This is a genomic window from Pseudomonas sp. NFACC16-2 (genome assembly GCF_900119205.1).
GTDB lineage: Bacteria > Pseudomonadota > Gammaproteobacteria > Pseudomonadales > Pseudomonadaceae > Aquipseudomonas > Aquipseudomonas fluorescens_Q.
The window spans coordinates 32,114-89,784 of sequence record NZ_FPIX01000018.1; the positions used below are offsets into that span (position 1 = coordinate 32,114).

47 protein-coding genes are annotated in these 57,671 nt (G+C 60.7%); 19 read left to right on the forward strand and 28 right to left on the reverse strand.

The annotated features are described in order from the left end of the window. The first annotated feature begins 233 nt into the window (after nt 1–233). Entirely contained in the window at nt 234–854 is a 621-nt protein-coding gene (locus BT116_RS16210) for a flavin reductase family protein (protein ID WP_072345528.1), read from the forward strand. A 182-nt stretch (nt 855–1,036) separates the two neighbouring features. Here BT116_RS16210 and BT116_RS16215 read toward each other — a convergent pair whose 3' ends face one another. Both BT116_RS16215 and BT116_RS16220 read right to left on the reverse strand, forming a co-directional pair. After that, nucleotides 1,037–1,270, reverse strand: a complete 234-nt coding sequence (locus BT116_RS16215; protein WP_063325233.1) for a hypothetical protein — start codon at nt 1,268–1,270, stop codon at nt 1,037–1,039. 43 nt (nt 1,271–1,313) lie between these two features. Then, a complete protein-coding gene (locus tag BT116_RS16220) occupies nt 1,314–1,667 on the reverse strand; it encodes a putative quinol monooxygenase (RefSeq protein ID WP_072345530.1) in 354 nt (117 codons plus the stop codon). 327 nt (nt 1,668–1,994) lie between these two features. On the opposite strand from BT116_RS16220, the gene BT116_RS16225 reads away from it, so the two are divergent. Further along, nucleotides 1,995–2,924 carry an AraC family transcriptional regulator gene (locus BT116_RS16225; protein ID WP_072345533.1) on the forward strand — a complete coding sequence of 310 codons (930 nt, stop codon included), beginning with the start codon at nt 1,995–1,997 and terminating at the stop codon, nt 2,922–2,924. Nucleotides 2,925–2,950: 26 nt separating this feature from the next. On the opposite strand, the gene BT116_RS16230 is transcribed toward BT116_RS16225, so the two are convergent. The 6 genes from BT116_RS16230 to BT116_RS16255 all read right to left on the reverse strand — a co-directional run bounded on the left by BT116_RS16230 (nt 2,951) and on the right by BT116_RS16255 (nt 10,402). Next, nucleotides 2,951–4,006 (reverse strand): ABC transporter ATP-binding protein, encoded by a 1,056-nt coding sequence (locus BT116_RS16230; protein ID WP_072345535.1) that lies wholly within the window; start codon nt 4,004–4,006, stop codon nt 2,951–2,953. Between the two features lie 15 nt (nt 4,007–4,021). Next, nucleotides 4,022–4,870, reverse strand: coding sequence for an ABC transporter permease (locus BT116_RS16235; RefSeq protein WP_003205149.1), 849 nt, complete (start codon nt 4,868–4,870; stop codon nt 4,022–4,024). Next, nucleotides 4,867–5,775: an ABC transporter permease gene (locus BT116_RS16240; protein ID WP_072345537.1), complete on the reverse strand. Its 909-nt coding sequence runs from the start codon at nt 5,773–5,775 to the stop codon at nt 4,867–4,869. The genes BT116_RS16235 and BT116_RS16240 overlap by 4 nt, the downstream gene beginning before the upstream one ends. 225 nt (nt 5,776–6,000) lie before the next feature. Further along, on the reverse strand, nt 6,001–7,104 hold the full coding sequence (locus BT116_RS16245; RefSeq protein WP_072345539.1) for an extracellular solute-binding protein: 1,104 nt from the start codon (nt 7,102–7,104) through the stop codon (nt 6,001–6,003). A 215-nt stretch (nt 7,105–7,319) separates the two neighbouring features. Further along, nucleotides 7,320–8,768, reverse strand: coding sequence for an aldehyde dehydrogenase family protein (locus BT116_RS16250; protein ID WP_072345541.1), 1,449 nt, complete (start codon nt 8,766–8,768; stop codon nt 7,320–7,322). Next, entirely contained in the window at nt 8,765–10,402 is a 1,638-nt protein-coding gene (locus BT116_RS16255; RefSeq protein WP_072345624.1) for a 5-guanidino-2-oxopentanoate decarboxylase, read from the reverse strand. Before BT116_RS16255 ends, BT116_RS16250 begins: the two co-directional genes overlap by 4 nt. Before the next feature lie 161 nt (nt 10,403–10,563). Here BT116_RS16255 and BT116_RS16260 point away from each other — a divergent pair, with 161 nt between their 5' ends. Continuing rightward, nucleotides 10,564–11,445 (forward strand): LysR substrate-binding domain-containing protein, encoded by an 882-nt coding sequence (locus BT116_RS16260; RefSeq protein ID WP_072345543.1) that lies wholly within the window; start codon nt 10,564–10,566, stop codon nt 11,443–11,445. 201 nt (nt 11,446–11,646) lie between these two features. Here BT116_RS16260 and BT116_RS16265 read toward each other — a convergent pair whose 3' ends face one another. Beyond that, a complete protein-coding gene (locus tag BT116_RS16265) occupies nt 11,647–12,666 on the reverse strand; it encodes an alpha/beta fold hydrolase (protein WP_072345545.1) in 1,020 nt (339 codons plus the stop codon). A 346-nt stretch (nt 12,667–13,012) separates the two neighbouring features. Beyond that, nucleotides 13,013–15,325 carry a 5-methyltetrahydropteroyltriglutamate--homocysteine S-methyltransferase gene (gene metE, locus BT116_RS16270; RefSeq protein ID WP_072345547.1) on the reverse strand — a complete coding sequence of 771 codons (2,313 nt, stop codon included), beginning with the start codon at nt 15,323–15,325 and terminating at the stop codon, nt 13,013–13,015. Between the two features lie 109 nt (nt 15,326–15,434). On the opposite strand from metE, the gene metR reads away from it, so the two are divergent. Next, a complete protein-coding gene (gene metR, locus BT116_RS16275) occupies nt 15,435–16,352 on the forward strand; it encodes a transcriptional regulator MetR (protein ID WP_072345549.1) in 918 nt (305 codons plus the stop codon). 175 nt (nt 16,353–16,527) lie between these two features. Here metR and BT116_RS16280 read toward each other — a convergent pair whose 3' ends face one another. From BT116_RS16280 to BT116_RS16295, 4 genes are all read right to left on the reverse strand, one after another. Continuing rightward, a complete protein-coding gene (locus BT116_RS16280) occupies nt 16,528–17,025 on the reverse strand; it encodes a GNAT family N-acetyltransferase (protein WP_072345551.1) in 498 nt (165 codons plus the stop codon). Further along, complete coding sequence (locus tag BT116_RS16285) at nt 17,022–17,660, reverse strand: LysE family translocator (protein ID WP_072345553.1); 639 nt, start codon at nt 17,658–17,660, stop codon at nt 17,022–17,024. The genes BT116_RS16280 and BT116_RS16285 overlap by 4 nt, the downstream gene beginning before the upstream one ends. Before the next feature lie 24 nt (nt 17,661–17,684). Continuing rightward, complete coding sequence (locus BT116_RS16290) at nt 17,685–18,101, reverse strand: NUDIX hydrolase (protein WP_072345555.1); 417 nt, start codon at nt 18,099–18,101, stop codon at nt 17,685–17,687. 343 nt (nt 18,102–18,444) lie between these two features. After that, nucleotides 18,445–19,812 carry a response regulator c-di-GMP phosphodiesterase, NosR family gene (locus BT116_RS16295; RefSeq protein WP_072345557.1) on the reverse strand — a complete coding sequence of 456 codons (1,368 nt, stop codon included), beginning with the start codon at nt 19,810–19,812 and terminating at the stop codon, nt 18,445–18,447. A 228-nt stretch (nt 19,813–20,040) separates the two neighbouring features. Between BT116_RS16295 and BT116_RS16300 the strand changes: the two genes are divergently transcribed. The 6 genes from BT116_RS16300 to BT116_RS16325 all read left to right on the forward strand — a co-directional run bounded on the left by BT116_RS16300 (nt 20,041) and on the right by BT116_RS16325 (nt 30,349). After that, a complete protein-coding gene (locus BT116_RS16300) occupies nt 20,041–22,332 on the forward strand; it encodes a GGDEF/EAL domain-containing response regulator (protein ID WP_072345559.1) in 2,292 nt (763 codons plus the stop codon). After that, on the forward strand, nt 22,329–24,203 hold the full coding sequence (locus BT116_RS16305; protein WP_072345561.1) for a putative bifunctional diguanylate cyclase/phosphodiesterase: 1,875 nt from the start codon (nt 22,329–22,331) through the stop codon (nt 24,201–24,203). The genes BT116_RS16300 and BT116_RS16305 overlap by 4 nt, the downstream gene beginning before the upstream one ends. A 42-nt stretch (nt 24,204–24,245) precedes the next feature. Beyond that, complete coding sequence (locus tag BT116_RS16310; protein ID WP_072345563.1) at nt 24,246–25,205, forward strand: cytochrome-c peroxidase; 960 nt, start codon at nt 24,246–24,248, stop codon at nt 25,203–25,205. Then, a complete protein-coding gene (locus tag BT116_RS16315) occupies nt 25,202–27,004 on the forward strand; it encodes a DAHL domain-containing protein (protein ID WP_072345565.1) in 1,803 nt (600 codons plus the stop codon). Before BT116_RS16310 ends, BT116_RS16315 begins: the two co-directional genes overlap by 4 nt. Next, nucleotides 27,001–28,407, forward strand: a complete 1,407-nt coding sequence (locus BT116_RS16320; protein ID WP_072345567.1) for an ATP-binding protein — start codon at nt 27,001–27,003, stop codon at nt 28,405–28,407. The genes BT116_RS16315 and BT116_RS16320 overlap by 4 nt, the downstream gene beginning before the upstream one ends. A gap of 322 nt (nt 28,408–28,729) precedes the next feature. Further along, on the forward strand, nt 28,730–30,349 hold the full coding sequence (locus BT116_RS16325; RefSeq protein ID WP_072345569.1) for an FMN-binding glutamate synthase family protein: 1,620 nt from the start codon (nt 28,730–28,732) through the stop codon (nt 30,347–30,349). Here the strand turns inward: BT116_RS16325 and BT116_RS16330 are convergent, their stop codons facing one another. The 3 genes from BT116_RS16330 to BT116_RS16340 all read right to left on the reverse strand — a co-directional run bounded on the left by BT116_RS16330 (nt 30,350) and on the right by BT116_RS16340 (nt 34,645). Then, a complete protein-coding gene (locus tag BT116_RS16330; RefSeq protein ID WP_072345571.1) occupies nt 30,350–31,861 on the reverse strand; it encodes a glucosyltransferase domain-containing protein in 1,512 nt (503 codons plus the stop codon). A 213-nt stretch (nt 31,862–32,074) separates the two neighbouring features. After that, the gene (locus BT116_RS16335) at nt 32,075–33,496 is read right to left on the reverse strand and encodes an amino acid permease (protein WP_063324556.1); all 1,422 of its coding nucleotides are present in this window, start codon (nt 33,494–33,496) and stop codon (nt 32,075–32,077) included. A 690-nt stretch (nt 33,497–34,186) separates the two neighbouring features. Continuing rightward, a complete protein-coding gene (locus BT116_RS16340) occupies nt 34,187–34,645 on the reverse strand; it encodes an REP-associated tyrosine transposase (RefSeq protein ID WP_072345574.1) in 459 nt (152 codons plus the stop codon). A 567-nt stretch (nt 34,646–35,212) separates the two neighbouring features. Between BT116_RS16340 and BT116_RS16345 the strand changes: the two genes are divergently transcribed. After that, nucleotides 35,213–38,320 carry a transglycosylase domain-containing protein gene (locus BT116_RS16345; protein WP_072345576.1) on the forward strand — a complete coding sequence of 1,036 codons (3,108 nt, stop codon included), beginning with the start codon at nt 35,213–35,215 and terminating at the stop codon, nt 38,318–38,320. Between the two features lie 202 nt (nt 38,321–38,522). On the opposite strand, the gene BT116_RS16350 is transcribed toward BT116_RS16345, so the two are convergent. The 7 genes from BT116_RS16350 to BT116_RS16380 all read right to left on the reverse strand — a co-directional run bounded on the left by BT116_RS16350 (nt 38,523) and on the right by BT116_RS16380 (nt 47,059). Then, nucleotides 38,523–39,788, reverse strand: a complete 1,266-nt coding sequence (locus BT116_RS16350) for a hypothetical protein (RefSeq protein ID WP_256574481.1) — start codon at nt 39,786–39,788, stop codon at nt 38,523–38,525. Between the two features lie 92 nt (nt 39,789–39,880). After that, complete coding sequence (locus tag BT116_RS16355) at nt 39,881–41,164, reverse strand: hypothetical protein (protein ID WP_371914355.1); 1,284 nt, start codon at nt 41,162–41,164, stop codon at nt 39,881–39,883. A 105-nt stretch (nt 41,165–41,269) separates the two neighbouring features. Beyond that, a complete protein-coding gene (locus BT116_RS16360; protein WP_371914356.1) occupies nt 41,270–42,550 on the reverse strand; it encodes a hypothetical protein in 1,281 nt (426 codons plus the stop codon). Nucleotides 42,551–42,569: 19 nt separating this feature from the next. After that, nucleotides 42,570–43,052 carry a CS1 type fimbrial major subunit gene (locus tag BT116_RS16365; RefSeq protein ID WP_063324553.1) on the reverse strand — a complete coding sequence of 161 codons (483 nt, stop codon included), beginning with the start codon at nt 43,050–43,052 and terminating at the stop codon, nt 42,570–42,572. 45 nt (nt 43,053–43,097) lie between these two features. Beyond that, complete coding sequence (locus tag BT116_RS16370) at nt 43,098–43,841, reverse strand: fimbrial biogenesis chaperone (RefSeq protein WP_072345581.1); 744 nt, start codon at nt 43,839–43,841, stop codon at nt 43,098–43,100. Between the two features lie 73 nt (nt 43,842–43,914). Further along, nucleotides 43,915–46,437: a TcfC E-set like domain-containing protein gene (locus BT116_RS16375; protein WP_072345583.1), complete on the reverse strand. Its 2,523-nt coding sequence runs from the start codon at nt 46,435–46,437 to the stop codon at nt 43,915–43,917. A gap of 127 nt (nt 46,438–46,564) precedes the next feature. Continuing rightward, nucleotides 46,565–47,059, reverse strand: a complete 495-nt coding sequence (locus BT116_RS16380; protein ID WP_063324550.1) for a CS1 type fimbrial major subunit — start codon at nt 47,057–47,059, stop codon at nt 46,565–46,567. 428 nt (nt 47,060–47,487) lie between these two features. Between BT116_RS16380 and BT116_RS16385 the strand changes: the two genes are divergently transcribed. From BT116_RS16385 to purT, 4 genes are all read left to right on the forward strand, one after another. Continuing rightward, nucleotides 47,488–48,051 (forward strand): PadR family transcriptional regulator, encoded by a 564-nt coding sequence (locus BT116_RS16385; RefSeq protein ID WP_072345585.1) that lies wholly within the window; start codon nt 47,488–47,490, stop codon nt 48,049–48,051. Further along, the gene (locus BT116_RS16390; RefSeq protein WP_072345587.1) at nt 48,048–48,833 is read left to right on the forward strand and encodes a siderophore-interacting protein; all 786 of its coding nucleotides are present in this window, start codon (nt 48,048–48,050) and stop codon (nt 48,831–48,833) included. Before BT116_RS16385 ends, BT116_RS16390 begins: the two co-directional genes overlap by 4 nt. A 231-nt stretch (nt 48,834–49,064) precedes the next feature. After that, nucleotides 49,065–49,532, forward strand: coding sequence for a preQ0 transporter (locus BT116_RS16395; protein ID WP_072345589.1), 468 nt, complete (start codon nt 49,065–49,067; stop codon nt 49,530–49,532). A 102-nt stretch (nt 49,533–49,634) separates the two neighbouring features. Then, nucleotides 49,635–50,816 carry a formate-dependent phosphoribosylglycinamide formyltransferase gene (gene purT, locus BT116_RS16400; RefSeq protein ID WP_063324546.1) on the forward strand — a complete coding sequence of 394 codons (1,182 nt, stop codon included), beginning with the start codon at nt 49,635–49,637 and terminating at the stop codon, nt 50,814–50,816. Nucleotides 50,817–51,129: 313 nt separating this feature from the next. On the opposite strand, the gene BT116_RS16405 is transcribed toward purT, so the two are convergent. Then, on the reverse strand, nt 51,130–53,544 hold the full coding sequence (locus BT116_RS16405) for a glucose/quinate/shikimate family membrane-bound PQQ-dependent dehydrogenase (protein WP_072345591.1): 2,415 nt from the start codon (nt 53,542–53,544) through the stop codon (nt 51,130–51,132). A gap of 406 nt (nt 53,545–53,950) precedes the next feature. Here BT116_RS16405 and BT116_RS16410 point away from each other — a divergent pair, with 406 nt between their 5' ends. Both BT116_RS16410 and BT116_RS16415 read left to right on the forward strand, forming a co-directional pair. Next, nucleotides 53,951–54,181: a VF530 family protein gene (locus BT116_RS16410; protein WP_072345593.1), complete on the forward strand. Its 231-nt coding sequence runs from the start codon at nt 53,951–53,953 to the stop codon at nt 54,179–54,181. 3 nt (nt 54,182–54,184) lie between these two features. After that, nucleotides 54,185–54,844, forward strand: coding sequence for a Pr6Pr family membrane protein (locus BT116_RS16415; RefSeq protein ID WP_072345595.1), 660 nt, complete (start codon nt 54,185–54,187; stop codon nt 54,842–54,844). Nucleotides 54,845–55,020: 176 nt separating this feature from the next. Here the strand turns inward: BT116_RS16415 and BT116_RS16420 are convergent, their stop codons facing one another. Genes BT116_RS16420 through BT116_RS16430 form a run of 3 tightly spaced genes read right to left on the reverse strand, consistent with a single transcriptional unit; the run spans nt 55,021 to nt 56,367 of the window. Beyond that, nucleotides 55,021–55,230, reverse strand: a complete 210-nt coding sequence (locus BT116_RS16420) for a DUF1289 domain-containing protein (RefSeq protein WP_072345597.1) — start codon at nt 55,228–55,230, stop codon at nt 55,021–55,023. Then, nucleotides 55,227–55,751, reverse strand: coding sequence for a gamma carbonic anhydrase family protein (locus BT116_RS16425; protein WP_063324543.1), 525 nt, complete (start codon nt 55,749–55,751; stop codon nt 55,227–55,229). Before BT116_RS16425 ends, BT116_RS16420 begins: the two co-directional genes overlap by 4 nt. Nucleotides 55,752–55,767: 16 nt before the next feature. Further along, nucleotides 55,768–56,367 carry a CoA pyrophosphatase gene (locus BT116_RS16430; protein ID WP_072345599.1) on the reverse strand — a complete coding sequence of 200 codons (600 nt, stop codon included), beginning with the start codon at nt 56,365–56,367 and terminating at the stop codon, nt 55,768–55,770. 145 nt (nt 56,368–56,512) lie between these two features. Between BT116_RS16430 and BT116_RS16435 the strand changes: the two genes are divergently transcribed. Next, nucleotides 56,513–57,064, forward strand: a complete 552-nt coding sequence (locus BT116_RS16435) for an NUDIX hydrolase (RefSeq protein ID WP_072345601.1) — start codon at nt 56,513–56,515, stop codon at nt 57,062–57,064. 41 nt (nt 57,065–57,105) lie between these two features. Further along, entirely contained in the window at nt 57,106–57,612 is a 507-nt protein-coding gene (locus BT116_RS16440; protein WP_072345603.1) for a L,D-transpeptidase family protein, read from the forward strand. Nucleotides 57,613–57,671: the final 59 nt, after the last annotated feature.

Here is a 57,671-nt window from a genome sequence, read left to right on the forward strand (position 1 = left end):
GGCACTGCCGACGCCATCGCCGCTGACGGTTTCGACAAGACCGGCACTGCTGAAGCGATCAGTTAATGATCGAACGTCAAAAGATCGCAGCCTTCGGCAGCGCCTACAGATTGAACACGGACCTGTAGGCGCTACCGAGGGCTGCGATTTTTTTTGCAGCATACAATCTGGAAATAAAAAGCCCCGCCTTGCACTATTGGCCGCCTACCAATGCCCGTCCAGGAACACCCGCCATGCCCGATGACATCCATTTCTACGAACCCGCCAACGGCCACGGCCTGCCCCATGACCCGTTCAATGCCATCGTCGGCCCGCGCCCCATTGGCTGGATTTCGTCCCAGGATGCCGAAGGCCGCCTGAACCTGGCGCCCTACAGTTTCTTCAACGCCTTCAACTACATTCCACCGATCATCGGGTTCTCCAGCGTTGGGCGCAAAGACAGCCTGAACAACATCGAACAGACCGGCGAATTCGCCTGGAACCTGGCCACGCGCCCGCTGGCCGAGCAGATGAACCAGAGCTGCGCGATGGTCGCGCCACAGGTCAATGAGTTCGAACTGGCGGGTTTGACGCCGGCGTCGTCACGGGTAATCCAGGTTCCACGCGTCGCCGAAAGCCCGGTGTCCTTCGAATGCAAGGTCACGCAGATCATTCAACTGCAGCGAGCGGACAAAGGGCTGGTGCCAAGCTGGCTGATTCTCGGCGAAGTGGTCGCCGTGCATATCGCCAAGTGGTTGTTGAAGGACGGGGTGTACGACACCGCCGCCGCCGAGCCGATCTTGCGCGGTGGCGGGCCGGCGGATTATTTCCAGTTGGGGCCTGAGGCGTTGTTCAAGATGCATCGCCCGAAATAGAAGGCTGCCCCTCTCCCACCTGTGGCGAGGGGATTTATCCCCGCTGGGCTGCGGAGCAGCCCCAATATCTTCCAGACATTGAGTTGACTGGACTGTTTTAGGGCCGCTTCGCGCCCCAGCGGGGATAAATCCCCTCGCCACAGGTGTAGGCCATCTTCCCGAACCCAACAGGTAACACGGGTTTACCAGACCAACCCGCCCTCGTCGTCGACACCTTTGAGGTGGGTCAGCTGCAGGGCTGCCGCTTCATCGGCTTTGACCGCGGTCTCGAAGGTTTGCTCTTCAAGGATCTTGTTGAAACGCGGCGCACCGGAACCACCGATGGCCTTGGTGGCAATGGCGGCATGGTAGCCGCCGCCTTCTTTGGGGATCACAGCGGAAACAGCTTCAAAGGTTTCAAAGGCTTTACGTGCCATGTCTTGTGCATCCTGGCGGTGGAAAATGACGCTCATTAAACCTTCAACCGGCCAGTTTGTGTACCTGCGCCCGGCACCCTTCGGTCGCCTGGGCGGCGGACACGTCGCGGAACGTATGGAAATCCAGGCTGCTCACCACCAGGTCTTGCACCAGCTCGGCAAATATCGCCATGGCCGGGGAATTGAAGTAGGCATCCATGGCCGCCTGATTGACCCAAAGCCCGGACACCAGCCACAAATCGGCATCGCACTGCGAATGCTGCAAGGCAAAGTACAGGCAACCGGGGGCCTGGCGCGAAGGCGCGATCAGCGTACTCAGGCGTGCGCCCAGTTGCTTGGAGCAACCGACGCGGGCCCGGACAAAAGCCATGTGACTGACGGGGATCTGTGTAGACATGTTCAACCCTCCCAGGTCATCCGTTGTGCAGCCGGGGACAGGCCGCGACAGGATCAAAGGTTAAGCGCCGCCCTGCCAGTTTCGTTAGTCGATTCCTGCCGACCCATTGCACGATCCTGCGCGTAGGTATCACAAAATTTTCTATCGATCCGGTCGAAACCCGGGAAGTTGAAACAAAAGGTTTCAAGCAAGTTTCCACCGCATTGCAGCGTCATGGCCCTTTGCGCCGTGCAGGATCAGGCAAGCTTTCAACAGGATGTTGCTACCGCTGCGCCTTGCACAAACATAAGCTTTGTTCATCGCTCCCTATTGCCTGAGGATCCCGGCATGTCGCCGCTCGACCACGCCCACGTCCCGCTGGACACGTATCTGGAACAACAGCGCGCCGAACTGGCGTCGATCATCGATCGCAACACCAGCGAAGACGGCAGCTATGCCACCGCCATCGGCTCGCTGAACCTGTCGCGGCATAGCAAGCCGCAGAGTTTCGCCCCGGTGTTGGCGCAACCGGCCCTGTGTATCATGGCCCAAGGCAGCAAACAGGTGCGCCTGGCCGACGAATTGTTCGACTACGATCCGCTGCATTACCTCGTGGTCTCGGTGTCGATGCCGTTGAGCGGCTGCATGGCCCACGCGACGCCCGAACAACCAATCCTGGCCCTGCGCCTGGACATCGACCCAGCGGAAATCACCGCGTTGATCGCCGACGCCGGCCCCCTGGGCGTACCGACCCGCCCCGCCGGGCGCGGGCTGTATGTCGAACGCCTGGACACGCCGATGCTCGACGCCGTACTGCGCCTGGCGCGGTTGCTCGATACACCGAAAGACATCGCCATGCTCGCGCCGCTGGTTCGCCGGGAAATCCTCTATCGTCTGCTGCGCAGTCCCCAGGGTTATCGGCTGTACGAAATCGCTATCGCCAACAGTCAGAGCCATCGCATCAGCCAGGCGATCAAATGGCTCAACAGCCATTTCGAACAGCCGCTGCGCATCGATGACCTGGCCCGGGAAGTGAACCTCAGCGTCTCGACCCTGCATCACCGCTTCAAGGCCATGACCGCCATGAGCCCGCTGCAATACCAGAAGCAACTGCGCTTGCAGGAAGCCCGGCGCCTGATGCTGGCCGAAGGGCTGGAAGCTTCGGCGGCGGGCTATCGGGTGGGCTACGAAAGCCCTTCACAGTTCAGCCGCGAGTACAGCCGGTTGTTCGGCGCGCCGCCGTTGCGGGACTTGGCGCGGTTGCGGATGACGGTTTGATCTGGGATTTGCATTGCCTTTTGAAATCAGGCACCGAGCAACCGACACGCTTGCGCCGGTATGGTCACCGACACCGCATGCCCAATCCCCAGGTCCATGCCCTGGCACGGCGTACTCAGTGCCGTGAATGAAATTCCGGAACATTCCACCGTGGTCTCGACGGTCGCACCGATGTCCCGCACGAATGTCACTTTGCCCAGCAACCGGTTACCCGCCGAGGCCTGGGGCGAGGACAGTTGCAGGTCTTCGGGGCGCACCAGCAACTTGATCTTCTCGCCAGCGATGACGCTCTGGCTGGCCGGCACGTCCAGCGTGTCCCCGCCCGGCAGCCCGACCCGTCCGTTACCCAGGGTGGTCGCCGGAAAAATGTTGCCTGAGCCGATGAAGTCGGCGACGAACTCATTGGCCGGGTGCCGATAGATCTCGATCGGCGTACCGACCTGTTGCACCCGATGTTCCCCCAGCACCACGACGATGTCGGCCATGGTCATGGCTTCGCGTTGATCGTGGGTCACCAAAATAGTGGTGATGTTCAACCGCTGTTGCAGTTGGCGGATTTCCACTTGCATCGACTCGCGCAGCTTGGCGTCCAGGGCCGACAGCGGTTCGTCCAGCAAGAGGATCTTCGGCCGGGCGGCAATGGCCCGGGCAATCGCCACGCGCTGGCGTTGGCCGCCGGACAGTTTCGCCACGGGCCGGTCGATCATCGCCTGGAGCTGGATCAGTTCCAGCAACTCCACCACCCGCGCTTGTTGCTCGGCCTTGCCCACGCCCCGCAGCTTCAGCGGATAGGCGATGTTCTCGCCGACGGTCATGTGGGGAAACAGCGCCAGCGATTGAAACACCATGCCGAAGTTGCGCAGGTGCGCCGGGGTATGGCCGATGTCTTGCCCATCCAGGCGGATTTCACCACCGCTGAGGCTTTCCAGGCCGGCGATCATGCGCAGCAAGGTGGTCTTGCCACAGCCTGAAGGCCCGAGGAAACACACCAGTTTGCCCTCGGGCAAATGCAGGTTCACGTCCGTGACCGCGCAGGCCGAGCCGTAATGTTTCTCGACGTTTTCCAGTATCAGTCCAGTCATGTCTTCACCTTGAAATCAAAAGGAAACGCCGCCCTCGCCCACCAGCTTCTCCAACGCCCAGATCAGCACGAAGTCGATCAGCACGATGAGCACGGCAAACGAGAAAACGGTGGGGTCCAGCGACGATACGGTACGGCTGTACATCCAGATCGGCACGGTCATGACATCGATGGTGTAGAGGAAATAGGTCACGGTGAATTCGTTGAACGAGACAATGAACGCCAGCAGCATCCCGGCGAGAATCCCCGACTTCATCAATGGCACCACCACGTCGACGATGGCCCGCCGCGGTGTCGCCCCGAGCATTCGCGCGGCTTCTTCGACTTCGCTGCCGATACCAAGCATGGCGGCGGTGCAGTTCTTCACCACGAACGGCAAGGCGAGGATCACGTGGGCAATGACCAGCCGCGAGGTGGTCATCTGGAACGGCAGGCTGTCGAACACCAACAGCAGCGCCAACCCCAGCACCACCATGGGAAACACCAGCGGCAGCGACATCAATTGCAACGCCACGGCCTTGCCCCGGAATTCGCAACGGGTCAGCGCGTAGGCCGCCGGCACGGCGATCAGCGTGGCGAAAATCATCGTCAGGCAGGCCACCAACAAACTGGTGCCCATGGCCTGGCCCAGGCTCAGCACATCGCTGGCATCCGGCGATACGAAGGTGTGCCAGGCCGCCCGGTACCATTGCAGGCTGTAGCTGCTCGGCGGAAAGTCCAGGTTCGCGGCGCCGCTGAAGGACATGACGATCATGGTCAGGATCGGCAGCACCGCCAGCAACAGGATGAAACCCGACAGCAGCCCCACTGCGCGCCCGGTTTCACCGGGCAACAGCGACTGGCGTTTTTTGCTCAACGCGGTCATTGAGAAGCCTCCAGCATCCGCCGACGACGGCCGGTGAAATATTCGGACAGGGTCATGATCATCAACGTGGTGACAATCAGCACCACCCCGGCGGCGGACGCAGCGGGCCAGTTCATCAACGGGGCAATCTGATCGTGGACCATCACCGCCAGCATCGGCACCCGCCGGCCGCCCAACAGCAGCGGCACGACAAAGCTGCTGGCGTTGTAGGCAAACACCAGCGTCGCGCCGGTGATGATGCCCGGCAGGCTCATGGGCAGCACCACTTGGCGAAACACCTGGAAGCGGCTGGCGCCGAGGGTGGCGGCGGCCTCTTCATAGCTGCGGGCCACACCACGCATGGCGCTGGCGATGGGCAGCACGGCCAGTGGAAATGCCGTCTGGACCAGGCCCATCAACACACCATTCTGGTTGTACAGCAGCATGATCGGCCGCTTGATCAAACCCAGGCCCATGAGTGCCTGATTGAGCATGCCGGCAGGGCCGAGGATCACCAGCCAGCCATAGCTTTGCAGCAGCAGGTTGACCAACAGTGGCAACAGCACCGCCGCCAGAAACACCCGCCGCAACAACGGCGAGGCCAGGCGCGACATGGTGTAGGCCACGGGGATCGCCAGCAGCACAGCAATCACTGCGCTGATCAATGCAAGGCGCAAGGTCAGCAGCAGGGACTTGAGGTAATAAGGCTCCAGCAACTGCTCGTAGCTGGCGAGGCTGAACCCACTCCACTCCGCGCCCTTGGTGCCGACGCTCATGCGCAGCACCAACAGACTGGCAGCGATCAGCACACCGAGAAACAACATCGACGGCGACAGGAACAGCCAGGCTCGGCCGGTGGGTGAAATCTCCCGGGGTGGCCGCATGGGTGCGACGCGCTGGGGATGGGTTAACGGTTGGGGTTCCATGGCAAGATCTCGTCAGAGGAACACGACAGGACAAACACAATTTCAAAACAACCCACTTCCCTGTGGAGCGAGCTTGCTCGCGAAGGCGGCAGCATCGTCAACATCTCCTTCAACTGACCTACCGCTATCGCGAGCAAGCTGGCTCCCACACTGGATCTCGGGTGGTCACAGAGGCCGCGTCCCCCTCAATTCCCTAGGCTGGGCAGGCGGTGTGCAGCGCTTGTTTCAGGAAGAGAAGATTTCCGTGTACCGGCGAATCCATTGGTCATGCACCGTCGCCAGGAAGGCGTTGTCATGCATGATCGCTTTGTCGGCGATTTGCTCCGGCGTGAGGATGTAGGGGCTCTTGCGCGCTTCGCTGGAGATGATGGCCTTGGCGTTGACCGGGCCGTTGAAGATGTCTTCGGCCATCTTGCCCTGCACCAGCGGGTCGAGGGAGTGGTCGATGAAGGCGTAGGCCAGGTCGGTGTCACCCGGGCGGTTTTTTGGCATGACCGAGAGCATCAGGTCGGTGTAGAAGCCTTCCTTCATGCCGAATGTCGCCCCCAGGCTGTAGGCCGGATCGCGGATCTGCTTGGGAAAGAACGCCGGCGCGTACAAGCCGCCCATGTCCAGGGAACCGGTGCGGAACAGCTCGGCGATCTGGTTCGGGTTTTCCCCCAGGGTCACCACCCGGTCCTTGAGCTCGGCGAGTTTCTTGAAGCCGGGTTCGATGTTGTGTTCGTCACCACCGGCCAGCTTGGCGGCGATGATGATCAGGTCCATGGCCTCGGTCCAGTTCGGCGGCGGCAGGAAAATGTTCGGCGCCAGTTCCGCGTCCCACAGCGCAGCGTAACTGTCCGGCGCCTGATTCAAGGTCCGGGTGCTGTAGACCAGGCTGTTGCACCACAGCAGGTAACCGATGCCATGGCCGCCAGCGCCGGTGCGGTATTGTGCCGGCACGTCCGCCAGGTTGGGGATGCGGTTGAGGTCGGGCTTTTCCAGCAGCCCGGCGACGGCCAAGCCCTCGGCGCCGACACCGGCCAGGGTGATGATGTCGTACTGCGGCCGGTCGCCACCGGCCTTGAGCTTGGCCACCATCTCCGAGGTACTGCCGGTGCGGTCGGCAATGACCTTGGCCCCGGTCTTGGCCTCGAAAGTGGCGGCGATGTTGCGCAGCGCCGCCAGCCCGGTGTCATCGGACCAGGTCAGCAGGCGCAGGGTCTTGCCGACGAACCGCGTGTCACTGGCCCGCGCACTGATGAACGGCATGCTCATGGCCGCCGCTGCAACCGAAACCACACTTGCAGTCTTGATGAATTGACGTCTGTTCAGATCATGCTCGCCCATGAGGACTCCCTTTATTCTTTTAAGTATGAGGTGGGTAAAAACCGTTGTGCCCGCACCGTTCGGCGTCGACGAAAGCCCCGTATTGCCTGGGCTTTGCCGCCACCTGCGGCCATCCTGAGGTTGTGCAAAATCCCTGACTATCGAAAAAAACTCATTGGAGCCATGTCCTTGGCGCATGCCTTTTTTCGAGGCATGCATGACCTGAAAACGTGCCGTCAGATCGCCCGGACCACATGCTTGATTTCCTGGAACGCGGCCAATCCCCAAGGTCCCAACTCGCGGCCCAGGCTGCTCTGCTTGTACCCTCCCCACGCCGCCTGGGGAAAAATCACCTGGGGCGCGTTGATCCACACCAGCCCGGCCTGCAACGCGTCGGCCACCTGCCCGGCGGCTTCGGCATCGCGGCTGACCACGCTGGCCACCAGACCGAAACGGCTGTCGTTGGCCAGGGCGATGGCCTGCGCCTGACTGCTGAAACGGCGTACGCACACCACTGGCCCGAAGATCTCTTCGCACCAAAGCGCACTGTCGAGGGGCACGTCAGTGAAGATTGTCGGCTGTAGAAAAAAGCCGCGCGGCAGGTGCGCCGGTCGCTGGCCGCCGCACACCAGGGTCGCTCCGGTGCTCAGGCCTCGGTCGATGTGCCCCAGCACCCGCTGGTATTGCGCCTGGTTGACCAGTGTCCCCATCTCCACGTCCGGATCGAACGGATCGGCCACGCGGATCGCTTCGGCACGGGCCTTGAGCCGGCGCAGGAATTCATCGGCCAGCTCATCGGCCACCAGCACGCGGCTGGTGGCCGAACACATCTGTCCGGCATTGAAGAAAGCGCCGCCACAGGCCAGCTCCACCGCCAGGTCCAGGTCGGCATCCGCCAGTACCAGCAGGGACGATTTACCGCCCAGCTCCAGGCTCACGCCCTTCACCGTTTCCGCCGCCCGTTGCATCACTTGCACGCCCACCGCGTTGCTGCCGGTGAAGGAGATCTTCGCCACGCGCGGGTCCGCCGCCAGCGGCGCGCCCACTGCCAAGCCGGTGCCGCAGACCAGGTTGAACACCCCGTGGGGCAAGCCGGATTCGGCGATGATCGACGCCAGCGCAAGCTCGGGCAACGGTGTGACCTCCGAGGGCTTGAGCACCACGCAGCAGCCGGCAGCCAATGCCGGGGCGAGTTTCCAGGCCGTGGTGACCATCGGGAAATTCCACGGCACGATCAAGCCGACCACGCCGCACGGTTCGCGGCGCAGGCGTGCGCTGAAATCAGCACTGGGCAATGCCAGCGGACTGTCTTGCCGAGCGTCCAGGCCTTCGGCCAACTCGGCGTAATACTCGAAAGTGGCGACCACATCGTCGACATCGATGGCCGCTTCGAACAACGGTTTGCCGTTGTTGCTCGATTGCAATTGCATCAACCGCTCGCGGCCTGCCTGCACGCCGGCGGCAATCCGGCGCAGGATCGCGCCACGCTCGGCGCCGGTGGTGGTCGACCAGTGCGTGAAAGCCTGGGTCGCGGCGTTCAACGCCTGATCGACGGCGCGCTCACCACCGCCATGAACGGTGGTCAGCAGCGCTTCGGTCGCCGGGTTGATCACCCGCAGCGGTTGATCGCCGACCAACCACTCACCGTTGATGTACAGCCCGTCTTGCGTCGTAGGGAAATTCATTTCGACACCTGCGCCATCCAGGTTGCCTGGTCGATTTCTATCAGCGTCGGGCCCTGCCGGTCGCAAGCGGCGAGCAACGCGGCGTGCAGTTGCGCCACGCCGTCGATGGCTTGCGCAGCGCAGCCCAAAGCCCTAGCGACACCGATGAAATCCGGGGTGTAGATGTCCACGCCCACCGGTTCGATGGCGCGGTTGACCATGTATTTCTTGATCTCTTCGTAGCCCTGGTTATTCCACAGCAGCACGATCACTGGCGTGCGCGCCTCCACCGCGCTGGCCAGTTCCGGCAGGGTGAACTGCAACCCGCCATCGCCAATCAAACACACCACCGCCGGGCGGCCATGGCCCCGGTCCTTGCCACCAAGCCAGGCGCCAATGGCCGCCGGCAAGGCGTAGCCGAGGGTGCCGTAGCCGGTGGATGAATTGAACCAGCGGCGTGGCTGCTCCGGGTTGAAGGTCAGGTTGCCGGTGTACACCGGTTGGGTCGAATCGCCGACGAACACCGCCTCCGGCAGCGCTTGCAAGACGGTGTCGAGAAACAACGTCTGGGCGCGGGTCGCGGCGTCCCAACTGCCTTGAAGATCCGCGCGCAACCGGGCGGCACGCGTCGTGCCCCAATCGTCACGGCGCTCGGCCAAGGGCTGCTGGCTCAACGCATCGAGCACGGCCCGGGTGGCGACGCGAGCGTCGGCCACCAGCGCCAGGTGCGGCGGGTAGTTGCGCACGGTCTGGTCCGGGTCGATGTCGATGCGCAGCAACGCACCGGGAATCTCGAAGCCGCCGGCGAAGGTGATGTCGTAGTCGGTCTCGGCCAGCTCGGTGCCGATGGCCAGCACCACATCCGCTTCGGCCACCAACGCGCGGGTGGCGACCAGGCTCTGCGTGGAGCCGATCAGCAACGGATGCCGGGACGGCAACAGGCCCTTGGCATTGATGGTCAACGCCACGGGTGCGCCGAGACGTTCGGCCAGTTCAGTCAATTCGGCCGCCGCGTCGATGGCACCGCCGCCGGCCAGGATCAACGGCCGTTGAGCCGATGCCAGCTTTGCAGCCATTTGCGCCACGGCACTCGGCGCAGCACCGGCGCGGTTGATATTCACCGGCACACTGGCGAGCAAGGCATCGGCGTCTTCGACCAGCACGTCCAACGGAATTTCAATGTGCACCGGCCGCGGGCGCCCAGCCTGGAACACGGCGAACGCCCGGGCCAGCACACCGGGCAATTCAGCGGCGGACATCAGCGTGTGGGAAAACGCCGCGACACCGCCCACCAATCCAGCCTGGTTCGGCAGTTCATGCAACTTGCCGCGCCCGCCGCCCAACTGGTTGCGCGACTGCACGCTGGAGATCACCAGCATCGGGATCGAATCGGCGTAGGCCTGGCCCATGGCGGTGGTGATGTTGGTCATGCCGGGGCCGGTGATGATGAAACACACGCCGGGCTTGCCGCTGACCCGGGCGTAACCGTCGGCCATGAAACCTGCGCCCTGTTCATGACGCGGGGTCACATGGCGGATGTTGGAACGGGCCAGCCCGCGGTACAACTCGACGGTGTGCACGCCAGGAATGCCGAACACCTGCTCCACGCCATACGCGTGGAGTAACTTGACCAATACTTCGCCGCACGTCGCCATTGCCATTGCCTTTTTCTTGTCGTGTAAAGGGCCTCGCACGGCATGCGGCGGGACCCTTTTTCTGTCTTGGGAATGGCGTTATTGGAACGGTCCGACCATAGCGGCAACAATGGATAAAAAGTCATACTAGCCATGTCCTCACGTCATGGCTTGGATCCGAAATGAAACGACTTCCCCCGCTGCCGGCGCTGCACACATTTCTGATCACGGCCCAATGCTGCAATTTCACCCGGGCCGCCGAACAACTGCACATCACCCAAGGCGCGGTGAGCCGGCAGATCGCCGGGCTGGAAGATCATCTGGGTTATGCACTGTTCCAGCGCCAGGCACGCGGCCTGACCCTGACTGCCGAAGGCCAGGCGTGGCTACCCCGGGTGCAGCAGGTGTTCAGCCTGATCGGCGAAGCGGTTGAGCAGGTCGGCGAAAAACGCCAGACCCTGCAACTCAAGGCCCCGACCTGCGTGATGCGCTGGCTGCTGCCGCGCCTGTTGCAATGGCAGAAGGAACGGCCGGACGTGCCGGTGGAGTTGACCACCACGGTCAGGCACGGTGTGGATTTCCAGCGCGAAGCCTTCGACGCCGCGGTGGTCTATGGCCCACCACCCGACGCCTCGCTGGCGTGCGTGCATCTGTTCGATGAACAACTGACGCCCGTCTGCTCCCGCCCGGTCCTGGAAGGGCCGGTGCCGCTGCATGAACCCGCCGACCTGCAACAACACGTGCTGCTGCACCCCACCCGTGACGAGCGCGACTGGAACGCCTGGCTGAAGGCAGCCGATGTGCACTTGAGCAATGTCAGCAAGGGCCAGCATTTCGAAACCCTGGACCTGGCGATGTCCATGGCTTCCCAAGGCACGGGCGTGGCCATTGGCGACTGGTCGCTGATCGGTGATGACTTGAGCGCCGGCCGACTGGTGATGCCGTTCGAACTGAAGGTCAAGACCGGGCTGGGTTATCACTTGGTGCATCCGCACAAACCCGAGGTGTCAGGGCCGTTGCAGGCCTTGATGGGGTGGTTGGTGGAGCAGGCCAAGGCGCGGTAATTGCGTTGCCACCACCTCCTGTGGCGAGGGGATTTATCCCCGCTGGGTCGCGCAGCGACCCCAAAACCCGGCACCTCGGAGTACCAGACCGATCATGTTCGTCAGTTTTGGGGCTGCTTCGCCGCCCAGCGGGGATAAATCCCCTCGCCACAGAGACCCAGCAGATAAATACCCTCACCACAGAAAAGCGCCAGGCTTGAGCTAGAGCAGATTAGGCGCCTGCACCGGCTCGATCTGCGCCCAATGCGACGTGTCCTCGCGGTGCTGCTGCAGATACGGCAACACGGCACCCAGCAACGGTGCCTTGAATGCCTCCTGGAAACGATGGGCCAGGCCCGGGATCAGCTTCAACTGGCTGCCCTGGATATGCGCCGCCAAGTGCACGCCATGCATCACCGGCAGCAACGGGTCGGCGGTGCCGTGGACGACCAGGGTCGGCACGCGCAGTTGATCGAGCAGCGCCACCCGGCTTGGCTCGGCCATGATCGCCATGATCTGACGCTTTACGCCCTCGGGGTTGAAGGCCCGGTCATAGGCCTGCGCGGCCTGATGCAGCAGCGCCTCGCGGTCGTCGACCACCATCGGGCTGCCGAGGGCGGCCAGCAGATCGGCCTGCTGTTCCAGGGCCATTTCGCGATTCGGCGCACCGCGCCGCGACAGCAACTGCACCAGCGTGGCGCTGGGGGCGGGCAAGCCTTCGGCACCGGAACTGGTCATGATCAGGGTCAGGCTTTCGACCCGCCGCGGCGCCATGGCGGCCATGTGCTGGGCGATCATACCGCCCATGCTCACGCCCAATACATGGAAGCTTTGCACCTGCAAGGCATCCATCAACCCCAGCCCATCATCGGCCATGTCGGTCAAGGTATAAGGCGCGGCCACGGGCAAGCCGAGTTTGTAGCGCAGGGCTTCAAAGGCCAGGTTGGCGCTGCCGGGCGCCTGGCGCCAGGTGGACAGGCCGACGTCGCGGTTGTCGTAGCGAATCACCCGGAAACCTTGCTCGCACAGGGCGACCACCACTTCGTCCGGCCAATGGATCAACTGCCCACCCAGGCCCATCACCAGCAACAGCGCCGGATCCGAGGCCCGGCCAACGCTCTGGTAGGCCAGGCTCACCTGAGCCAGATCGACCCGTTGGGTCGCAACATTGATGTCACACCGAGAAGCCGCCATCGACGGCAGGCCGAAAAACAACGCGGCCAGGAAAATGAATACACGCATGAAGAAACACCGAAACGCAGAACCCCAGTAGAGCGCGAGTCTGATGAAGTTTGTTCAAGCGCGCTGCCACAGTTGCGTGACAGTTTGATGAAGATTGCCCAGTGGTGATGGTTGCCCGGTCAAGGGGAGCAATAAAACCGAATGCTACCCCTTGTGGCGAGGGGATTTATCCCCGCTGGGCTGCGAAGCAGCCCCAGAAAAAGCTGGACGCAATCCACCTGATACAACAGGGCGCCTGGCTTCAGGGCTGCTTCGCAGCCCAACGGGGATAAATCCCCTCGCCACAGGTTAACCATGTCCCCGGACCAAACAGTGCATGTCACAGGGGTGCAAATCTCGTAGGGCCTCAGGCCAACTGACTGCGCAACTGCCGCGCCGCCGCCACCATGTTCACCAGCGCCGCTTCCGTTTCCGGCCAGCCCCGGGTTTTCAACCCACAGTCGGGGTTGATCCACAACCGCTCGGCGGCGATCCGTTTTACCGCCTTGCTCATCAGCGCAACCATCTCGGCCGTGTCCGGCACCCGAGGCGAGTGGATGTCGTAGACACCCGGGCCGATGTCGTTCGGGTAGTCGAACGCCTCGAAAGCCTCCAGCAATTCCATGTCCGAACGCGAGGTCTCGATGGTGATGACATCGGCGTCCATGTCGGCGATGGCCTTGATCACATCGTTGAATTGGCTGTAGCACATGTGGGTATGGATCTGGGTTTCATCAGCCACCCCCGACGCGCACAAACGGAACGCGTCAACCGCCCAGTCCAGGTACTCCTGCCATTGCCCGCGACGCAGCGGCAACCCTTCGCGGAACGCCGCCTCGTCGATCTGCACAATCTTGATCCCGGCCTTTTCCAGGTCCAGCACTTCGTCCCGCAGGACCAGGGCCAGTTGTCGGGCCTGGACCTGGCGCGACACATCTTCGCGGGGGAACGACCACATCAGCATGGTCACGGGGCCGGTGAGCATGCCTTTCATGACCTTGTCGGTCAGGCTTTGCGCGTAGCGGATCCAGTCGACGGTCATGGCGCTCGGTCGACTGATGTCGCCATAGATGATCGCCGGTTTCACGCAGCGCGAACCGTAGCTCTGCACCCAACCGAAACGGGTGAAGACGTAGCCGTCCAGCTGCTCGGCGAAGTATTCCACCATGTCGTTGCGCTCGGCTTCACCGTGCACCAGCACGTCCAGGCCCAGGCGTTCCTGGATCTGCACGGCATGGCGGATCTCGGTGTGCATGGCGTCCTGATAGTCATTGGCCGACAGCTTGCCTTGCTTGTAGGCCTGGCGCGCCAGGCGAATCGCCGGAGTCTGCGGGAAGGAGCCGATGGTGGTGGTGGGAAAGGCCGGCAGTTTCAGACGGGCGCGCTGGCGTTCGATGCGCTTGGCAAACGGCGAACGCCGCTGACTGTCCTGTGGCCCGATTGCCGCCAGGCGCGCCTGGACCGCGGGTTTGTGAATGCGCGCCGAACGGACGCGACTGGCCTGCACCTCGCGGCTGTCGGCCAAGGCCTGTTGCACAGCGGGCGCGTGTGGATCATTCAGGGCATCGCGCAGCACCGCGACTTCACCACACTTCTGCACGGCAAAGGCCAGCCAGCTCTTGAGTTCCGGATCGAGGCGGTCTTCACGCTCCAGGTCCACCGGGCTGTGCAGCAGCGAGCATGAGGTGCTGACCCAGAGGTTGTCGCCAAAGCGCTCCTGGGCCGGTTGCAGCTGCGCCAGCGCCTGTTCCAGTTCACAGCGCCAGACATTGCGACCATTGACCAGGCCCACCGACAGAATCTTGTAGGTCGGCAGGCGGTCCAGCACCTGGCCCAGTTGTTCCGGGGCGCGCACCGCGTCGATGTGCAAGCCATCCACCGGCAGGCTCACCGCCAGGCCGAGGTTGTCTTGCAGGCCACTGAAATAGGTGGCCACGAGTTTTTTCAGCGGCGAGTACTGGAGGATGTGATAAGCCCGCTCGAAAGCGCTCTTCCAGGCTTGAGGCAGGTCGAGGGTGAGGATCGGTTCGTCGATCTGCACCCACTCCACGCCCTGGGCCTTGAGACGGTTGAGAATTTCCCCATAGATGGGCAGCAGGCGCTCCAGCAGGCCGAGCTTGTCGAACGCCTCGCCCTTGGCCTTGCCCAGCCACAAGTAGGTCAACGGGCCAATGATTACCGGTTTGACCTGATGACCCAAGGCATGGGCCTCGTCCACTTCATCGAACAACTGTTCCCAGCTCAGGGCGAAGGTCTGGTCGGCGGAAAACTCCGGGACCAGGTAGTGGTAGTTGGTGTCGAACCACTTGGTCAGCTCCTGGGCGTATTGCGCCTGGCCGTGGTCGGCCCCGCAGCAACTGGCCGTGGCGCCACGGGCCATGGCGAACAGGGTGTCGAGGGTCGGCCGGCCCTGGGCATTCAACGTGCTGTGGAAACGCTGTGGCACGACGCCCAGGGTCAGGGAGTGGCTGAGCACTTGGTCGTACCAGGCAAAGTCCCCGACGGGCAGCAGGTCGATGCCGGCGTCTTTCTGCAATTGCCAGTGCCGGGCCCGCAGTTCGCGACCCACCGCCTGCAACGCGGCCGGGGCCAGGTCACCTTTCCAGTAGGCTTCGAGGGCTTTTTTCAGTTCGCGGTCGGCGCCGATGCGGGGAAAACCGAGGGTGTGGGCCAGGGCCATGGTGTGCGTCCTCCTGTAAAAGATGGCGCCATTGTCGACAGCCGACCCTACATGAGACAAACTCAACCTTTTCGTGTTGATCACAAGTTTTACTCATGGAGCAACTCCGGTGCTTGAACTCCGTCACCTCAAGACCCTGCACGCCCTGCGCGAAGCCGACAGCCTGGTCGAAGCCGCCGAACGCCTGCACCTGACCCAGTCCGCCCTCTCCCACCAGTTCAAGGAACTGGAAGAGCGCCTGGGCATGCCGTTGTTCGTGCGCAAGACCAAGCCGGTACGGTTCACCAGCGCCGGCCTGCGCCTGTTGCAACTGGCCGATGCCGCCCTGCCCTTGCTGCGTGGCGCCGAACGGGACATCGCCCGCCTGGCTGGCGGCACCGCCGGACGGCTGCACATGGCCATCGAGTGCCATAGCTGCTTCCAGTGGTTGATGCCGACCATCGACCAATTCCGCGATGCCTGGCCGGAAGTCGAGCTGGACCTGGCCTCGGGCTTCGCTTTCGCGCCGTTGCCAGCCCTGGCCCGGGGCGACCTCGACCTGGTGGTGACCTCCGACCCGCTGGAGCTGGCCGGCATCACCTACGTGCCATTGTTCACCTACGAAGCGATGCTCGCCGTGGCCAACCAGCATCGACTGGCGGGCAAGCCCTACATCGTGCCCGAGGACCTGGTCAGCGAAACCCTGATCACCTACCCGGTGGAGCGCGACCGGCTGGACATTTTCACCCGCTTCCTGGAACCGGCCGACATCGAGCCGGCCCAGGTGCGCACCTCTGAACTGACGGTGATGATGATGCAACTGGTGGCCAGCGGTCGCGGCGTCTGCGGCATGCCGCACTGGGCCCTGCATGAATACAGCTCACGGGGTTACGTGAAGGCCAAGCGGCTGGGGGAGAAAGGCTTGTTTGCCACGCTCTATGCGGCGGTGCGCACCGACATGCTCGACGCGCCGTACATGCGCGACTTTTTGCTGACGGCCAAGGACACGTCGTTTTCCACGTTGGACGGGGTCAGTGCCGTTCGGTGAAGCGCATTCTTTTTGTGGCGAGGGGATTTATCCCCGTTGGGCTGCGAAGCGGCCCTAAAGCAGCGAACTCAATCTTCCTGACACCCCGAGTTGCCTGGTTTGGGGGCTGCTTCGCAGCCCAGCGGGGATAAATCCCCTCGCCACGAATAAAGCTCAGCAGTCATGGCCGGTTGTTTTACAGCTCGAGCCACATATGGATTTTGTCGAGGTACTCATCGTCCACGCAGATCGCCATCGGCTCAAGGCCATACAGGACGAAGCCACAACGCTGATAGAGCTTGACCGCCGGGCCGTTGCCGGCGGTGACGGTCAGTTGCACCAGGCGCAGGAAGGGATGACGCCGGGCTTCGGCGAGGGCGGCTTGGACCAGTTGGTAGCCGAGCCCACGATGGCGATGTTCATCGGCGACGTACATGCCGAACAGCAGCGCCTTGTGCCGGGCTTTTTCCCGGGGCTCCAGGGCCAGGCCGACAATGCCGACCAGCTCTTGCTCGACAAACGCCCCCAGCAGTACATCGAGCCGGCTGCCCAGGCGTGACTCCCACCAGTTGATAGGCAGCTTGGCCCGCTCGGTGACGCTGGAGGTGAAGGCCTGGGGATGCAGTGCGTATGCCTGGAGCATCAATTGGCGATACGCCTGGGCATCGCCGGCCCTCAACCGTCGGATGCTCACGCCGAACGCCGTTGCTCAAACATCAGGCGCAACGCCAGCGCACCGAGGACAAACCCCATGAAGTAGCGCTGCGCCGCCAGCCAGGTCGGGTTGTGGACGAACCATGAGGCAATGCCGGCAGCGAACAGGGCAATCAGCAGGTTGACGCTGAAACTGACGCTGATCTGGGTCAGGCCCAGGATAATGCTCTGGGTGAACAGCGAACCGTGTTCCGGGCTTATGAACTGCGGGAACACCGACAGGTAGAACACCGCGATCTTGGGGTTCAGGGCGCTGGTGAAAAAACCCATGGTGATCAACTTGCGCGTCGAGTCCGCTGGCAACTGCTGGGCCTCGAAGGGCGAACGCGCGCCCGGCTTGACCGCCTGCCAGGCCAGCCACAACAGGTACAGCGCACCGGCCCATTTCAATACTTCATAGGCCACGGGCACCGCCAGGAACACCGCCGTCAATCCGGCGGCCGCGGCAAACATGTGCACGAAGAACCCCGCCACCACCCCCAGCAGGGAGGTGACGCCGGCCTTGCGGCCCTGGCAGATCGAACGGGAGATCAGGTAGATCATGTTCGGGCCGGGCGTCAGTACCATCAGCAACGCGGCGGCGGCGAAAATCAACAGGTCCGGCAGTGGAATCATGAGCATCAGTCCTTGAGGCGTGAATCAGCAGGTGGCTAGAAGTGTCGCTCGATAAAACGGCAGGATCACCTCGCCTGTCAACGGCGCCAGCAAAAGATTGCTGGCGCCGGCCGGGTCGATCCAGCACACCTCTTCAATTTCGGCGGCCGGCGAAACCGGGGCGTCGATGCTCAGCAAAAATACCTCGGCCTGCACGACAAACCCCGGCTCGTTGGCCGCCGGAGCGCTAAACACGCCCAGGTAACGGGCCTGTGCCGGGGCGATCTGCAACCCAAGCTCCTCTTCCAGCTCCCGGGCCAGCGCCTGCACCGGTTGTTCATGGGCCTCGATCTTGCCACCCGGCTGCATGAATGCCCGGGTGCCGCGCTTGCGCACCAACAGGGTTCGCCCGTCCGGCCCGAGCAACAGGGCGGCGGCGATGCGGATGAGGGAAGTGGTCATGATGAGTCAAAGCCTTGGGCAGAAAAATGCCTGGGAGATTACAGACCACAGTGGCAGGGAGCAAAGCCTGGCCCCAGTTTCAGTCCCCACGCATCCCCTTGTGGGAGCGCAATGCTGTTCACTTAAGGCAGTAGATGAATCTGTGGCGAGGGGATTTATCCCCGCTGGTCTGCGAAGCAGCCCCAAAAAAGCTTCTGACATGACTTTTGCCTGACACACCAAGTGTTCAGGTTTGGGGGCTGCTTCGCAGCCCAGCGGGGATAAATCCCCTCGCCACAATGATTCAACCATCCTTAAGTGAACAGCAGTGCCTTGTGGGACCGATGGCGTCGTCCGATCCGCGTCACCCCAAAATCGGCTTCGGTGCCGAAGGGTCGGCCTGTTCTTCGGGGATCTTGACGAACACGCTGTACCGCGCGCCCTCCATCGCTTCGAAGGCAATGAGTTTTTCGATCAACGGCCCGCTCAGGATTTTGCCGGCGTTGAGCAGCAACATGCCGTTGTCGGCATTGAGGTTGCGCGCCAGGATCGTCCCCGCGGTCAACTCGCGCGTGGTGCAGACTTGTACCGTCGGGTCCGACAGGGTCACGTCTTCCAAGTACTCGCCGCAGGCCTTGATGAAATCCTCGACCATGTCCGGGTCGTACAGCTTGCCGGCGTACTTGCGGATGTAGACCAGTGCTTCGTCGCTGTTCATCTGCCGCTCCAGGATCAACCCGCGCTGCAGCTCGATGAAGTCCACCGCCAGTTTCAACAGCCGCGAACCGAACGGAATGGCCTCGCCCCTGAGGTGCTCGGGGAAGCCGCTACCGTCCCAACGCTCCTGGTGATGGCGAATGATCCGTGCCGCATCCTTCATCGGGTCCAGGGTCATCAGCAGCGATTCGCTCTGCTTCGGATAGGCCCGATAGAGCTCGAGTTCGTTGTGGTGCAGCATGTCGGCGGGCGTGACCATCATGTTGTCGGTCCAGCTCAGCTTGCCGATGTTGTAGAGCGCCGCGGCCATGGTCAGGTCGCGGTCGGTGGACTCATCGAGGAAATGCAGCCGGCTATAGACCCTGATCAATTCGATGATCTGCCGGTTGGTCTGCTTGGCCTTAGGCAGGCGCAGGTTGGCGATCAGCGAAAACACTTCGGTGCTGGTCACATAACTGCGCTTGAGCTCCTCGTAGGCCAAATCGAGCATGTCGGCGGTCTGCTGCAGCTCGGAGGTGCGCGACGCCACGCGTTTTTCCAGGGTGGCGTTAAGGGTCTTGAGTTGCTGGTTCTGCTCGCGGTTCAGCGCTTCGAGGCGCTGGCGCTCGCTTTCGGAATGCTGGTGAGCCAGGGCCTGGCGCAAGGCCTGCACCAGTTCCTCATCGTTCCAGGGCTTGCTGAGGTAGCGATAGAGCTGCCCCTCGTTGATGGCCTTGGTCATCATGTCCACATCGGCATAACCGGTGAGCAGGATGCGCAAGGTCGATGGGTACCGCTTGCGGATCTCGGCCAGCAGCGTGGCGCCATCCATGTTCGGCATACGCGCATCGGTCATCACCAGGTCGACCGGCCGCTCCTTGAGAATTTCCAGGGCCCTGGCACCACTGTCGGCCAGCAGGATCTCGTACGGCTGGCTGCGCAATAGCCGACGCAGGCTATTGAGGATCGACTCTTCGTCATCGACCAACAGCACCGTTGGCTTCCTTACCGGAACATCCGGCGATTGATCTTCCATTTGAAACCCCCCTCCTATTCACGACAACCGTTCTACCTTACCCCCGAAATACAGGCTAGTAGATTGCGAACATTTAGACACATTTGCCATCACTGACCGAGCGTATCCCGATGAGACGACTATGCTGTATCCCATGAAGGGCCAAGTACAGGCCGAATACTCATGCCAGCGAAAGGGATATCAGATGTTTCCAGGGTTCTATAGTCAGCATCAAAACGGTGCACGGCCATGAGCCTGCCGTTGGATAAAACTAATCGGCGAATCCTGATCGTCGACGACACGCCGACTATCCATGAGGATTTCCGCAAGATCCTCAGCCCCGAGGCGGGCACCCAAGACAGCCTGAGCAGCGCCGAAGAGGCCTTGTTCGGCTCGCCCGTGGCGGTTTCTGGTACGAGTTTCGTGCTCGATTCGGCATTCCAGGGCATGGAGGCCCTGAACAAGGTCGAAACGGCGCTGGCCCAGGGGCAACCTTTCGCCATGGCGTTCATCGACATGCGCATGCCGCCGGGCTGGGACGGCCTGGAAACCATCGAGCGGCTGTGGCGCGCCGACCCCAAGCTGCAAGTGGCCCTGTGCACCGCTTACTCGGACTATTCCTGGGAAGACATTGCCGATCGCCTTGAACTGGGCGACCGCCTGCTCATCCTGAAAAAACCCTTCGACGCCATCGAGATCCGCCAGATGGCCAGTACCCTGACCGTCAAATGGCAAATGACCGAAGACGCGGCGCTGAAAATGGACATGCTCGAGCGCGCAGTCGAGGAACGCACCCGCGAACTGGCCGACGCCAATATCATCGTGCAGAACAGCCCGACCATTCTCTATCGCCTGCGGGGCGAGCCGCCGTTCGCATTGATGTACATCTCCCACAACATCACCAAGTTCGGCCATTCCGCAGCGCAACTGACCAACTCGCCGGACTGGGCGCAAACCCTGATCCACCCCGACGACCAGGAGAAGGTCCATGAGGCCATGGTCCGCGTTCTGGACCGCGACACCGCGGGGGCGTCCATCGAGTTCCGCATGCGCACCGGCGACGACACGTACCGCTGGGTAGAGAACCGCTACATCCCGGTGCGCAACGAGCAAGGCCTGTTGCTGGAAATAGAAGGCATCATCCTCGACATTACCGAGCGCAAGCTGGCCGAAGAGAAAATCGCCCTGCTGGCCCGCACCGACGGCCTGACCGGGCTGGCCAACCGCGCCACCATGATAGAGCGCCTGCACCAGGCCTTCGCCGCCGCTCGTCGGGGTGCGGCGCCGTTTGCGATGTTCTACCTGGACCTGGACCACTTCAAACGGATCAACGACACCCTGGGTCACCCCATCGGCGACCTGCTGTTGCAGGAAGTCGCCGCACGGATCAAGGCCTGCACCCGGGAAAACGACGTGGTGGCGCGCCTGGGCGGCGACGAGTTCGCCCTCCTGCAACTGGACGTCCATGAAGCGACCCATTGCGCCGCGCTGGCGGGCAAGATCCGCGATGCGCTGGTGGCACCGTACTCCCTGGACGGCAACGACGTGCGGATCTCGGTGAGCATCGGCATCGCCCTGTACACCCCGCAGAGCCTGAGTGCCGACAGCCTGATGGCGCAATCCGACATGGCCCTGTACCGCTCCAAGGAAAAGGGCCGCAACCAGTACCATTTCCATAACGAGGAGATTAACCAGGAAGTCACCGACCGGGTCGCCCTGGCCAACGATCTGCGCCAAGCCATCGAAAACCAGGAACTGCACCTGCACTACCTGCCGGAAGTCGACCTCGGCACCGGCAAGATCCTCGGCATGGGCGTGCAAGTGCGCTGGAACCACCCCCAACGTGGCTGGCTGGAGCCGGCGGTCTTCATGCCCGCCGCCGAGAAAACCGGGATCATCATTGGCCTGGGGCATTGGGTGCTGGACCAGGCTTGCCAACAAATGCGCCAGTGGCGCGACCAGGGCATGGCGCCCCCGGTGATCGCCATCGACCTGTCCCTGACCCAGCTCAAGACCGGCCCGGAACTGATCTATGACGTGCTGCGCACCACTGCACGCTGGGAACTGGCGCCCTGGGACCTGCGCTTCGACGTCACCGAAGCCACCCTGGCCCAGACCAAGTGGACCCACAACGACGTGCTGCCGCGCCTCTGCGAGTTGGGCGTGCAGATCGCCATCGATGACTTCGGCACCGAGTACTCTTCGTTCGATTACCTCAAGACCTACCGGGTCAATCACCTCAAGCTCGCCCAGCGCTTCCTCGACAGCGCCAACGCCGATCCCGAGAATGCCACGACGTTGCGGGCGATCATCAACTTCGCCCGGGACGTGGGCATCGGGATCATTGCCGAGGGCGTCGAAACCCAGGAGCAACGCGCCACGCTGATGTCCAGCGGCGGCGCGATGCAGGCCCAGGGGCATTACTTCAGCACCGTGGTCGACAGCGGCCAGGCCGCCGAACTGCTCAAGGCCGGCACCATCGTTCCGGCGACAAACCACTGGACCCGACCAGCGAGCGAGCTATCGGAGAGCAATCCATGAACCCGATGTCGGTACCTGCCAACCGGCGAATCCTGGTGGTGGACGACACACCGGCGATCCACCAGGACTTTCGCAAGATCCTCAGCCCCAGCGCCGGCAGCGATGACTCACTGGACGACACCGAGAGCCTGCTGTTCGGTACCCCACAGGTCAGCCGGCTGCAATTCCAGATCGACTCGGCCTACCAGGGCGAAGAGGCGCTGGAACTGGTCAAGCGCGCCCAGGCCGAAGGCCAGCCCTATGCGCTGGTGTTCGCTGACATGCGCATGCCACCGGGCTGGGACGGCCTGCAAACCATCGAGCGGCTGTGGGAAGCCGATCCGCGCCTGCAAATCGCCCTGTGCACGGCGTTCTCGGATTACTCCTGGGAAACCATGTCCGAACGGATCGAGTTCGACGATCAGTTGCTGATCCTCAAGAAACCCTTCGACACCCTGGAAATCCGCCAGATGGCCAGCGCCATGACCTGGAAATGGCAGCTGGCCCAGGATGCGGCGAGGAAAATGCGCAGCCTGGAGCGCACGATCGAAGAACGCGTCCAGGAATTGCTCAAGGTATCCCACCTGCTGCAATACGACGTGCTCACCGAGTTGCCCAACAGCATGTTGCTGGGCGATCGCCTGACCCAGGCCATGGCCCAGTGTCGCCGGCACGATCGGCAGCTGGCGGTGATGTTCATCGGCCTGGACCGCTTCAAGCGCATCAATAACGCCCTGGGCCATCCCGTGGGCGATGAAATGCTCAAGCGAGTGGCCCGGGCACTGGCGACCGTGGTGCGTGAATCCGATTCGGTGTTTCGCTACGGTTCCGATGAGTTCGTGGTGGTGCTGGGAGACATCGTCGACCCGCAGCAGACCAAAGGTGTGGCCGACAAACTGCTGGCGGCCATCAGTTCCCCGCAACCCATCGACGGCCATGACCTGACCGTCACCGCGAGCCTGGGCATCAGCGTGTACCCCTCCGACGGTTTCGACGCCGTGGCGCTGATCAAGAAAGCCGAGACAGCGATGCGCAACGTCAAGGAAACCGGCCCCAACGACTACCGGTTTTTCACCGAAGACATGAACCGCCGGGCACGGCAGCAACAGACCATCGAATCCGGCCTGCGCCTGGGCCTGCAACGCAAGGAATTCGTGCTGCATTACCAACCCAAGCTCGACCTCAAGGGCGGCAAGGTGGTCGGTGTCGAGGCGCTGGTGCGCTGGAACAGGCCGGAACATGGCCTGGTCTACCCGGGGGACTTCATTCCGGTGGCCGAGGACAGTGGCTTGATCGTTCCGCTGAGCCAATGGGTACTCCAGGAAGCCTGCCAGCAGGCCTGCCGTTGGCAAGCCCAGGGCATGCGACCGCTGTGCCTGTCGGTGAACATCTCAGCCATCGATTTTCGCCAGCGCGGCTTCGTCGAAGGCATCGCCCGTACCCTCAAGGAAACCGGCCTGGACCCGACACAGTTGGAACTGGAGATCACCGAAAGTGTACTGATGCAGAACGTCGATACCACGGTAGCCATCCTCAAGGCCATCAAGCAGCTAGGCATTCGCCTGGCCATCGACGACTTCGGCACCGGCTATTCGAGCCTGAGCTACCTGCAGAAATTTCCGGTGGATGTGTTGAAGATCGACCAGTCGTTCGTCGGTGACCTGAGCATCGACAGCAACGACGCCAAGCTGGTGAGCACCATCATCAGCCTGGGCAAGAGCCTGAACCTGCACATCATTGCCGAAGGTGTGGAAACCCGCGAACAGTTGGAGTTTCTCAAGAAGCACCAATGCGAGGAGGTCCAGGGTTATTACTTCAGCAGGGCCGTCGAACCACAGGCCTTCGCCGACTGGATGACCGAGTGGGAAAAACGCCAGAACCCGTTTTCGTGAACACCTGAGTGTTATCAACCAAAGTTTCAAGGAAAGCATCCCATGGCGTTACATGGACTGATTCTGGCTCTCGGCCTGCTCGTGGGATCAAGCGTGACCGCTCACGCCGAGCCACTGGACGAGCCCCTCAAACCCTTGCCACCGGCTCCGGCCCTGGACCCCAAGCGCGTCCAACTGGGGCTGCGGCTGTTCAATGACCCGCGGCTGTCGGTCAACAACACCCTGTCCTGCGCCAGTTGCCATCGCCTGGACAAGGGCGGTGCCGACGACAAGCCGTTCTCCCTGGGCTTCGACGGCAAGCCGGTGGAGGTCAACACGCCGACCGTGTTCAATGCCGGCCTGAACTTCCACCAGTTCTGGGATGGTCGCGTCGACACGTTGGAAGAACAGGTCCACACAGTCGTGACCAGCCCGGTGGAAATGGGCAGCACCTGGGAATCGGTCGTCAAGCGCATCGCCGATGACCCCGGCTATGCCAAGGACTTCAAGGACGCGTATCCCGACGGCGTGACCAAGCCCAATATCCAGGGCGCACTGGCGGATTACGAGCGCACCTTGCAGACACCCAATTCGCGCTTCGACCAATACCTGCTGGGCAATACCGACATCCTCACGCCCCGGGAAAAGTTCGGTTACCAGCGCTTCAAGGAATACGGCTGCATCGCCTGCCACCAAGGCGTGAACATCGGCGGCAACATGTTCCAGAAGTTCGGGGTCATGGGCGACTACATCAAGGATCGGGGCAACCCTACCCGAGCCGACGAAGGACGCTTCAACATCACTGGCGATGAAGCCGACCGCCAGGTCTTCAAGGTGCCGAGCCTGCGCAATGTGGCCGTCACCGCCCCGTATTTCCATGACGCGTCGGCACCGACCCTGGAACGCGCGGTGGAGATCATGTTCAAGTACCAACTGGGGCGTGAGCCCCTCAAGAACGATACGACCCTGATCGTCGAGTTCCTCAAGACGCTGACCGGTGAATCGGAGGGCAAGCCCCTATGACCACTCTCCGTCGCCTCGGCCTTGCGTTCATCGGCCTGTTGCTGGCATCGGTCCTGCTGTTCATGTACATCAATTCAGGGGCCCAGCAGGCCGCCTCGTACATTGAGTCCCGGGACCTGATTCGCCTGCTCAAGCAGCAAGACGCCATCTGGGACAACGAAGTGCTCAAGTCGCGGATCGCCCTGACCCAAAACTACGATCCCCTGGTCACGCCCCTGCATGAAATGGCGCGCCTGTGGCAGCGTCTCGACGCCATCGAATCTGAGCCCGGACGCCACAAGCCGTCACTCTGGGAAGCCCAGCGCGACGAGTACCTCAAGGCGGTCAAGGAAAAAACCCGGTTGGTGGAACAGTTCAAATCCCACAACGCGGTGCTGCGCAACTCCATGGCCTTCCTGCCCGCCGCCGAGGACGACATCCAGGCCCAGTTCGCCCGGCTGGCCGACGCGCAGCGACTGCAACTGCAAAACGTCGCCATCGACACCTACGACCTGTTGCTCAGCAGCATGGAGTTCGCCCAGTTGAGCACCAGCGAGGTAGCCGCCGAAGTGCTGCTGGGCCTGAACCGGCTGGACATCAACAAGGAGCGCATGCCCCAGGGTCTTCAAGGCCCCGTTGACATCCTGAGCAGGCACATCGCGCTGATCCTGCGCGAGCAACCGCGGGTCAATGAGCTGTTAGCGGCCATCGAAGCGGTCCCCGTGTCCGGACACCTGGACACCATTACCGACCTGTTGGAGAAAGACCAGAGCAAAGCCGCGGCCAGGTACGAACGTAACCACGTCTACCTGCTGGTGTTCGCCACGTTCCTGGTCTTGATACTGATCTGGCTGGCGATCCGGCTGGTACGCAGCTTCGCCGAGATCAAAAGGGTCAACAACGCTCTGCAAGGCGCCAACGATGAACTGGAGCAGCGGGTTGAAGAACGGACCCGCCAGCTCAAGGACACCCAGAGCGAATTGATGGACACCGCCCGCCAGGCCGGCATGGCGGAAATCGCCACCAACGTGTTGCACAACGTCGGCAACGTCCTCAACAGCGTGAACATCTCCGCCGACCTGGTCAGCCGCAAACTGCGCAGTAGCAAGGCCCAGGGGCTGGGCAAGGCGATGCAATTGATCAACGAACACGCCGATGACCTCGGGCACTTTCTCACCGAGGACGCCAAAGGCAAGCTGCTGCCCGGTTACCTCAACCAACTGGTCGAGGCCATCGCGCTCGAGCAACAGGGCCTGACTGACGAACTGGCCCAGTTGAGCAAGAGTGTGGACCACATCAAGGACATCGTCTCCACCCAGCAATCCTATGCCGGGGCCAACAGCCTGCTGGAACCCTTGGTGGTCAGCGAACTGCTCGAAGATGCCTTGCGCATGAATTCGGGCGCCCTGACCCGTCACCATGTTACGGTGATCAAGGAATACGGCGATGTGCCGCGGATCATGGGTGACAAACACCGCTTGCTGTTGATCCTGATCAACCTGATCAGCAATGCCAAATACGCCATGGCGGGGGTTTCCAATCATGCGCGAAACATGACCCTGAAGGCTGCCGTCGTCGATGGCCAGACCCTGCAAATCAGCGTCAAGGACGAAGGCGAAGGTATCCCGGAGGAAAACATGACGCGCATCTTCGCCCACGGTTTTACCACGCGTAAGGAAGGCCACGGCTTTGGCCTGCACAGTTGCGCATTGGCGGCCATTGAAATGGAAGGCCGCCTCACCGCCCACAGTGAGGGGCCAGGCAGGGGGGCGACGTTCCAACTGCAACTGCCCCTGAAACTTGCAGAAGGTGAGCCATGAATAGCATGAGTAACCGCCGCATCCTGTTGATCGACGATACACCCGCCATTCATGAAGATTTCCGCAAGATCCTCACCCCGGAGGATGACAGCAACGCTGACTTGCTGGACATGGAAAGCGCGCTGTTCGGCGAAGCACCAAAACCTGCTGCCACCGTGTTCGAACTCGACTCGGCCTATGGCGGGATGGAAGGCCTGAACAAGTTGCTGGAGGCATCGGCAAAAGGGCGTCCTTATGCCCTGGCCTTTGTCGACATGCGCATGCCCGAAGGCTGGGATGGCGCCAAGACCATCGAAGAACTCTGGAAGCGCGACCCGCAGTTGCAAGTGGTGGTCTGCACCGCCTATTCGGATTATTCCTGGGATGAACTGCTCGACCGTCTGAACGGCCACGACCGTTTGCTGATCCTGAAAAAGCCGTTCGACAACATCGAAGTCCAGCAGATGGCCAACACCCTGACCACCAAATGGGAAATGACCTCCCGTGCGCAACTGAAAATGAACAAGCTCGAAGACCTGGTGGAACAACGCACCCAGGCGTTCAAACAGGCCAGCGAGCTGCTGCAAATGGAAATCGACGAACGCAAGATGCTGGAAACCCAACTGGTGCAATCGGAAAAGCTCGCCTCGCTGGGACAATTGGCGGCTGGGGTGGCCCACGAAATCAACAACCCGATCGGTTTCATTTCTTCCAACCTGGGTGCATTGGACGGCTACTTCGGCAAACTCCAGGAAATGCTCAGCGCCTACGGCAGCGCCGAGGGGGCCATCGCCTCGCCGGAACTGGTGGTGCAATTGCGCAAGCTGCGCGAACAGGTGGAGCTGGACTTTCTCGTCGAGGACATTCCCCTGCTGATCAAGGAATCCAAGGATGGCATTGGCCGGGTCGGGCAGATCGTCAAGGACCTGAAGGACTTCTCTCGCGTCGATTCCAGCCAGGAATGGCAGATGGCCAATTTGCAGCACGGCATGGATTCGACGTTGAACATCGTCGCCAATGAAATCAAATACAAGGCCGACGTGGTCAAGGAGTACACGCCGTTGCCGGAAGTGGAATGCCTGCCTTCGCAGATCAACCAGGTGATCATGAACCTGATCGTCAACGCTGCCCAAGCCATCGGCCCCGAGCGCGGCACCATCACCCTGCGCAACGGCGTTGGTGAAGAAACCGTATGGATCGAAGTCGCCGACAACGGCTCGGGCATCCCCCCCGATACCCTGCAGAAAATCTTCGACCCGTTCTTCACCACCAAACCCATCGGCCAGGGCACAGGGCTCGGGCTGTCGTTGTCCTACGGCATCGTGAAAAAACACAACGGCGAAATCACGGTACGCAGCGAAGTCGGCGTCGGCACCACCTTCCGCGTGGAATTACCGTTGCGGCAGATGAAGCAGGCGGGCTGACAGGCGCGGTGCAACCACGTTCTTGTGGAAGGGAATTCATCAATGGCAGGGAAGTTTACCTGTGGCAGGGAGTTTCCTGTGGCAGGGAGTTTCCTGTGGCGAGGGGATTTATCCCCGCTGGGCTGCGAAGCGGCCCCCTAACCAGGCAACTCGGTGCGCCAGGTAGATTGAGTTCGTTGCTTTAGGGGGCTGCTCCGCAGCCCAGCGGGGATAAATCCCCTCGCCACAGATCCCCTCACCACAGATAAGTGCCCTTCCCCACAGACCTCGTATTCCTGAGTACCATATCCCCCCATCAACCGCTCAACCCCAAGGAAACCGCATGAGCCTGTCGCTGCTGAGCCGTTACGCCTTCTTCGCCGGCTGTGTGATCTTCACCCTCGCCAGCCTGCCGTTCCTGCAACACGACTGGCTCTGGCCGATGGCACTGGTGACGGGGCTGTTAAGCCTGCTGGGGCTGTTCGACCTGCTGCAAAGCCGCCACGCCGTGCGGCGCAACTATCCGATCCTGGGCAACATCCGCTACCTGGTCGAAGGCATCCGCCCGGAGATCCGCCAGTACCTGCTCGAATCCGACAGCGATGCCCTACCCTTCTCCCGGGCCCAACGTTCGCTGGTGTACTCCCGGGCCAAGAACGAAAGCGCCGACAAACCCTTCGGCACCCTGATCGACGTTTACCAGACCGGCTTCGAATTCATCGGCCATTCCATGCGCCCGGCACCGTTGAGCGATCCCAACGGTTTTCGCGTGACGGTCGGCGGCCCGCAATGCACCCAGCCGTATTCAGCCTCGGTGTTCAACATCTCGGCGATGAGCTTCGGCTCCCTGAGCGCCAACGCGATCCGGGCGTTGAACCAAGGCGCCAAGTTGGGCAACTTCGCCCACGACACCGGTGAAGGCAGCATCAGCCCCTACCATCGCGAACACGGCGGCGACCTGACCTGGGAACTGGGCAGCGGTTATTTCGGCTGCCGCACCAGCGACGGGCGCTTCGACCCGGAGCGCTTCGCCGCCCAGGCGCAGAACCCGCAGGTGCGGATGATTGAAATCAAGATGAGCCAGGGCGCCAAACCCGGCCACGGCGGGATCCTGCCCAAGCACAAGGTCACCCGGGAAATCGCCGAGACCCGGGGCATCCTCATGGGCGAGGATTGTGTTTCTCCGTCACGCCACAGCGCGTTTTCCACGCCGATCGAACTGATGCAGTTCGTCCAGCAACTGCGCGAACTGTCCGGCGGCAAACCGGTGGGCTTCAAATTCTGCCTGGGCCACCCCTGGGAATTCATGGGCATCGCCAAGGCCATGCTGGAAACCGGAATCCTCCCCGATTTCATCGTGGTGGACGGCAAGGAAGGCGGCACGGGCGCGGCGCCAGTGGAATTCACCGACCACATCGGCGTGCCGCTGCGCGAGGGCCTGCTGTTCGTGCACAACACCCTGGTGGGCCTGAACCTGCGGGACAAGATCAAGCTCGGCGCCAGCGGCAAGATCGTCAGCGCCTTCGACATCGCCAGCGTCCTGGCCATCGGCGCCGACTGGGCCAACGCCGCGCGGGGCTTCATGTTCGCCATCGGCTGCATCCAGTCCCAAAGCTGCCACACCAACAAATGCCCCACCGGCGTCGCCACCCAGGACACCCTGCGCCAGCGCGCCCTGGTCGTCCCGGATAAAGCCCAACGGGTCTACAACTTCCACCGCAACACCCTCAAGGCCCTGGCCGAAATGCTCGCTGCCGCCGGGCTTGACCATCCTTCGCAACTGCAGCCCAAGCATTTGGTACGGCGGATGTCAGCGACTGAGATCAAGCTGTTTTCGCAGTTGCATGTGTTTTTGAAGCCGGGGGAATTGCTGACGGGTGAGGTGAATGGGGCGTTTTATTCGCGGATGTGGCAGATGGCGCGGGCGGATAGTTTTGAGCCGGAGAAAATAGTGGCGGCGTAACTATCGCCACCATCCCCTAATGTACCCTTCGGAACCTGTTAAATCTTTCATGACAATAAAATCACCTGACTCAGTGACATAAAATGAATAGAACTTCCTGTCTACCACCCGCCTGTAAGTCTTGCCCTCAGCCGTCGCCGCATCAAAAGCGGCGCGCCCCTCTGAAACCACATTATTAATACCGTACTGAGGTAAAGTATTTGGGCGGAGCACCATACTGGAGCTGCTCAAAAGGTAGCGCAACGCCGGCATATAATTTATGGCACCCTGCGCTTTGGGCAACCACTTCCCATTAATAGGGGGCTCAATATAATAAAGCACAGGGGAATTGAGAAATTCTTTTGTTGCAATAATGTCATAAGCTATAAACATTGCCATGGCCGTCTCAAGCTCTTTTTTTGCGATAAGAACTTGCCCATAGCCGTAACTAAACGAATACATCGCCAAAATTGGTATCACCAAAAGCATTCGCAACCCAGCACGCCCCAAAACTTCACGACTCATCAGCAGCAAAAAAAACAATACTACAGAAAACCCCAGATAGTTCCGCGCTTCCAAATTAGGATCCAGCACGAATAACATCGGACCGGGGACACAAACTATCAGCACAGGCGGTACGCATAGACAGGCCCCTAAAACTAAAATTTTTTCGCCCCTACCACCGGCCAGTGCTAAAACATTCTTAATGACTAGGACATATCCCACGCCGGCTACGATCACCATTAAAATAGAAAAAAATCCATTTCCGGCGTTGATCAACTCGAACACTTTTTCCATAGAGAACTTAAACTTTCTAACGACCTCTCCAAGCCAGTGCGAATCGAACTCTGCCAACGAACCGCGCCTATCGCTCATCAGTTTGAAAGCGGTAAAATAATAACCCCCCCCCCCCCAAAAAAGCTGTAAACCACGCAACCCAATTTCTCTCAACACTTCCTGCGCCGGCTTTCCATTTCTAACATTCCACAAACACTCCATACAGCACAACCCAATAAAAACTGTAATCACCAATTGATAAATACTTAGCAGCACCGCTATTAAAATAGCCGACACGCACCCTCGCAGGTAACTATTGCGAACATGACAGGTTATAGAAAAAATAGCAGCCACAACTGCTAACATCATACCCGGCCCATCATATTGAAAACTAATGTTACCTAAAAAAAAAGGATTACAAAGCAGTGGGAGCACCACGAGACACGCTGTCCACTCGGGGCGAGGAAAATACCATAACGTCAGCCTAGTCATCGCACATGCAAATGCAAAAGTAGCAATTAACAATGGAAGCGGGAAAATATTAATGGTTGCATTGTTAAACGCCATAAGCTTCGTAACCACTTCAGCCAGCACTCTGCCGTGAATTCTCCACCAGTCATCGATCGCCAATATTTCCCGCCAACTATCGTCTACATAGGCGTAATCGGCATGAACAATAGGGTATACGTACACAAAAGAAGCTACCGTAAAAAACAATAGCACCTCTTTTTTGCTAAGTACCTTCGTTATTCGCATAAGTTACTCGTGCAATCGCCAACAGTGCAGATAGATCTTTCATCTTGGTGCCTTGCCATTCCCTGTTGGCAAGCTTCCAAGCTAGACTGCGGTCCGATGCGGGTCTACTGTCAGAACTTACAGGTCAGCTACAGTCTTCGACGGACGGTCAATCACAGCTCAATGAAAAAGCCCCAGTCACTGACCGGGGCTTTCTTTTATATCGCGGTTAATTTACGACACTGACCGCACCGAGCCGTGGGTTTCGCCCGTCGGCTGCAACTTGAATACATAAAACAACACCGTCAACAACACCAGGAACGCCGGTCCGACATACAACGCCACCCGTGTATCAGGGAAGTACGCCATCAGCCCCACCACCAGCACCAAAAATGCCAACGCCAGGTACGAGCTGACCGGGTACAGCCACATCCGGTACTTCAAGGCCGCACGCTCCGAAGCACTCAAGCTTTTGCGGAATTTGAGCTGGGCCAGCAGGATCATTACCCAGGTCCAGATCGCGCCGAAGGTGGCGATGGAGGTCACCCAGACGAAGACCTTTTCCGGCACCAGGTAATTGAGCAGCACGCCCAGCAGCAACGCGGCGATGGACAACAGCAAGGCACGGCGCGGCACGCCGTTGGCCGAGGTGGTGGCAAAACCGGCCGGGGCCTGGCCATTCTGCGCCAGGCTGTAGAGCATCCGCCCGGTGCTGAAGATGCCGCCGTTACAGGACGACAGCGCGGCGGTGATCACCACGAAGTTGATGATGCCGGCAGCGGTCTTGATGCCCAGGCGCTCGAAGGTCATCACGAACGGGCTGCCCTGGGTGCCGATCTCGTTCCACGGGTAGATAGACAGGATCACGAACAGCGCGCCGACGTAGAACAGCAGGATCCGCCAGAACACCGAGCCGATGGCGTTGGGGATGGTTTTCTGTGGGTTCTTCGCCTCACCGGCGGTCAGGCCGATCATCTCCACGCCCAGGTAGGCGAACATCACCATTTGCAGGGACATCAGCACACCCTGCACGCCGTTGGGCATGAAACCGCCGTGGGTCCAGAGGTTGGAAATGCCCAAGGCCACGCCGTCGTTGCCGAACCCGAAGGCGATGATACCGACACCGCCGATGACCATGGCGATGATGGTGACGATCTTGATCAGGGCGAACCAGAATTCGAACTCACCGAAGGCCTTGACCGCGATCAGGTTGATCGACCCCATGCTGACCAAGGCGGCCAGGGCCCAGATCCAGCGGGGCACATCGGGGAACCAGATGCCCATGTACACCGCCACCGCGGTGATCTCCGCCACGCAGGTCACCAGCCACAGGAACCAGTAGTTCCAACCGGTCAGGAAGCCGGCCAGCGGGCCGAGGTAGTCCTGGGCATAGCGGCTGAACGAGCCGGCCACCGGGTTGTGCACGGCCATCTCGCCGAGGGCGCGCATGATCACCAGGATCGCCAGGCCGCCAATGATGTAGGACAGCATGATCGCCGGGCCGGCCATTTCAATGGCCTTGGCCGAGCCGAGGAACAGCCCGACACCGATGCAGGCGCCAAGCGCCATCAGGCGGATGTGCCGCTCACCGAGCTCACGTTTGAGCGGACCACCCTGAGCGGTCTCGCCATGGGGCAGATGATTGCCGACAGCCATAGGGATACAACCTCGTCTTGTTATTGGATTGACCACCGAGTCTCCAAAGCCGCAGGTCGATAAGCCTGCCACTTTGCCGAAACCGGTCTGTTTCGTGGACAGACCGTCCTGTGAACAGCGCCCTCAGGATCAGCGGGCCGTGCAGTATAAAAAGCCAGGGATAGAGAGATTCACTGTAAAACCGGGGAAATTCAGGGAGAAACCTCAGTAGAAACCGTGTTTCCGGAGATGCATTGTCTGGTATGACAGACACTTCCGAAAGCGCCGCCGAGTATTGCACAGGGAGGGTGCAGCGTCATGCCTGGGCGCGGGGCGATGGCTCTGGCACAAGGCTTTCAGGCATCGCAGCCCTGTAGTGAGGATTCCCCTGTGGCAAGGGGTTCACTTGTGGCAAGGGATACACCTGTGGCGAGGGGATTTATCCCCGCTGGGCTGCGCAGCAGCCCCCTACGGCATCCAGGTATGTCTGAAAGATCCAGTTGTCTGCATTGGGGTTGCTTCGCAACCCAACGGGGATAAATCCCCTCGCCACAGATAACCTCACCATCACAGATAACCTCACCATCACAGATAACCTCACCATCACAGATAACCTCACCATCACAGATAATCTCCCCCATCGCAGATTAAATCTTTATCAGACAAATCTCCTCACCACAGGGAATCCATGTTCCTCGGTCCAGAGGCGCTTCAAAGCCATGCAGTATCCCAGAGAGGGTAATCGCCAATACATTCCACCAGCCCAGCCCGTAGCGGATTATCAATGATGTAGTCGGCGAAGGGCCGCAGCTCTTCATTGTCACGAATCGCGCGATCATGGAAGCCGCTTTGCCAAAGCGGGCCAGAGGTTTTACTCATGTTATTGACGCGATGGGTGCATCGAGCTTTGGTGGCGCCGATGACAGGACTCAGATGGCCGTCGTGGAGTTGCAGCAACCAGTGAAAATGATCCGGCATCACCACCCAGGCTAAAGAGTTCACCAGACCAGAATCATGGGCGTATTTGAATTCTGTAACCAACAATCTTCCAACCTTCCAGTTGGAAAAAACAGGACGGCGCTGATGAGTAACGGCCGTCACCAGATAGGCGCGTCCCTGCTCCGAATAACGTCCTCGACGCAGGCGATGTGAATTGGGGCGTGGATGCATTCCTTACTTCCTTTAAGAGGGTTTGGATGCAGCGTAGCCATGCTGTTGGTTGATCGACGCTGAGAAGGTCGAGCGAATATTCCGAAGTGTTCGTAGTACTTGTGGCTAGGATATTTATCTGTGACAGGGGATGTGTCTGTGGCAGGAATGTATCTGTGACAAGACATTTATCTGTGCCAGGACATTTATCTGTGCCAGGACATTTATCTGTGCCAGGACATTTATCTGTGCCAGGACATTTATCTGTGGCGAGGGGATTTATCCCCGCTGGGCTGCGCAGCAGCCCCCAACTGCAACCCCGATATGCCTGGATAATCGCGTTGCCTGCATTGGGGCTGCTTCGCAGCCCAGCGGGGATAAATCCCCTCGCCACAGATAAATACCTCCTCACCCACAGATAAATACCTCCTCACCACAGATAAATCTCTCCTGGTCACAAAGGCCTTGCCACAAAGGGTTGCCACTGGCCATGACAGACCGCCACCCACAATTTCCCCTCCCCCCACGCCAACCACCGTCTAAGCTTCAAGCAAGTCCGATCAATCTGCGTGAATGGATCAGTCGACTATGGGCGCTTTGTGGCAAACCGATTCGAATGAACCTATGGTCCCGACTGAACGTATGGAAGAAGCGCCTTTACCTCAAAAAAAACGCCGCGCCCGGCATGGCTGGCGGGCGTTCTGGTTGTTGTTGCTGATTATCGTCGTGGTGGTCGGCTTGGCGGTGGCCAAGGAAATGCGCACCTCGCGCTTCCAGGCCCGGGAGATCAGCAAGTACGCCGCGTCGCTGAGCTATTCGGTGCAACCAGGGCCCAGCGATGCCATCATCTACCCGGGTGCAGGCCCGTTCGATCGGCGGTTGGGCTACAGCTCGCTGGGGGAATTTTTACCGCGGTTGCTCAAGCGCGACTACGTGATCCAGGCCCAGGCCCGTTTCTCACCGGCCTTGATGGATTACGTCGAAAAAGGCCTGTTCGTGCCCTACGCCGAAAAGATCCAGGCCGGGCTGACCATCACTGACTGCCGCGCCGCGCCGGTGTATCAGTTCAAGTATCCGCAGCAGTTGTACGCCAATTTCGATGCGATCCCACCGGTAGTGGTGCAAAGCCTGTTGTTCATCGAGAACCGTTTCCTGCTCGACCCCAAGCAGCCCTTGGCCAACCCGGCGGTAGACTGGCCGCGTTTCGCCATGGCGGCCTGGTCGCAAGTGGCCAAGCTGTTGAGCCTGCCAGGGCAATCCGCCGGCGGCAGCACGTTGGCGACGCAGTTGGAAAAATACCGTCACTCCCCCGAGGGCCTGACCGTGTCGGGCGGGGAGAAAATCCGCCAGATGATTTCCGCCAGCGTGCGGGCCTATCAGGCCGGCCCGCAAACCCTTGAGGCGCGGCAGCGGATCATCCGCGACTACCTCAACAGCGTACCGCTCTCGGCCGTGCCGGGGCACGGTGAAGTCCACGGCATGGCGGAGGGCTTGCGGGTTTGGTACGGCGCCGATTTCAAGCAGGCCAATGAACGCCTGTCCAGTGCCGCCAACGACCCCAAGAGCCTGGCGGAAAAAGGCCTGGCCCTGCGGGAAATGCTGTCGTTGATGATCGCCCAGCGCCGCCCGTCCCATTACCTGTCCAAGGGGCACGAAGAGCTGGCGCGCCTGACCGACAGCCATATCCGGCTGTTGGCGCAGAACGGCGTGATCGATGCGGCACTGTCGGAGGCGGCCCTGGCGAGCCAGGTCAGCTATCGCGACTGGGTCCAGGACCCGACCGTGCAACCCAACGAAACCAACAAAGGCATCAGCGCCGCCCGCAGTCGCCTCGCCACGCTGCTCAATCGCCCGCTGTACGACCTCGATCGCCTGGACCTCTCCGCCACCAGCACCTTGCAAAGCGACTTGCAGGCCCAGGCCACCGAGTACCTCAAGCGCTTGGCCGACCCGGCGTTCGCTGCCGAGATAGGCCTGATGGGCGAACGCTTGCTGACCCCCACCAGCACCACCCAGGTGCGCTACAGCTTCACCCTGCTGGAACTGACCCCCGACGGCTCGCGGGTACGGGTGCAAACCGACAGTACCGACCAACCCTTCGATATCAATGAAGGCAGCAAACTGGAACTGGGCTCCACCGCCAAGTTGCGAGTCCTCACCACGTACCTGCAAATCATTGCCGAGCTGCACGAGCGGTATGCCGAGCAGACCCCGGCGGCGTTGAAGAAGGCCGATATCGCCGAACAGGATCGCCTCTCGCGCTGGGCCGTCGACTATTTGATCCAGAACACCGACCGCAGCCTGCCGAAGATGCTGGAGGCGGCCCTGGACCGCACCTATTCCGCCAGCCCCGGCGAGGCGTTTTTCACCGGTGGCGGCCTGCACACCTTCCACAACTTCCGCAACGAGGACAACGGCCGCAACCCGACCCTGCGCGACGCCCTGCGCGAATCGATCAACCTGCCCTTTATTCGCCTGATGCGCGACCTGGTGCGCTACGCCACCTATGCCGGCCCCAATAACAGTTCCGAGCTGCTCAAGGACGATAAGGACCCGCGCCGCCAGGAATACCTGGCCCAGTTCGCCGACCGCGAAGGCACTTCGTTCCTGCTCAGGTTCTGGAAGAAGTATCAGAAAAAGGACACCAGCCAACGCCTGGAAACCTTCCTCGACGGCATGCGTCCCACGGCGATCCGCCTGGCGGCGGTGCACCGCTACTTCTTTCCCGGCGACAGCCAGGAAAGCTTCAACCTGTTCGTGCGCTCGCACCTCAAGTCGGTCAAGAACCCCGAGAAGCTCACCGACGAACGCCTGGAACGGCTCTACCAGAGCTACGGCCCCGGCGCCTATGACCTGCCGGACCAGGGTTTCATCGCCAAGGTCCATCCACTGGATTTATGGTTGATGGGCTACCTGCTGAATAACCCCGACGCCAAGTTCAGCCAGATCGTCAAGGCCAGCGAGTTCGAGCGTCAGGAGGTCTACAGCTGGCTGTTCAAGAGTCGGCACAAGAGCGCCCGCGACAGCCGTATCCGCACCATGCTGGAGATCGAAGCCTTCCTGGATATTCACCAGCGCTGGCAGAAAGTCGGCTACCCGTTCGATCACCTGGTGCCGTCGCTGGCCACCGCCATCGGCAGCTCCGGCGACCGCCCTGCCGCACTCGCCGAGCTGGTGGGTACCATCCTCAACGACGGCATCCGCCAACCGGCGCTGCGCGTCGACAGCCTGGACTTTGCCGTCAACACGCCCTACGAGACACGGCTGGTGAGCAACCCGGATAACGGCAAGCGCGTGATGCCAGTGGAAGTGGCCCGGGCCCTGCGCGGCGCGCTGTCCCAGGTGGTGGATGCCGGCACCGCGAAACGCGTGGCCGGCAGTTTCAAACTGGCCGACGGCACACCGCTGGCCATGGGCGGCAAGACCGGCACCGGCGACAACCGCATCGAAGCCATCGGCTCGGGTGGACGGGTGATCAGTTCCAAATCGATCAACCGCACCGCCACTTTTGTGTTCTACATCGGCGACAGCCATTTCGGCACCCTCACCGCCTTTGTCCCGGGGGCCTCGGCACAGAACTTCAAATTCACCTCGGCCTTGCCGGTGCAAGTGCTCAAGGGCATGGCGCCGTTTCTCTCGCCGTACTTGCAGCCGGGTAGCCATACCCAGTGCAAGCCGCTGGTGGCACGGCAATGAGTTACAGCAGTGTGGGGGCAGACACATGTGGCGAGGGAGCTTGCTCCCGCTGGGCTGCGTAGCAGCCCCCAACTGCAACCCCGGTATGCCTGGATAATCGAGTTGCCTGCATTGGGGCCGCTTCGCAGCCCAGCGGGAGCAAGCTCCCTCGCCACAGGGGTAGTGATCCGCCTGATGCGTCTGGGCTGCGATACGAAATAGCCTAGACCTCCGAATCCCAGATCACCGTCACATCGCCACTGTAATGCTTGGCCTCACCGGCCAGCATTTCCTCCACCTGGCTACGGCCCACTTCGAAATGCAGGGTGCCGGGCTTGCGGTCGACGTAGTGCCCCGGCTGGAACAACTCCGTCCCACTGCCGTCCCGATACAGCCGTCGGCGGTTGACCGGTTGGCCGGCGGCGTCCGTCAGGCCGTTGGGCAGGGTTACGCTGACATTCACCGGGACCATCTGGCCGGAACTGGGCGCCCAGAGCAGGCAGGTGTTGTTGGCCGCATCGGCGAACTGGCATTCCATGCGCATCTTGAAACGCGATGAAGCCGAGATATGGAAGGTCTGGTCACGAAACAACCGCGTCGGTTTTTGCCCCTGGTTCAGCCAGGCTTGCCAGCCGCCTTGGGGCTCGAGCACGACCTTGTTGCCGCCAGGAGGCACTTCGACTTTGAGGGTGTGTTCAACATCAAGTTTGAAATTGAGCGCGATTATTGAATCATTCGGGATCATCACATCGCCCATATCGAAGTCCTGCCCCGGACCAACACTATAAGTCAGTGAGCCCGTGTATTGGCCGGCCGACATCTTCAGCGGGTTGGGGGTACGCAGTTCATAGGCAAAATCCAGGTAACGGTAAGTCATACTGGGGATCAAGTAACGAGCTCTTTTGGCACATACACCCTCTACCGGGGTAGTCCAGAAAAAACCGTACCAATTAACGTGATATGGTGCATTACCGCCGAATCGACATGGCGAGGGCGCATTGACCCAACTAGAGCCCCATAACATGTTATGAGCCTTTAAAGCGTCAACACCTCCACCGACCAAGTCGGCTGCGTTAACAGGAAGTCGGTATTCCGAACCTATGCCGGACAAACGTATTTCAACGACTTCAGTTTCACCTGTACTTGCATGGGTTACTTGCAGCGAGCGCCAGCCAGCAGGCACTTTGAACATAGCACCTTGCCGAGCGTCCCCATGATTCGCCTCGATAGGAAGGGTCGAGCTGAAAGTGATAGGCAAGCGAATGCTGAACATCGTCTTACATTGATTTGGAAATGACGCGCAGTAACCCGTGGTCGGGGTGGTATTGCGAAATTTATTCTCTTGAGGCTTAGCTGGGTCCGGCCTGAAGACTGCAGTGATCTCCCGGGTCAGCGCATTGGCCGTCGGAATTGCTGTCAACAACAAGGCAAAAACCGTGGTTGCCCGACACAACAAAACACCGTGTTCGATAATGTTTGAACGACTCATAGTGACTCCAAATAAATTGCGACGGCGCGGTGGTATCGAAGGCCGGCCGTGTGGGACGAACTAACAGTCACCCGATATCCCTGTGGGGGCCACTAGACCTCCGAGTCCCAGATCACCGTCACATTGCCGCTGTAGTGCTTGGCCTCGCCGGCGAGCATTTCTTCCACCTGGCTACGGCCCACTTCGAAATGCAGCGTGCCCGGCTTGCGGTCGACGTAGTGCCCCGGCTGGAACAGTTCGGTACCACTGCCATCGAGATAGAGCCGGCGGCGATTGACGGGTTGGCCGGCGGCGTCCGTCAAGCCATTGGGCAGGCTCACGCTGACGTTCACCGGCACCAGTTGGCCGGAACTGGGCGCCCAGAGCAGGCAGGTGTTGTTGGCCGCATCGGCGAACTGGCATTCCATGCGCATCTTGAAACGCGATGAAGCCGAGATATGGAAGGTCTGGTCACGAAACAACCGCGTCGGTTTTTGCCCCTGGTTCAGCCAGGCTTGCCAGCCGCCTTGGGGCTCGAGCACGACCTTATTGCCGCCAGGAGGCACTTCGACTTTGAGGGTGTGTTGGACGTCGAGATTGAAATTGAGCGTGATAGCCGAATCGTTGGGGATCATCACATCACCCATGTCAATGTCCTGTCCCGGACCAACGCTATAGGTCAGCGACCCGGTGTATTGGCCGGACGACATCTTCAATGGGTTGGGTGTGCGCAGTTCGTAAGCAAAGTCCAGATAGCTGTAATTCATGCTGCCGAGAGGGATCAGGTAATTGGCCTTTTTTGCACATACGCCCTCCGTTGGCGTCTTCCAGAAAAAGCCATACCCCCTTTCGTTAGCCAATCCAACCCCGCTGTATCGACATGGCGAGGGCGCATATACCCAATCAAGGCCAGTCCATAACATTTGGTGGGCCCTTAAAACACTCACGCCTCCACCAACCAATTGGATCACAGTGCTATTGGGGAACGATTGTCTCGACCCAAAGCCGGCCCAGCGCACTTCAACGACTTCTATTTCGCCCGTCGCTGTATGGGTAACTTGTACTGGGCGCCAATTGGCAGGCACTTTAAACATCGCACCTTGCCGAGGATTTGCATGACCCGCCTCGATATCGCTGGTCCCATTGGCAGTAAGTGGCAATCGAATGCTGAACATACCGCTGATTTCACACTCCCGCGGGAGCGTGGCGCAGTACCCACTCACCGGCGTGGTATTGGTGAATTTGTTCTCTGTGGGTTTCGCAGGATCAGGCCGAAAACGAGCGCTGATTTCCTGGGTCAGGGCATTGGCCGTCGGCATGCCCGCAAGCAACAAGGCAAAAACCGTGACAGCCCTGCATAACGAAAGTCCGCGTCCGAGGGTGTTTGAATGACTCATAGTTACTCCAAATAAACTGCGACGGCGCGGTGGTATCGAAGGCCGGCCGTGGGTGGTGATCCAGCAAATCACCACATTCCCCTGTGGGATATGGGTGGTAAGCCGCTAGACCTCCGAATCCCAGATCACCGTGACATTGCCGCTGTAGTGCTTAGCGTCTCCCGCCAGCATTTCCTCCACCTGGCTACGGCCCACTTCGAAATGCAGCGTGCCCGGCTTGCGGTCGACGTAGTGCCCCGGCTGGAACAGTTCGGTACCACTGCCATCGAGATAGAGCCGGCGGCGATTGACGGGTTGGCCGGCAGCGTCCGTCAGGCCGTTGGGGAGGGTCACGCTGATGTCCACCGGTATCAAATAACCGGTGCTGGGTGCCCACAGCAGGCAGGTGTTGTCGCCGGCATCAGCGAACTGGCACTCCAGGCGCATCTTGAAACGCGACGAAGCCCAGAGATGGAAGGTCTGGTCACGGAACAAGCGCGTCGGCTTTTGTCCTTGGTTCAACCAGGCCTGCCAGCCGCCTTGGGGTTCGAGTACGACTTTGTTGCCGCCAGGAGGCACTTCGACTTTGAGCGTGTGTTGGACTTCGAGATTGAAATTGAGCGTCAGCAATGAATCGTTCGGCAACATGACATCGCCCATGTCAATGTCCTGCCCCGGCCCGACGGTATAGTTCAACGACCCCGTGTAGTGACCGGTCGACATTTTCAAAGGGTTAGGAGTACGCAATTCGTAGGCAAGGTCCATGTATACAACTTGGAGCCCCGGAATCAGGTATTTTGCCTGCTTCGCGCACGCAACATCTTGATGCGGCGCCAGCCAGAAAAAATAGAAACCGTTAAAGCCAGAGTGGGCTTCAACAGGAGTAGCTCTACACGGCTGGGGAGGCCTACTCCAATTACCACCCGCCCATAGCTTTCGGTGGGCCTCAAAGAGGCTCACTCCTCCCCCAACCAAGTCCATGGCACTCTCACTGAGTCGATACATCCCGCCCAAGCCGGCAATTCGTACTGAAACCTCTTCACTTTCACCCGTGGACGAATTAATGACCTGCATCGTCCGCCAATTGCCGGGAATTATGAACATGGCGCCTTGCCGGTTATCTGGGTGATTGGCCTGAATGGCACTGGACGAGGCAAAAGTAAGGGGAATGGTAAGACTGAATATATCCGCAGCCGCACAGTGTGCTGGCCAGTGATTACAAAATCCCGTAACCGGCGTGGTATTGACGAATTTGTTGTCCATGGGCTTCGCGGGATCAGGCCGAAAAACCGCGCTGATTTCCCTGGTAGCAGCATCGGCCGTCGCCAAACCTGCAAACAACCAGGCAAGCACCATGATCGCGCGGTACATCGAAACACCCCGTTTTAAGATTGCCGGATGACTCATATAAACCCGCTCCAATGAACTACGGCGCAATGGCATCAAACACCATGTGCACGGTGCCGAAGTAATCCCCTGGCGCATACTCCTCAGCCGTCTTGACGGCGATGATTTCCAACCCCACGCGCCGACCCGGCCGAGCCTCGGCGGCCGAGACTACCTGGGCCGAATCCAACGTCAGTTGGACGTTGTTGAACCGCACCTGCAGGTCAATGCGCTCCCGGCCATTGGACAGGTATGCCTCTTCGCCCAGGCGGGCACCAATGGCCCCGTTGATGTTCTTCACTTCGTAATTCGCCCGCAGCGGAAGCAGTCCCGAGGTCAAGGTGCTGAACAGCATCGGCTGTTCGCGCTCGACCAGTTGCGGGTCAACCGGCAACACATGGAATTCGGTGGTCGGGATGGTGACGAAGAGTTCGAACGTTTCCCGCTCCACCGCCCCCCACGCCGCAAGACTCGGCAGCGCCAGGGTGGTGAAGATCAGGGTGTGCAGCGATGTCTTGAACATGATGATTACCTGTGGCGTCAACGGCGATTCAGCGACGGCGCGCCGTCAGCCTTTGATCTCGATGGCTTTCTCGTCGCGGCCTTCGACCAGGTTGAAGCGATACTCACGGCCGGGCTCCTTGTCGAACGAAAAGGAGCGCCCAACCATGACGTGATGCTTCATGGTCGGCCGGCAATCGTTGTCTTTCTTCGCCGCACAGTCCTTGAATTCGTCGATCACCACCACGCTGTTGCCGTTATTGCGCAGCACATAACGGTTGGCGCTGTTATCGATGACCGTGTCGAAGCGGGTTTCCTTGGGCCGCACGAAAAACACCGTGCCAAAACCAGCCAGCACCTTGACCCCAGCCGCGATGCGCTCCTTCTTGTACTCCTCGCGCTCCTCGGCGCTGACCGCAAATTCGTCCTCGGCCTCTGGCACCACCGGTACGAAGCGAACCCGGAAGTAGCGTTCCTTGCTGCGCTCACCCATGAACAGCAGACGCGTCCCCTGCATACCGTTGGCCGGAACGATCATCCGCGCCGGGCTCGCCATCAGGCCGTTCTTGGCGAGCGCGCCTTCCTGATCTTGCAGCGCCACCTCCTGATAGCTGCCATCCTCGTTGTAGAGGATCTCCAGGATGTCGACCTTGACGAACGCGGTGGACGTCCCGCCGTTGAACACCCGCTTCATGTAGGTGCTCTTGTCGCCGTCGAGGTAGTCGTAGACCACCCCGACATTAATCTGCGGCCCGGCCTGGGCCACCGTGGAAACCAACGCCAAACCACACAGAGCCAAAAAACGCTTCATAACCAAAACCTCATCTATCGAAGGCGGCCGATGGCGACCGCTTCACGCAACACTGTTGTTAAAACCGTCAGGCTCAACCCGCCGCCTCGAGCTGATTGCCGTTGCCGGCCAGGGTGTCCGGCGTGCAGCGCAAATCACCGATCATCAACACATCGCCCTCGCTGCTGGCGTTGTCCGGGTCAAGGCGGAACTGGCAGAGCAAGTCGTTGCCGTAGCGCACCTCCAGCGTCGGCGAGCTGGCGTTCATTTCCATGGAGAAGAACCCGTCCACCTCGCTGACCCCACGGCTGGCGTGGTTGATCACGTGATGGCCCTTGAGCGGCTGGCCCTGCCCGTCCAGCAGGCGGCCGAGCACGGTCACGCTGCGCATGACGCTGACCTTGCGGTAGTCCACGCCGCCCTTGTTCAGGTGATAGCGGGTACGCGCCGGTTGGATGTTGGCCGCTGGCGGATGAAGACCGTCGAAGTCGAAGGTGACCAGACTGTTCTGGTAGGCCGTGATGGGCACGAAGTTGCGACCCGGGCGCAACGTGGTGTTACCGCCTGTGAGGTCGTCGGCGAGCAGGACGATGTCGTCCAGGTCAGTTTCCACGTCGACGATCATCCCCGCGCCGCCATTCTGCGGCAGGCCGGTGAAGGCGACTTTCCGGCCGCCCACGGCCACCGTACTGCTCAGGTTCAAGCCCCCGGTGAGGTTGCCGTTGTAGGAAGAACGCTGGACGAAACCGTCGCCATACAACGAATCGGTTTCGAAACTGGCCAGGCCCGACAACCCCATGCCGTAGGTGTCCGTCAGGGCCGTGGCGGACACGCTTTGCAGCACGTGGTCCTGCAGGTCCCGACGATAGGTCAGCGAAGCATTGTTGTCTCGGTCACCGTCCCGCGAGGTGCGGGTGCCGATGCTGCCCGACCAATACTCCCCCGGCCCGCCCAGGGCGACGCTGACGCTCAGGTCCAAGCCGCGATTACGCCGATCGGCGGTGCTCGAGGTGCCCGGGCGATCGAATACCGACAGCCGCCAGTTGGCATCGCTGCTGCCCAGCTTGCCGCGCTGGGTCCAACCCAGGTCCAGGCCGGCGCCCTCGACGTTGCCTTCGCTGTAGAACAGCCGCCCATTGACCGACGATTTGTTGCTCAACCGGTGGTTGACCGCCAGCGACGAGTTACTGGTCTGGCCGACGAACACGTTGCGCTGGCGGACTCGGGTGCCGTCCGGCAGGACTTCGTAGGTGTTGCGAGTGTCCAGCCAACTGCGGTTATGGCTGGCTACCACACTGCCCAGCCCATAACTGTACAGCGCTTGCAAGTCCATGCCGGTGCCGTATTGCTCGGTCTGGTAGACGTTGGCAAAGAGGCTGGTGTTGTTAGCCAGCGTCCAGTCCACCGAGGTGCCGTATTGCAGTTTGTCCTGCACCTGGCGCGTGGAAAGTCCCAGTACCACCCGTGGATGCAGCAGGTAATTAAGGCCAACCCCGGCGGTCATGAAGCCCGACGGCTGATCGTCCCAGTTGCTCAGCAACTTGCTTTCCCGCCCGGCGAACAGGTTGTAGCGCCAGCGATCGTCGGCGCTGCGCCAATTGTTGGGTTTGTAGACCAGTTCCTGAGTGGTGGCGGTGGTCTGTCCGTCCTCGATCAGCCGCACCTCCACTTCATAGATACCGCCAGGCAATGGCCGGGTGTCCAGGCTCTGCAAACCGGCGCTGACGGCCTGGGTGTTGATCAGCAGGCCGTTGCGGTATATCTCCACCGCAGCCTGACGGCTGGCGGTGACATAAATCGGATAGACACTGGGCTTGGGATTGTTGATGACCAGGCTGTCGGAACTGCCGTACATCACACCCACTGCGGTGTCCGGGTTGGCGCCGAACGAACGGATCTGCCGGTTCAGGCCATCGGAACCCGGCATGAAATAACCCAGGCGAAAAAAGCTGTCTTCCATTTCACGTTGGGTGAAGAGTTCATGGACCGCGTGATAGAGCTTGTCGTCCGGGCCACCCAGGCGCGAAAGCTGCAAGTCGAACGACTGGGTCCAGTTGCCCAGGCTGGAACTGGCGTTAAGGCCATAACGCCCGCCGGTGTCCTGCTCCTGGCCACCGTTGAGATTGAGTTGGTTATTGAAGATCAGGCCAAGGCTGCCCTCTTCTGGCTGGTCGTAAAAACGCTTCTCTGCACCGCCGCGTTCCACATTCTGAGTGAGGATCGACACCAGCGAATGTTCGAGGCTGTAATGCACCGCCAGGAGTCCCGACGTGCATCGGGTTTCGCAAGCCCCCAAGGGGCGCCCTTCTTTGAGCAGTTGTTCCCATTGCCCGCGATCGACAGCCGAGACCGGGCTGTCCTGGGTGTCGGTGAATTCAAGCAAGGTGATGCGATCATCCCGCGTCAACACCACCATGGCTTCGCCGAGGTACTGTTGATCGAGTTCTACACGAACCGCCAGAGGCACATCGAAAAAGTGGGCTTCAAACTCTTCCGGCAACCCCTTGGCCTGAGACAACAGACTTCTGGGCGTTGTACCGGGGGCAGTCGGCGCAGCCAATGCGCTCGCGCACAGCAATAGCGCGAGGGCACCCGCGATGGGTGTCATCGGAAACATCAACGGATTCTCATAATCAACGAACGATCAGGGCGTTTTCAGGTGCGGGCCGCCCGGCTAGGGAGCGCTGGACGGCCTGCAGCAATGCCCGTGCAATGAGGTGAAACTCATCGGGCATCGAACGGCATCACGGAGTAACGCGTGGCACCGCGTCGAAGATCACGGTGAAGTCAGCCGCGTATTGGCCCACTTGGGTATCGGTAGGGTTGGTCGAGGCCCTGATGAGCATGTCGGCCTGGGTGCCCGGAGTAGAGGCAGCATCGGTCACCACTTCCTGAGGGAACTCGGTAAGGGTGACATTGTTGAACTGAGTCAGCAGCGGAATGGCATCCGAACCGTTGGTCAGCGAAGGCTGGCCGCCCAAGATGTAAGCGTGAACCGAACCGTCGGTGTTCTTCACGTCATAGGTCTGGCGCAAAGAGCTCAGGGTATTGGTCACAGGGTTGTAGTTCATGACCTCATCCTTACCGAAGTCCGGATTACGCGGCAGTACATGGAACTGCTTGGTAGGAATGGTCGCGGTGATATGGATCGAGGAGCGCGCATCATCAGCGGCGAACGCCGCCGAAGAACCCAGGGCAGCAGCGACCAGAGCAGTACCGGATACGAATTGTTTGAGCATGTTGTTAACACCTGTTCTTGACATAAAGAGAAGGGTTGAAAGTTGCAGGCCAATAACCGCTTGGCCTGCCCCCTTCAACGCCGGGGCATGATCGGCTCTCTTTAATCAAAAATAAGCAGGCACTTTCCCATAAGCATGTAGTACTTCGTGCATATAGCACGAAGAAAAAGAAGCCATTTCTTATAAAGTTGAAGTTTGGCTGTCAGAAACAACCCACATTGCCAGCCTACACGCTACTCAATCATTACAAATGTATGCAGCCCGTATGCTTGTCACCCCGGGTCTAGAGCTTTCATGTAAGGTTTTTTCCGAACCCAAGTAAGACCTTGCGAATAAAAATACATCTTAGTTCCAGAAACTTATCAAAGATATATCTTTAAATAAAGATATATCTAAGTTTTATCTTATGCAGAATGGAGAGCGCGCATATGACAGTCACTTATTCCCTTCCCAAGAACGATGGACTTGAACAACCCACGGCAGTCCGTGAGCGTGGCAGCCGGGGTCCACGGGTCTTCGCCTCCGGCGATCTGAAGCTGCTGTTGCTGGCGCTGATTGCCGAACAGCCTTGCCATGGCTATGACCTGATCCGTCGGATCGAAAATATGTTCGACGGCGCCTACAGCCCCAGCCCCGGGGTGATCTACCCGACCCTGACCTTCCTGGAAATGAGCACGATGGTGACCTGCGGCGTCGAGGACGGGAAAAAATGCTACAGAGTGACCGACGCCGGACGTCTATCCCTTGAGGAGCAAGCCGTGGCGCTGGATGAGGTAAGGATGCGTATTGAAGCCAGCAAACGCGCCCTGCGCGGACAGGACCGCCCCGCACAAATCCATGAAGCGGTGTATAACCTGCGGCATGCGCTGCACAAGCACCCCGGGCATTGGACCCCGGAGGAGATCAAGCGGGTAAGCGACTTGCTCAACGACACCGCCAAAGCCATCATCGACGGCCTCGACCGTCCACCCGTTTCGGAGTCAACGCCATGACTGCAGTCGATCCAAACACCATTCACCGTGTCAATCACGAGGTCAAACGCCGTCGCCTGGAAGTCTTGCGGGTGCAGGACCTAACCCCGCGCATGCGCCGTATCACCGTCGGCGGACCGGAACTGGCCGGGTTCGTCAGCCTGGGCACGGATGATCACGTCAAGCTGTTTTTCCCGCAGAACGCTGAGGAACGGGCGGCGCTGGAAAGCCTCAACCTCAGCGCCGGCAAGGCCCAGGGCGCGCTGCCGCAAATGCGCGACTACACCCCGCGCCGCTATGACCTGGACACCCTGGAGATGGATATCGATTTCGTGCTCCACGGCGACGGCCCTGCCTCGACCTGGGCGTCCCAGGCAACGCCCGGGCAATACCTCGACATCGGTGGGCCACGGGGTTCGATGATCGTGCCGGACATCTTCGATAGCTACCTGCTGATCGGCGACGAAACCGCCCTCCCCGCCATCGCCCGCCGCCTCGAAGGCCTGGCGCCGAACCGGCGTGCCCTGGTGGTGGTGGAAGTGGAAAACGGCGCCGAGCAGCAGGTCCTCCAGAGCCCGGCGCAGGTGCATGTGATCTGGGTGCTGCGCGAAGGTCGCCAGGATAACTTGCTGACCACCGTGCAGCAGTTGGATATGCCCGGTGGCAAGCTCTACGCCTGGGTCGCCACCGAGAGCAAGGTGTCGCGGCAGATTCGCAAGGTGTTGCTGGACGAGAAAGGGTTGGATCAGGATTTCGTGAAGGCTGTAGGGTATTGGAAGGCGGAGGGGAGTGAAGAGGAATGAGCTATTGGCGGCGGCTAAACTACCCATTGAGCGACACAGAACTCCGTGGCGAGGGAGCTTGCTCCCGCTGGGCTGCGCAGCAGCCCCCCCTCTCAAAGACCACTCAATTAACCTGATCCACCGGGTTGCCTGGTTTGGGGCCGCTTCGCGCCCCAGCGGGAGCAAGCTCCCTCGCCACGGGGAATATCGCTATCCTTCAATATTTGGCACGACATTTCACCAGGTACCCCCATGCTCTTCCTGATCGCCTACATCGCCAGCGTCGTGCTGATCAACTTCGCGTTTTCCGCCGCGCCACACCTGGACATCATCTGGTCGGCCTGGGGCGGGCTGGTGTTTATCCTGCGGGACATGGTGCAGACCCGTTTCGGCCATGGTGCTATCGCGGCGATGCTGGTGGCTCTGGTGTTGTCCTATGTCACCTCGGATCCGACCATCGCCCTGGCCAGTGCCACGGCGTTTGCCGTGTCGGAGTGCATCGACTGGCTGGTGTTCACGATCACCAAACGCCCATTGCATGATCGGCTGTGGATCAGTTCGGCCCTGAGCATTCCATTGGACACGTTCATTTTCTTCGGTCTGATCGACGCCCTGACGCCTGCCGTGGTGATCACCGCCCTGCTCTCGAAATTCGCCGGGGTCACGGCTGTCTGGCTGATCATGGCCTGGCGTTTGCGCAAGCAAACCGTCACCACCTGAAGCCAAACCCCGCAGTTCATGTAAAATGCCGCGTTTTCTCCCCCACGGGAAGCTCGCCCGGCGTGCAACCCTCGACGACCGCTCCTGTTTGAGGACCTTCAGATGACCCGTATCGGAACTCCCTTGTCGCCCACCGCGACCCGCGTTTTGTTGTGTGGCAGCGGCGAGCTGGGCAAGGAAGTGGTAATCGAGCTGCAGCGCCTGGGCGTTGAAGTGATCGCCGTGGATCGCTACGCCAACGCGCCGGCCATGCAAGTGGCCCACCGCAGCCATGTGATCAACATGCTCGACGGCGCCGCCCTGCGGGCGGTGATCGAGGCCGAGAAGCCGCATTTCATCGTGCCGGAAATCGAAGCCATCGCCACTGCCACCCTGGTGGAACTGGAAGCCGAAGGCTTCACCGTGATCCCCACCGCCCGCGCCGCGCAGTTGACCATGAACCGCGAAGGCATCCGTCGCCTGGCCGCCGAAGAACTGGGCCTGCCGACCTCGCCGTATTTCTTCGCCGACACCGTGGAAGACTACCGCAAGGCCGTCGAAACCCTGGGCTTCCCGTGTGTGGTCAAGCCGGTGATGAGTTCCTCGGGCAAGGGGCAGAGTCTGCTGCGCAGTGCCGACGACGTGCAGAAAGCCTGGGACTATGCCCAGGAAGGCGGCCGTGCCGGCAAGGGCCGGGTGATCATCGAAGGCTTCATCGACTTCGACTACGAAATCACCTTGCTGACCGTGCGTCATGTCGGCGGTACCACGTTCTGTGCACCGGTCGGTCACCGTCAGGAGAAAGGCGACTACCAGGAGTCCTGGCAGCCGCAAGCCATGAGCCCGGTGGCCCTGGCTGAATCCGAGCGCGTCGCCAAGGCAGTGACCGAGGCCCTGGGTGGTCGCGGCCTGTTTGGCGTCGAGCTGTTCATCAAGGGTGACCAGGTGTGGTTCAGCGAAGTCTCGCCACGTCCGCACGACACAGGCCTGGTGACGCTGATTTCCCAGGACTTGTCGCAATTCGCCCTGCACGCCCGCGCCATTCTCGGCCTGCCGATTCCGTTGATCCGCCAGTTCGGCCCATCGGCTTCGGCGGTGATCCTGGTGGAAGGCCAGTCGACCCAGACCGCTTTCGCCAACCTCGGCGCCGCCCTGAGCGAGCCGGACACCGCCCTACGCCTGTTCGGCAAGCCGGAAGTCAACGGCCAGCGCCGCCTGGGCGTGGCCCTGGCCCGCGACGAATCCATCGAAGCGGCCCGCGCCAAGGCGACCCGAGCTTCGCAAGCCGTCAAGATCGAGTTGTAAAACCCGGGGCAAAATACAGCCCCCTGTGGAAAGTGGATTTATCTGAGGTAAGGGGGTTTGCCTGAGGTAAGGGGATTTATCTGTGGCGAGGGGATTTATCCCCGCTGGGCTGCGCAGCAGCCCCCCAAAGCAGTCCCCTCAATGTCTCTGATCCACCGAGTTGTCTGGTTTTAGGGCTGCTGCGCAGCCCAGCGGGGATAAATCCCCTCGCCACAAAAAGCCGGAGTGCAACCTCAACCTGAGTGAAATTGGCCAAAAAAAAAAAAGGCGACACCCGCCAAGGTGTCGCCTTTTTCATTGCCGCCGGTTGGGCTTAATCCGGCAGCTTGTAGGCAATCACATAATCACCCTGCTTGGTGCCCAGGGAACCGTGGCCGCCGGCGACGACCAGCACATATTGCTTGCCGTCCTTGCCGGTGTAGGTCATCGGCGTGGTCTGGGCGCCCGCTGGCAGGCGACCCTCCCACAGTTGCTTGCCGTTTTTCACGTCATAGGCACGCAGGTACTGGTCGAGGGTGCCACTGAGGAACGCCAGGCCGCTGCCAGTGGTGAACGTACCACCCAGGCTCGGAACACCCATGCTCAGCGGGATCGGTACTGGCGAGCTGTCGCGCACGGTGCCGTTCTTGTGTTTCCACAGGGTCTTGTTGTTGGTCAGGTCCACCGCCGCCACATAACCCCAGGCCGGCGCCTGGCAAGGCAGGCCCATCGGCGAGAGCAGCGCTTCGAGGATCACCCCATACGGCGCGCCTTTGTTCGGCTGTACGCCTTCGGTTTCGCTCTTGCGCCCCGGACCGCCAGCCACTTCGGCTGCTGGCACCAATTTGGACTTGAACGCCATGTAGCTCGGGTTGACGAAGGCGATCTGGCGCACCGGGTCCACCGAAATACCGCCCCAGTCGAACACACCGAAGTTACCCGGGTAAACGATTGAGCCTTGCAGCGACGGCGGCGTGTACATGCCGTCATAGCGCAGCGACTTGAAGTCGATCCGGCACAACATCTGGTCGAACGGGGTCACGCCCCACATGTCGCGTTCCTTGAGGACCGGCGGCACGAAGTTCAGGTCGGACATCGGTTGGGTCGGCGAGGTGTGGTCACCTTCCACCGCGCCTTGGGGTACCGGGATTTCCTTGATCGGGATGATCGGCTGGCCATTGCTGCGGTCCAGCACGTAGATGCTGCCCTGCTTGGTCGACGCCAATACAGCGGGTTTCACACCATCGGCGGTCTTCATGTCCATCAGGGTCGGTTGACCGCCGACGTCCATGTCCCACAGGTCGTGATGGGTGAACTGGAAGTACCAGCGCACCTTGCCGGTGGCGATGTCCAGGGCGGTCAGTCCAGCTGAATATTTTTCCGATTCCGGCGTACGCATGCCACCGAACTGGTCGGGGGTCTGGTTGCCCATCGGCAGGTAGAGCATGCCGAGTTTTTCATCGACGCTGAACATGGACCACATGTTCGGCGAATTGCGGGTGTAGGTCTTGCCCTCGGCAATCGGCGCGGTGTCGTCCGGGTTGCCGCTGTCCCAGTTCCACACCAGCTTGCCGGTGTGCACGTCGTAGGCACGGATCACACCGCTTGGTTCGTCGGTGGAGACGTTGTCGGTAACGTGGCCGCCGATCACCACCAGGTTCTGGGTGACCGCCGGTGGCGACGTGGAGTAGTAACCGCCGGCCGTGAAACCGCCGATGTTGGCAGTCAGGTCGACCTGGCCCTTGTCGCCGAAGTCTTCGCACATCTTGCCGGTGTCGGCGTTGAGGGCGATCAGGCGGGTGTCGGCGGTCGGCAGGAAGATCCGCCGCGGGCAGACGGTGCTGGCCGGTGTAGTGCTGGCGGTGCCGGTGGGACTCTGTTCGGCGGAGGCGTACACCGCGTCATCGTGGTAGGTCACGCCACGGCAGGTCATGTGGGCCCACCCCTTGAAGTTCTCCGCTTTTTGCGTGGAAAGCTTCGGATCGAAACGCCAGATTTCCTTACCGGTGTCAGGCTCCAGGGCAATCACCTGGCTGTGGGGCGTGCACACGTAAAGCATGCCGTTGACCTTCAGCGGGGTGTTTTCAGCGGTGGTCTCGCCAGGGTCGTTCGGTCCTGGCAGGTCGCCGGTACGATAGGTCCAGGCCGGCACCAGTTTGCTGACGTTCTCGGGGGTGATCTGCGCCAGTGGCGAATAGCGGTCACCGTGGGCGCTGCGCCCGTAGGAGTTCCAGTCGCCGTCCGGCATGGCCGGTGCGGTGTTGGCCATACCCGGCACGCTGTCACGATCCAGTTGGCCCTTGATCTCACCCGGGTTGGTGAACTGGCTGGCGAGGGCGGCGACACCGGCGATGACCACGGCGGCGCCCAATGCGCGGGTTCCGGTGGCCGAGGCATCGGCGGTCAACAGCGGGCGGCGGAACCACGGCAGCAGCATGACGATGCCCAGGGCAAACAACAGCGCCAGGCGCGGCACCAGTTGCCACCAATCCAGGCCCACTTCCCACAACGCCCACACGGTGCTGGCGAACAGCACCAGCGCGTACAGGCCCAGGGCCGCGCGGCGGGCCATGATCAACAGCACGCCAGTCAGCGCCAGGCCGATACCGGCCAGCAGGTAATACCACGAGCCGCCAAGCGTGCTCAGCTTGACTCCCCCGGCCAACAGGGCCAGGCCCATCAATAGAAGCAGAATGCCGAGCAAACTCGGTAGCAGACGGCTTCGACTCAAAGCACCCTCAGTGCTCATAGTGTGTTTCTCCGTGACGTTTAAGGAGTTCCGCGCAAGTAGTCACTGTAGATGACGATCTTGCAGGGGCATGGTTCAGTTGAAAAAAGCAAATTCGGTTGCCGCGCTCCCACAGAAATCCTGAAAGACAGCGCTGTCTTTCAAAATCTGAACACTGGGCGTTCTTTGATCTTTCAGCAGGATTGAGCTGGACGCAGAGCCTTCGGCACGCCAGAAGAAGCGTTTCAGCAAGCGGGCAAGGATAATGTCCTGTTCTCAATAGAGAAAGGGCTTTTGCTGACATGAATCATCTCGGATTCGGTAACAGTGCGCCTGGCGCTGGCGGCCATGATGAAGGCTATGCTTCCACCAAAGGGGCACCTCGGCTAAGGTGCGCGGCTTTACATCTTTAGCGCGAAGACCTCCCATGAGCGAACCCAACAACAACCCGCTGCACGGCGTGACGCTGGAGCAGATTCTCAACGTCCTGGTGCAGCACTATGAATGGTCGGGGCTGGCCGAGCGCATCGACATCCGTTGCTTCAAGAGCGACCCGAGCATCAAGTCGAGCCTGACCTTCCTGCGCAAGACGCCGTGGGCGCGGGAGAAAGTCGAGCGCCTGTACATCAAGTTGATGCGCACCAAGCGGCCGGTCTGAGCCGTGGGCAGTGCTCGGGGTCGTCACCTCACGCTGCGACAGCGTTTTGTCTCGGTGGCGGCACTGCTGGGCTGGGTGGGATTGAGCATCCAGTTGTATCTGATCCTGCTGGGTCGCTGGAAACTGGACGCGAGCCTGCTGGGCGGGCTGGTGAGTTTCTTCAGTTTCTTCACGGTCCTGACCAACACCCTGGTGGCCGTGGTGTTGACCTGGGAACTGACCCCTGGCGAATCGGCGGCCCGGCGCTGGTTCCTGCTGCCCAGCGTGCGCAGCGGCATCGCCGTGAGCATCGCCCTGGTCGGCCTGGCCTACAACCTGCTGCTGCGCCACCTCTGGCAACCCGAAGGCTGGCAGTTCGTGGCCGACGAATTACTGCACGACGTGGTGCCCTTGCTGTACATCGCCTATTGGTGGCTGTGGGTGCCCAAAGGTACCTTGCGCCTGGGTCACATCAAGCTGTGGGTGATCTACCCCTTGGTGTATTTCGCCTATGTCCTGCTGCGCGGGGATCTATTGGCGGCTTACCCCTACCCTTTCATCGATGTGGCGAACCTGGGTTATCCACAGGTGTTCATCAATGCCGGGGGGATATTGCTGGGGTTTGTCGGGATTGCGCTGGGGGTGGTGGGGTTGGATCGGTGGTTGGGGCGGCGGTCGCATTAAGCATTGCTGATGAATTCCTTGTGGCGAGGGGATTTATCCCCGCTGGGCTGCGCAGCAGCCCCTCTTGACAGCCTAAGTGTTTCCCCCGACAGACCTGGAAGCCTGATTTGGGGCTGCTTCGCAGCCCAGCGGGGATAAATCCCCTCGCCACAGGAGTTGTGTCTGAAATAAGGGATTCAAGACCTGGCTGGCAACATCCACACCAGCCCACTGGCCTTGGCCCGTTCATGACACAACGCCAAGACCCCACGGCGTTCCTCGTTGTCCATCCGACTCCAACGGGTGATCTCCGCCACGGTGCGCTGGCAACCGGTGCAGATGTCGTCATCGTCCAGCGCACAGATGTTCACGCAGGGCGAAGGCACCGGGCGTTCAGGGGCGCTCATGGTTCCTGCTCGAACAGGTCACGGGCGTAGCGCTGGGAATTGTGCACATAGTGCGCCGCACTGGCCTCGAGCATTTTCTTCTGGGCCTCGGTCAGTTCACGCACCACCTTGCCAGGCGAGCCCATCACCAGCGAACCGTCGGGAATTTCCTTGCCCTCGCCGATCAGCGAGTTGGCGCCGATGATGCAGTTCTTGCCGATCTTCGCGCCGTTGAGAATCACCGCGTTGATGCCGATGAGGCTGTAGTCGCCCACCGTGCAGCCGTGGAGCATGGCGTTGTGGCCGATGGTCACGCCGGTGCCGATGGTCAGCGGATAGCCCATGTCGGTGTGCATCACCGTGCCGTCCTGCACGTTGCTGTTCTTGCCGATCAGGATCAGTTCGTTGTCACCGCGCAGGACGGCGTTGAACCAGACGTTGGCGCCCTCTTCGAGGCGGACCTTGCCCACCAGCGTGGCGTTGGGCGCAACCCAGCTCTGTGGGTGGGTTTCGACACGGGCATCGCCCAGGCGGTATTTCATGAGAGTCCTCGGGGCGTCAGGTATTGATGAAACTCTTGGGCGGTTTGTGCAGGTCGATTTCGGCGTCGTACAGCAGGTTGACCAATTCGACGATCATGATCGCCGTCAGGCCCCAGATCTTGAATTCACCAAACCGATAGCTGGGCACGTACCAACTGCGGCCCTGGTAATCGATCCGGTGCGTGTGTTCGCGCGGATCCTTGCGGAAAAACTCCAGCGGCACGCTGAATACCGCAGCGATCTCGGCATCGTTGGCCTGGTATTCGACGTAGTCCGGAATCACTCCGACATACGGCGTGACCTTGATGCCATGCAGGGAGATCAATGGGCTGAGCGGGCCAATCACTTCCACCAGGCCGGGCGGCAGGCCTATTTCTTCCTCGGCTTCGCGCAGGGCGGTGAAGATCAGGTCCGGGTCTTCCGGGTCGCGACGCCCGCCGGGGAACGCCACCTCGCCGCCATGGGTCGAGAGCCCGCTGGCGCGCAGGGTCAGTACCAGCTCCGGTTCATCGCTGCGGGTAATCGGCACCAGCACCGCGGCTTCAGGGAAACGTCGGTCAGCCTGCAGATCGTGCGGGGTATGGTTGCTTACTCGATGCAGTAGCTCGTCCAGCATGAGACTTCTCGATTTATTCGCTACCTTGCATCATGCACCAATCGTTCAAGCGGCCCAACCCCCGCACCGCGTCGTGTCGCGAAACGACAACTTGCCGCACCGGCCCACGCACGCCAAGATAGGCGCAGCATTCAGGAATCCAAGCATGAAATTCTGCAGCCAGTGCGGTAACCCGGTGACCCAGCGCATCCCCGAAGGCGACTCGCGCCTGCGTTTTGTTTGCGACACCTGCCACACCATCCATTACCAGAACCCCAACATCGTCGCCGGTTGCGTACCGACATGGGGCAGTAAAGTCTTGTTGTGCCGACGCGCCATCGAGCCAAGGCGTGGTTACTGGACGCTGCCGGCGGGCTTCATGGAGAACGGCGAGACGGTCGAACAGGCCGCCGTGCGCGAAACCGCCGAGGAAGCCTGCGCCCGCGTGCGAAATTTAAGCATCTATACCCTGATCGACGTACCGCATATCAGCCAAGTGCATGTATTCTTCCGCGCCGAGCTGGTGGACGAAGATTTCTCTGCCGGGCCTGAGAGCCTGGAGGTTAAACTGTTCGAAGAAGCGGATATTCCCTGGGATGAACTGGCGTTCCGCACGGTGGGCCGCACCCTGGAATATTTCTATGCGGACCGTCGGGGCGAAGATTACCCGGTGCGATCCGAATCGATCCCGCCGTTGGCTCAGCCTGCCAATACTTGAAAAACCAATATAGCCACAACACCTCTAGGGATATCGTTTCAATGCGCTGGTTGCTTGTCTTGTTCTGCTTGTCGTTCACTGCGATGTCCCAGGCCGCTGCGGTGGGAACCTACAACGGCAAGGTCATCGAAAAAGTGCTGGTGCTCAAGTCCGCCCATCAATTGCAATTGATCAACGACGGCAAGCCGCTCAAGAGCTATCGCATCTCCCTGGGCAAGGGCGCCAAGAAAGGCCCCAAGCTGATCGAAGGCGACAAGCGCACCCCTGAGGGTTTCTACTGGATCGACTGGCGCAAGACCAGCGACCGCTTCTATCTGTCGATGCACATTTCCTACCCCAACATCACCGACGCCGCCCGCGCCCGCCGTGAAGGCGTGGAACCGGGGGGCATGATCATGATCCACGGCACGCCTGATTCGGAAGAGAACCCTGAGCAGTTGTTCCATACGCTGGACTGGACAGATGGCTGCATCGCCATGCGCAACGTCGACATGCGCGAAGTCTGGAACCTGGTGCCGGATGGCACCATGATCGAGATTCGTCCGTAACCCCTCGCCACACCACTATTCCCCCCTGGCGAGGGAGCTTGCTCCCGCTGGGCTGCGCA

Excerpts from the sequence above, each read along its gene's own strand:
- BT116_RS16210 (WP_072345528.1), top strand. The coding sequence starts at position 234 with ATGCCCGATGACATCCATTTCTACGAACCCGCCAACGGCCACGGCCTG.
- BT116_RS16215 (WP_063325233.1), bottom strand. The coding sequence starts at position 1,270 with ATGGCACGTAAAGCCTTTGAAACCTTTGAAGCTGTTTCCGCTGTGATC.
- BT116_RS16220 (WP_072345530.1), bottom strand. The coding sequence starts at position 1,667 with ATGTCTACACAGATCCCCGTCAGTCACATGGCTTTTGTCCGGGCCCGC.
- BT116_RS16225 (WP_072345533.1), top strand. The coding sequence starts at position 1,995 with ATGTCGCCGCTCGACCACGCCCACGTCCCGCTGGACACGTATCTGGAA.
- BT116_RS16230 (WP_072345535.1), bottom strand. The coding sequence starts at position 4,006 with ATGACTGGACTGATACTGGAAAACGTCGAGAAACATTACGGCTCGGCC.
- BT116_RS16235 (WP_003205149.1), bottom strand. The coding sequence starts at position 4,870 with ATGACCGCGTTGAGCAAAAAACGCCAGTCGCTGTTGCCCGGTGAAACC.
- BT116_RS16240 (WP_072345537.1), bottom strand. The coding sequence starts at position 5,775 with ATGGAACCCCAACCGTTAACCCATCCCCAGCGCGTCGCACCCATGCGG.
- BT116_RS16245 (WP_072345539.1), bottom strand. The coding sequence starts at position 7,104 with ATGGGCGAGCATGATCTGAACAGACGTCAATTCATCAAGACTGCAAGT.
- BT116_RS16250 (WP_072345541.1), bottom strand. The coding sequence starts at position 8,768 with ATGAATTTCCCTACGACGCAAGACGGGCTGTACATCAACGGTGAGTGG.
- BT116_RS16255 (WP_072345624.1), bottom strand. The coding sequence starts at position 10,402 with ATGGCGACGTGCGGCGAAGTATTGGTCAAGTTACTCCACGCGTATGGC.
- BT116_RS16260 (WP_072345543.1), top strand. The coding sequence starts at position 10,564 with ATGAAACGACTTCCCCCGCTGCCGGCGCTGCACACATTTCTGATCACG.
- BT116_RS16265 (WP_072345545.1), bottom strand. The coding sequence starts at position 12,666 with ATGCGTGTATTCATTTTCCTGGCCGCGTTGTTTTTCGGCCTGCCGTCG.
- metE (WP_072345547.1), bottom strand. The coding sequence starts at position 15,325 with ATGGCCCTGGCCCACACCCTCGGTTTTCCCCGCATCGGCGCCGACCGC.
- BT116_RS16285 (WP_072345553.1), bottom strand. The coding sequence starts at position 17,660 with ATGATTCCACTGCCGGACCTGTTGATTTTCGCCGCCGCCGCGTTGCTG.
- BT116_RS16290 (WP_072345555.1), bottom strand. The coding sequence starts at position 18,101 with ATGACCACTTCCCTCATCCGCATCGCCGCCGCCCTGTTGCTCGGGCCG.
- BT116_RS16295 (WP_072345557.1), bottom strand. The coding sequence starts at position 19,812 with ATGGAAGATCAATCGCCGGATGTTCCGGTAAGGAAGCCAACGGTGCTG.
- BT116_RS16300 (WP_072345559.1), top strand. The coding sequence starts at position 20,041 with ATGAGCCTGCCGTTGGATAAAACTAATCGGCGAATCCTGATCGTCGAC.
- BT116_RS16305 (WP_072345561.1), top strand. The coding sequence starts at position 22,329 with ATGAACCCGATGTCGGTACCTGCCAACCGGCGAATCCTGGTGGTGGAC.
- BT116_RS16310 (WP_072345563.1), top strand. The coding sequence starts at position 24,246 with ATGGCGTTACATGGACTGATTCTGGCTCTCGGCCTGCTCGTGGGATCA.
- BT116_RS16315 (WP_072345565.1), top strand. The coding sequence starts at position 25,202 with ATGACCACTCTCCGTCGCCTCGGCCTTGCGTTCATCGGCCTGTTGCTG.
- BT116_RS16320 (WP_072345567.1), top strand. The coding sequence starts at position 27,001 with ATGAATAGCATGAGTAACCGCCGCATCCTGTTGATCGACGATACACCC.
- BT116_RS16325 (WP_072345569.1), top strand. The coding sequence starts at position 28,730 with ATGAGCCTGTCGCTGCTGAGCCGTTACGCCTTCTTCGCCGGCTGTGTG.
- BT116_RS16330 (WP_072345571.1), bottom strand. The coding sequence starts at position 31,861 with ATGCGAATAACGAAGGTACTTAGCAAAAAAGAGGTGCTATTGTTTTTT.
- BT116_RS16335 (WP_063324556.1), bottom strand. The coding sequence starts at position 33,496 with ATGGCTGTCGGCAATCATCTGCCCCATGGCGAGACCGCTCAGGGTGGT.
- BT116_RS16340 (WP_072345574.1), bottom strand. The coding sequence starts at position 34,645 with ATGCATCCACGCCCCAATTCACATCGCCTGCGTCGAGGACGTTATTCG.
- BT116_RS16345 (WP_072345576.1), top strand. The coding sequence starts at position 35,213 with ATGGGCGCTTTGTGGCAAACCGATTCGAATGAACCTATGGTCCCGACT.
- BT116_RS16350 (WP_256574481.1), bottom strand. The coding sequence starts at position 39,788 with ATGAGTCGTTCAAACATTATCGAACACGGTGTTTTGTTGTGTCGGGCA.
- BT116_RS16355 (WP_371914355.1), bottom strand. The coding sequence starts at position 41,164 with ATGAGTCATTCAAACACCCTCGGACGCGGACTTTCGTTATGCAGGGCT.
- BT116_RS16360 (WP_371914356.1), bottom strand. The coding sequence starts at position 42,550 with ATGAGTCATCCGGCAATCTTAAAACGGGGTGTTTCGATGTACCGCGCG.
- BT116_RS16365 (WP_063324553.1), bottom strand. The coding sequence starts at position 43,052 with ATGTTCAAGACATCGCTGCACACCCTGATCTTCACCACCCTGGCGCTG.
- BT116_RS16370 (WP_072345581.1), bottom strand. The coding sequence starts at position 43,841 with ATGAAGCGTTTTTTGGCTCTGTGTGGTTTGGCGTTGGTTTCCACGGTG.
- BT116_RS16375 (WP_072345583.1), bottom strand. The coding sequence starts at position 46,437 with ATGTTTCCGATGACACCCATCGCGGGTGCCCTCGCGCTATTGCTGTGC.
- BT116_RS16380 (WP_063324550.1), bottom strand. The coding sequence starts at position 47,059 with ATGCTCAAACAATTCGTATCCGGTACTGCTCTGGTCGCTGCTGCCCTG.
- BT116_RS16385 (WP_072345585.1), top strand. The coding sequence starts at position 47,488 with ATGACAGTCACTTATTCCCTTCCCAAGAACGATGGACTTGAACAACCC.
- BT116_RS16390 (WP_072345587.1), top strand. The coding sequence starts at position 48,048 with ATGACTGCAGTCGATCCAAACACCATTCACCGTGTCAATCACGAGGTC.
- BT116_RS16395 (WP_072345589.1), top strand. The coding sequence starts at position 49,065 with ATGCTCTTCCTGATCGCCTACATCGCCAGCGTCGTGCTGATCAACTTC.
- purT (WP_063324546.1), top strand. The coding sequence starts at position 49,635 with ATGACCCGTATCGGAACTCCCTTGTCGCCCACCGCGACCCGCGTTTTG.
- BT116_RS16405 (WP_072345591.1), bottom strand. The coding sequence starts at position 53,544 with ATGAGCACTGAGGGTGCTTTGAGTCGAAGCCGTCTGCTACCGAGTTTG.
- BT116_RS16410 (WP_072345593.1), top strand. The coding sequence starts at position 53,951 with ATGAGCGAACCCAACAACAACCCGCTGCACGGCGTGACGCTGGAGCAG.
- BT116_RS16420 (WP_072345597.1), bottom strand. The coding sequence starts at position 55,230 with ATGAGCGCCCCTGAACGCCCGGTGCCTTCGCCCTGCGTGAACATCTGT.
- BT116_RS16425 (WP_063324543.1), bottom strand. The coding sequence starts at position 55,751 with ATGAAATACCGCCTGGGCGATGCCCGTGTCGAAACCCACCCACAGAGC.
- BT116_RS16430 (WP_072345599.1), bottom strand. The coding sequence starts at position 56,367 with ATGCTGGACGAGCTACTGCATCGAGTAAGCAACCATACCCCGCACGAT.
- BT116_RS16435 (WP_072345601.1), top strand. The coding sequence starts at position 56,513 with ATGAAATTCTGCAGCCAGTGCGGTAACCCGGTGACCCAGCGCATCCCC.
- BT116_RS16440 (WP_072345603.1), top strand. The coding sequence starts at position 57,106 with ATGCGCTGGTTGCTTGTCTTGTTCTGCTTGTCGTTCACTGCGATGTCC.